Origin of the sequence: Streptomyces sp. NPDC052016 (assembly GCF_044548445.1) — a bacterium.
Lineage (GTDB): Bacteria > Actinomycetota > Actinomycetes > Streptomycetales > Streptomycetaceae > Streptomyces.
Map to the genome: position 1 here is coordinate 1 of NZ_JBIUBX010000015.1, position 57,671 is coordinate 57,671.

General features: G+C 72.0%; 48 protein-coding genes and 2 pseudogenes (1 of these 50 running past the window's edge). 31 read left to right on the top strand and 19 right to left on the bottom strand.

The genetic code is table 11. The features are described from left to right. Positions 1-174 precede the first annotated feature (174 nt). Positions 175-1,977 (bottom strand): glycoside hydrolase family 15 protein, encoded by a 1,803-nt coding sequence (locus ACIHAR_RS19570; RefSeq protein WP_365469657.1) that lies wholly within the window; start codon positions 1,975-1,977, stop codon positions 175-177. Positions 1,978-2,506: 529 nt separating this feature from the next. On the opposite strand from ACIHAR_RS19570, the gene ACIHAR_RS19575 reads away from it, so the two are divergent. From ACIHAR_RS19575 to ACIHAR_RS19625, 11 genes are all read left to right on the top strand, one after another. Continuing rightward, positions 2,507-4,156 carry a CTP synthase gene (locus tag ACIHAR_RS19575; protein ID WP_365469654.1) on the top strand — a complete coding sequence of 550 codons (1,650 nt, stop codon included), beginning with the start codon at positions 2,507-2,509 and terminating at the stop codon, positions 4,154-4,156. 120 nt (positions 4,157-4,276) lie between these two features. Beyond that, positions 4,277-4,903 (top strand): NUDIX hydrolase, encoded by a 627-nt coding sequence (locus tag ACIHAR_RS19580; protein ID WP_365469651.1) that lies wholly within the window; start codon positions 4,277-4,279, stop codon positions 4,901-4,903. 180 nt (positions 4,904-5,083) lie between these two features. Next, on the top strand, positions 5,084-7,141 hold the full coding sequence (locus ACIHAR_RS19585; protein WP_400020668.1) for a tetratricopeptide repeat protein: 2,058 nt from the start codon (positions 5,084-5,086) through the stop codon (positions 7,139-7,141). Positions 7,142-7,275: 134 nt separating this feature from the next. Beyond that, the gene (gene ald, locus ACIHAR_RS19590; RefSeq protein ID WP_365469646.1) at positions 7,276-8,400 is read left to right on the top strand and encodes an alanine dehydrogenase; all 1,125 of its coding nucleotides are present in this window, start codon (positions 7,276-7,278) and stop codon (positions 8,398-8,400) included. A 400-nt stretch (positions 8,401-8,800) separates the two neighbouring features. Further along, positions 8,801-9,937 (top strand): ParA family protein, encoded by a 1,137-nt coding sequence (locus tag ACIHAR_RS19595; protein ID WP_365469643.1) that lies wholly within the window; start codon positions 8,801-8,803, stop codon positions 9,935-9,937. After that, positions 9,922-10,515, top strand: coding sequence for a hypothetical protein (locus ACIHAR_RS19600; protein WP_365469640.1), 594 nt, complete (start codon positions 9,922-9,924; stop codon positions 10,513-10,515). Before ACIHAR_RS19595 ends, ACIHAR_RS19600 begins: the two co-directional genes overlap by 16 nt. A gap of 18 nt (positions 10,516-10,533) precedes the next feature. Continuing rightward, positions 10,534-11,889, top strand: coding sequence for a segregation and condensation protein A (locus ACIHAR_RS19605; RefSeq protein ID WP_400020672.1), 1,356 nt, complete (start codon positions 10,534-10,536; stop codon positions 11,887-11,889). Beyond that, positions 11,886-12,566: an SMC-Scp complex subunit ScpB gene (gene scpB, locus ACIHAR_RS19610; protein WP_388754172.1), complete on the top strand. Its 681-nt coding sequence runs from the start codon at positions 11,886-11,888 to the stop codon at positions 12,564-12,566. Before ACIHAR_RS19605 ends, scpB begins: the two co-directional genes overlap by 4 nt. Continuing rightward, entirely contained in the window at positions 12,566-13,636 is a 1,071-nt protein-coding gene (locus tag ACIHAR_RS19615) for a pseudouridine synthase (protein WP_365469631.1), read from the top strand. Before scpB ends, ACIHAR_RS19615 begins: the two co-directional genes overlap by 1 nt. Positions 13,637-13,749: 113 nt before the next feature. Then, complete coding sequence (locus tag ACIHAR_RS19620; protein WP_365469628.1) at positions 13,750-14,472, top strand: NUDIX domain-containing protein; 723 nt, start codon at positions 13,750-13,752, stop codon at positions 14,470-14,472. After that, the gene (locus ACIHAR_RS19625) at positions 14,469-15,491 is read left to right on the top strand and encodes an ADP-ribosylglycohydrolase family protein (RefSeq protein WP_365469625.1); all 1,023 of its coding nucleotides are present in this window, start codon (positions 14,469-14,471) and stop codon (positions 15,489-15,491) included. The genes ACIHAR_RS19620 and ACIHAR_RS19625 overlap by 4 nt, the downstream gene beginning before the upstream one ends. Positions 15,492-15,509: 18 nt before the next feature. Here ACIHAR_RS19625 and ACIHAR_RS19630 read toward each other — a convergent pair whose 3' ends face one another. Further along, positions 15,510-15,932, bottom strand: coding sequence for a Rieske (2Fe-2S) protein (locus ACIHAR_RS19630; protein ID WP_400020675.1), 423 nt, complete (start codon positions 15,930-15,932; stop codon positions 15,510-15,512). Positions 15,933-16,184: 252 nt separating this feature from the next. Here ACIHAR_RS19630 and aroH point away from each other — a divergent pair, with 252 nt between their 5' ends. From aroH to der, 5 genes are all read left to right on the top strand, one after another. Then, positions 16,185-16,547 carry a chorismate mutase gene (gene aroH, locus ACIHAR_RS19635; RefSeq protein ID WP_400020677.1) on the top strand — a complete coding sequence of 121 codons (363 nt, stop codon included), beginning with the start codon at positions 16,185-16,187 and terminating at the stop codon, positions 16,545-16,547. Next, positions 16,544-17,629, top strand: a complete 1,086-nt coding sequence (locus ACIHAR_RS19640) for a prephenate dehydrogenase (protein WP_400020679.1) — start codon at positions 16,544-16,546, stop codon at positions 17,627-17,629. Before aroH ends, ACIHAR_RS19640 begins: the two co-directional genes overlap by 4 nt. A 215-nt stretch (positions 17,630-17,844) precedes the next feature. After that, on the top strand, positions 17,845-18,531 hold the full coding sequence (gene cmk / locus ACIHAR_RS19645) for a (d)CMP kinase (protein WP_365469616.1): 687 nt from the start codon (positions 17,845-17,847) through the stop codon (positions 18,529-18,531). Next, positions 18,528-19,190: a lysophospholipid acyltransferase family protein gene (locus ACIHAR_RS19650; RefSeq protein ID WP_365469613.1), complete on the top strand. Its 663-nt coding sequence runs from the start codon at positions 18,528-18,530 to the stop codon at positions 19,188-19,190. The genes cmk and ACIHAR_RS19650 overlap by 4 nt, the downstream gene beginning before the upstream one ends. Positions 19,191-19,306: 116 nt before the next feature. Further along, complete coding sequence (der, locus tag ACIHAR_RS19655; protein WP_365469610.1) at positions 19,307-20,785, top strand: ribosome biogenesis GTPase Der; 1,479 nt, start codon at positions 19,307-19,309, stop codon at positions 20,783-20,785. A 67-nt stretch (positions 20,786-20,852) separates the two neighbouring features. Here der and ACIHAR_RS19660 read toward each other — a convergent pair whose 3' ends face one another. Together ACIHAR_RS19660 and ACIHAR_RS19665 are read right to left on the bottom strand one after the other, a co-directional pair. Beyond that, positions 20,853-21,257, bottom strand: a complete 405-nt coding sequence (locus ACIHAR_RS19660; protein ID WP_365469607.1) for a hypothetical protein — start codon at positions 21,255-21,257, stop codon at positions 20,853-20,855. 155 nt (positions 21,258-21,412) lie between these two features. Further along, positions 21,413-22,195 (bottom strand): hypothetical protein, encoded by a 783-nt coding sequence (locus tag ACIHAR_RS19665; RefSeq protein ID WP_400020683.1) that lies wholly within the window; start codon positions 22,193-22,195, stop codon positions 21,413-21,415. Between the two features lie 519 nt (positions 22,196-22,714). Here ACIHAR_RS19665 and ACIHAR_RS19670 point away from each other — a divergent pair. Both ACIHAR_RS19670 and ACIHAR_RS19675 read left to right on the top strand, forming a co-directional pair. Next, entirely contained in the window at positions 22,715-23,431 is a 717-nt protein-coding gene (locus ACIHAR_RS19670; RefSeq protein ID WP_365469601.1) for a transglycosylase family protein, read from the top strand. Between the two features lie 107 nt (positions 23,432-23,538). Further along, positions 23,539-24,579, top strand: coding sequence for a YafY family protein (locus ACIHAR_RS19675; protein WP_365469598.1), 1,041 nt, complete (start codon positions 23,539-23,541; stop codon positions 24,577-24,579). Between the two features lie 43 nt (positions 24,580-24,622). On the opposite strand, the pseudogene ctaD reads toward ACIHAR_RS19675, so the two are convergent. Then, positions 24,623-26,149 (bottom strand): annotated as a pseudogene (gene ctaD / locus ACIHAR_RS19680) (cytochrome c oxidase subunit I); the annotation flags it as partial. Between the two features lie 444 nt (positions 26,150-26,593). On the opposite strand from ctaD, the gene ACIHAR_RS19685 reads away from it, so the two are divergent. Continuing rightward, on the top strand, positions 26,594-26,809 hold the full coding sequence (locus ACIHAR_RS19685; RefSeq protein ID WP_365469595.1) for an I78 family peptidase inhibitor: 216 nt from the start codon (positions 26,594-26,596) through the stop codon (positions 26,807-26,809). A 156-nt stretch (positions 26,810-26,965) separates the two neighbouring features. Here ACIHAR_RS19685 and ACIHAR_RS19690 read toward each other — a convergent pair whose 3' ends face one another. Beyond that, entirely contained in the window at positions 26,966-27,955 is a 990-nt protein-coding gene (locus ACIHAR_RS19690) for a phosphatase PAP2 family protein (protein ID WP_365469593.1), read from the bottom strand. Positions 27,956-28,192: 237 nt separating this feature from the next. Continuing rightward, positions 28,193-29,431 (bottom strand): mannosyltransferase family protein, encoded by a 1,239-nt coding sequence (locus ACIHAR_RS19695; RefSeq protein WP_400020686.1) that lies wholly within the window; start codon positions 29,429-29,431, stop codon positions 28,193-28,195. Between the two features lie 258 nt (positions 29,432-29,689). Between ACIHAR_RS19695 and ACIHAR_RS19700 the strand changes: the two genes are divergently transcribed. Both ACIHAR_RS19700 and ACIHAR_RS19705 read left to right on the top strand, forming a co-directional pair. After that, positions 29,690-31,291: an MFS transporter gene (locus ACIHAR_RS19700; protein WP_365469587.1), complete on the top strand. Its 1,602-nt coding sequence runs from the start codon at positions 29,690-29,692 to the stop codon at positions 31,289-31,291. A 221-nt stretch (positions 31,292-31,512) separates the two neighbouring features. Then, on the top strand, positions 31,513-32,694 hold the full coding sequence (locus ACIHAR_RS19705; protein ID WP_365469584.1) for an acyl-CoA dehydrogenase family protein: 1,182 nt from the start codon (positions 31,513-31,515) through the stop codon (positions 32,692-32,694). Between the two features lie 37 nt (positions 32,695-32,731). Here the strand turns inward: ACIHAR_RS19705 and ACIHAR_RS19710 are convergent, their stop codons facing one another. Continuing rightward, positions 32,732-33,169, bottom strand: a complete 438-nt coding sequence (locus ACIHAR_RS19710; protein WP_365469581.1) for a cell division protein SepF — start codon at positions 33,167-33,169, stop codon at positions 32,732-32,734. Between the two features lie 393 nt (positions 33,170-33,562). On the opposite strand from ACIHAR_RS19710, the gene ACIHAR_RS19715 reads away from it, so the two are divergent. The 5 genes from ACIHAR_RS19715 (at position 33,563) to ACIHAR_RS19735 (ending at position 43,676) form a co-directional block, all read left to right on the top strand. Then, complete coding sequence (locus ACIHAR_RS19715; protein ID WP_400020689.1) at positions 33,563-34,672, top strand: DUF5685 family protein; 1,110 nt, start codon at positions 33,563-33,565, stop codon at positions 34,670-34,672. A 993-nt stretch (positions 34,673-35,665) separates the two neighbouring features. Beyond that, positions 35,666-36,571 (top strand): S1 family peptidase, encoded by a 906-nt coding sequence (locus tag ACIHAR_RS19720; RefSeq protein ID WP_365469572.1) that lies wholly within the window; start codon positions 35,666-35,668, stop codon positions 36,569-36,571. 620 nt (positions 36,572-37,191) lie between these two features. Further along, positions 37,192-38,238, top strand: coding sequence for a S1 family peptidase (locus ACIHAR_RS19725; protein WP_400020860.1), 1,047 nt, complete (start codon positions 37,192-37,194; stop codon positions 38,236-38,238). 1,008 nt (positions 38,239-39,246) lie between these two features. Continuing rightward, a complete protein-coding gene (locus tag ACIHAR_RS19730; protein ID WP_400020692.1) occupies positions 39,247-42,699 on the top strand; it encodes a DNA polymerase III subunit alpha in 3,453 nt (1,150 codons plus the stop codon). Next, positions 42,696-43,676 carry a DNA polymerase thumb domain-containing protein gene (locus ACIHAR_RS19735; protein WP_365469566.1) on the top strand — a complete coding sequence of 327 codons (981 nt, stop codon included), beginning with the start codon at positions 42,696-42,698 and terminating at the stop codon, positions 43,674-43,676. Before ACIHAR_RS19730 ends, ACIHAR_RS19735 begins: the two co-directional genes overlap by 4 nt. A gap of 61 nt (positions 43,677-43,737) precedes the next feature. Here ACIHAR_RS19735 and ACIHAR_RS19740 read toward each other — a convergent pair whose 3' ends face one another. Further along, positions 43,738-44,112 carry a cupin domain-containing protein gene (locus ACIHAR_RS19740; protein WP_365469563.1) on the bottom strand — a complete coding sequence of 125 codons (375 nt, stop codon included), beginning with the start codon at positions 44,110-44,112 and terminating at the stop codon, positions 43,738-43,740. Positions 44,113-44,224: 112 nt separating this feature from the next. Between ACIHAR_RS19740 and ACIHAR_RS19745 the strand changes: the two genes are divergently transcribed. Further along, positions 44,225-44,668: a MarR family winged helix-turn-helix transcriptional regulator gene (locus tag ACIHAR_RS19745; protein ID WP_400020695.1), complete on the top strand. Its 444-nt coding sequence runs from the start codon at positions 44,225-44,227 to the stop codon at positions 44,666-44,668. 171 nt (positions 44,669-44,839) lie between these two features. Further along, on the top strand, positions 44,840-45,703 hold the full coding sequence (locus tag ACIHAR_RS19750) for an alpha/beta fold hydrolase (RefSeq protein WP_365469557.1): 864 nt from the start codon (positions 44,840-44,842) through the stop codon (positions 45,701-45,703). An 84-nt stretch (positions 45,704-45,787) separates the two neighbouring features. Here ACIHAR_RS19750 and ACIHAR_RS19755 read toward each other — a convergent pair whose 3' ends face one another. Further along, positions 45,788-46,819, bottom strand: a complete 1,032-nt coding sequence (locus tag ACIHAR_RS19755) for a lytic polysaccharide monooxygenase (RefSeq protein ID WP_400020698.1) — start codon at positions 46,817-46,819, stop codon at positions 45,788-45,790. A gap of 140 nt (positions 46,820-46,959) precedes the next feature. On the opposite strand from ACIHAR_RS19755, the gene ACIHAR_RS19760 reads away from it, so the two are divergent. Further along, the gene (locus ACIHAR_RS19760) at positions 46,960-47,466 is read left to right on the top strand and encodes a GNAT family N-acetyltransferase (RefSeq protein ID WP_365456112.1); all 507 of its coding nucleotides are present in this window, start codon (positions 46,960-46,962) and stop codon (positions 47,464-47,466) included. Positions 47,467-47,491: 25 nt separating this feature from the next. On the opposite strand, the gene ACIHAR_RS19765 is transcribed toward ACIHAR_RS19760, so the two are convergent. The 3 genes from ACIHAR_RS19765 to ACIHAR_RS19775 form a co-directional block, all read right to left on the bottom strand. Beyond that, positions 47,492-47,626 (bottom strand): hypothetical protein, encoded by a 135-nt coding sequence (locus ACIHAR_RS19765; protein WP_365456109.1) that lies wholly within the window; start codon positions 47,624-47,626, stop codon positions 47,492-47,494. Between the two features lie 239 nt (positions 47,627-47,865). Beyond that, complete coding sequence (locus ACIHAR_RS19770) at positions 47,866-48,402, bottom strand: DUF402 domain-containing protein (protein ID WP_365456106.1); 537 nt, start codon at positions 48,400-48,402, stop codon at positions 47,866-47,868. Continuing rightward, positions 48,383-49,312 carry a GNAT family N-acetyltransferase gene (locus ACIHAR_RS19775; RefSeq protein WP_365456103.1) on the bottom strand — a complete coding sequence of 310 codons (930 nt, stop codon included), beginning with the start codon at positions 49,310-49,312 and terminating at the stop codon, positions 48,383-48,385. The genes ACIHAR_RS19770 and ACIHAR_RS19775 overlap by 20 nt, the downstream gene beginning before the upstream one ends. A gap of 73 nt (positions 49,313-49,385) precedes the next feature. On the opposite strand from ACIHAR_RS19775, the gene ACIHAR_RS19780 reads away from it, so the two are divergent. Then, on the top strand, positions 49,386-49,754 hold the full coding sequence (locus ACIHAR_RS19780; RefSeq protein WP_365456100.1) for a GntR family transcriptional regulator: 369 nt from the start codon (positions 49,386-49,388) through the stop codon (positions 49,752-49,754). Positions 49,755-49,767: 13 nt separating this feature from the next. Here ACIHAR_RS19780 and ACIHAR_RS19785 read toward each other — a convergent pair whose 3' ends face one another. From ACIHAR_RS19785 to ACIHAR_RS19810, 6 genes and pseudogenes are all read right to left on the bottom strand, one after another. Next, positions 49,768-50,544 carry a DUF72 domain-containing protein gene (locus ACIHAR_RS19785; RefSeq protein WP_400020702.1) on the bottom strand — a complete coding sequence of 259 codons (777 nt, stop codon included), beginning with the start codon at positions 50,542-50,544 and terminating at the stop codon, positions 49,768-49,770. Between the two features lie 55 nt (positions 50,545-50,599). Continuing rightward, entirely contained in the window at positions 50,600-51,694 is a 1,095-nt protein-coding gene (locus ACIHAR_RS19790) for a DUF5925 domain-containing protein (protein WP_400020704.1), read from the bottom strand. Between the two features lie 245 nt (positions 51,695-51,939). Next, positions 51,940-52,740 carry a polysaccharide deacetylase family protein gene (locus ACIHAR_RS19795; RefSeq protein WP_365456092.1) on the bottom strand — a complete coding sequence of 267 codons (801 nt, stop codon included), beginning with the start codon at positions 52,738-52,740 and terminating at the stop codon, positions 51,940-51,942. Between the two features lie 242 nt (positions 52,741-52,982). Then, positions 52,983-53,969, bottom strand: a pseudogene (locus ACIHAR_RS19800) (glycosyltransferase family 2 protein); the annotation flags it as partial. After that, the gene (locus tag ACIHAR_RS19805) at positions 53,966-54,796 is read right to left on the bottom strand and encodes a glycosyltransferase family 2 protein (protein WP_400020707.1); all 831 of its coding nucleotides are present in this window, start codon (positions 54,794-54,796) and stop codon (positions 53,966-53,968) included. The pseudogene ACIHAR_RS19800 and the gene ACIHAR_RS19805, both read right to left, overlap by 4 nt. A gap of 555 nt (positions 54,797-55,351) precedes the next feature. Beyond that, positions 55,352-56,560, bottom strand: a complete 1,209-nt coding sequence (locus tag ACIHAR_RS19810) for a S8 family peptidase (protein WP_365456086.1) — start codon at positions 56,558-56,560, stop codon at positions 55,352-55,354. A gap of 307 nt (positions 56,561-56,867) precedes the next feature. Here ACIHAR_RS19810 and ACIHAR_RS19815 point away from each other — a divergent pair, with 307 nt between their 5' ends. Beyond that, positions 56,868-57,671, top strand: the 5' portion of a protein-coding gene (locus ACIHAR_RS19815; protein ID WP_365456083.1) for an SGNH/GDSL hydrolase family protein. 3 nt of this gene lie beyond the right edge of the window; only the first 804 of its 807 coding nucleotides appear in the window; it begins with the start codon at positions 56,868-56,870; its stop codon lies off the right edge, out of view.

Sequence of the window (57,671 nt, forward strand, 5' to 3'; positions counted from 1 at the left end):
GCGGCCGCTATCTGGCACAACTGGACCACCGGCGCCAAGATCAAACGATCGCTGATCGCCTACGACCACTGAAGACATCGGACTCATTCATCTAGGCGCCGCGGACACCCGTAGGCGTCGGAAGCCCCCTGGCGTCGCGGACATCCCCTGGCGGGCGCGCCGAGCCGGTCCTGTTCAGCCGCCGTACGCGCCGGACGCCGTCAGACGCAGGGCCGTGTCGATCAGCGGGACGTGGCTGAAGGCCTGCGGGAAGTTGCCGACCTGGCGCTGCAGGCGCGGGTCCCACTCCTCGGCGAGCAGGCCGAGGTCGTTGCGCAGGGACAGCAGCTTCTCGAAGAGCTTGCGGGCCTCGTCCACGCGGCCGATCATCGCGAGGTCGTCCGCCATCCAGAACGAGCATGCCAGGAAGGCGCCCTCGTCGCCGGGGAGGCCGTCGACGCCCTCGTGGTCGCCCTGGGTCGGGTAGCGCAGGATGAAGCCGTCCGGCGTGGACAGCTCCCGCTGGATCGCCTCGATGGTGCCGATCACGCGCTTGTCGTCCGGGGGCAGGAAGCCCATCTGCGGGATGAGCAGCAGGGACGCGTCCAGCTCCTTCGAGCCGTAGGACTGCGTGAAGGTGTTGCGCTCCTTGTCGTAGCCCTTCTCGCACACGTCCCGGTGGATGTCGTCGCGCAGCTCGCGCCACCGCTCCAGCGGGCCGTCCGCGTCACCGGACTCGATCAGCTTGATCGTGCGGTCGACGGCGACCCAGGCCATGACCTTGGAGTGCACGAAGTGACGGCGCGGGCCGCGCACCTCCCAGATGCCCTCGTCCGGCTCGTCCCAGTGCTTCTCCAGGTACCGGATCAGCTTGAGCTGGAGCAGCGAGGCGTAGTCGTTGCGGGCCAGGCCGGTCATGTGGCCCAGGTGCAGGGCCTCGGTGACCTCGCCGTACACGTCGAGCTGGAGCTGGTGCGCCGCGCCGTTGCCGACCCGGACCGGGGCGGAGTTCTCGTAGCCGGGCAGCCAGTCCAGCTCGGCCTCGCCGAGCTCGCGCTCACCGGCGATGCCGTACATGATCTGCAGGTTCTCCGGGTCGCCGGCGACCGCGCGCAGCAGCCACTCGCGCCAGGCCCGGGCCTCTTCGCGGTAGCCGGTGCGCAGGAGGGAGGACAGGGTGATGGCGGCGTCGCGCAGCCAGGTGTAGCGGTAGTCCCAGTTGCGGACGCCGCCGATGTCCTCGGGCAGGGAGGTCGTCGGGGCGGCCACGATCCCGCCGGTGGGGGCGTAGGTCAGCGCCTTCAGCGTGATCAGTGAGCGGATGACGGCCTCTCGGTAGGGGCCGTGGTACGTACAGTGCTCGACCCACTCGCGCCAGAACTCCTCCGTCGCCTCGAGCGACTGCTCCGGCTCCGGCAGGGGCGGCGGCTCCTTGTGCGAGGGCTGCCAGGAGACGGTGAAGGCGATCCGGTCGCCCGGGGCGACCGTGAAGTCGGCGTACGTCGTCAGCGACTTGCCGTAGGTCTCGCAGTCCGTGTCGAACCACACCGAGTCGGGGCCCGCGACGGCGACCGTGCGGCCCTCGTGCTTGTGCACCCAGGGGACGACCCGGCCGTAGGAGAAGCGCATCCGCAGGGCCGAGCGCATGGGAACGCGGCCGGAGACGCCCTCGACGATGCGGATCAGCTGCGGGGCCCCGTCACGCGGGGGCATGAAGTCGGTCACCCGGACCGTGCCGCGCGGGGTGTCCCACTCGGACTCCAGGATCAGCGAGTCACCGCGGTAGGAGCGCCGGGCGGCGGTGGGCGGCTGCTGGTCGGGGGCGTGGGCGGGGCCGAGGCGCCAGAAGCCGTGCTCCTCGGTGCCGAGCAGACCGGCGAAGATCGCGTGCGAGTCGAAGCGGGGCAGGCACAGCCAGTCCACTGTCCCGTCACGGCAGACCAGTGCAGCGGTCTGCATGTCTCCGATGAGTGCGTAGTCTTCGATGCGCCCGGCCACGTGCAACTCCAGTCGAACGGCCACGTCACCCCACAGGGGGGCTGTCGCTTGGTGCGGTCAAGGGGGTGTTGTATTGGGTCGTTGAGCTTTGAAGCAAAGCAGTCGCTCAGCCGTGTTGGCAAAACGCCAATTCTTGCTCAACGAACTGACGAGCTCTCGTTGTTCCGGTGGATACGGACGGGGGTGTTGCCGTGTTGGCCGGCCGGGCTCGGCAGCGAGTGTCCGAGCAGGATACGACGCACGTAGATGATCTGCGTGCCGCTCCGGGCAACGCGGGTGGGCCGAACGGGTGAGCACCGGGTGAGAACCCAGTGTGCACGAGAGGCCCCGTGTCGAGCTGTGTGCGGAGCGTGGCCGGAAGCCATCTCCCCGAGGCGCTGATACCCTGGTAGCCCGTGGACCGGTGGGCTCGAAACCCCCGAACCGCAGCGACGGCACCCCCGGAAATCTCCGGTGGAAACCGCTGGTGAGAGCCTCCGGAAGCCGCACCGCACCCCCAGACCGCGACCACGGGAGCCCCCTCTTGGCCATGCCGCCCAAATCCACGACGACCAAGCACATCTTCGTCACCGGGGGTGTCGCCTCCTCTCTCGGCAAGGGTCTGACGGCCTCCAGCCTCGGCATGCTGCTCAAGGCGCGGGGCCTGCGCGTCGTGATGCAGAAGCTCGACCCCTATCTCAATGTCGACCCTGGCACGATGAACCCGTTCCAGCACGGTGAGGTGTTCGTCACCAACGACGGCGCCGAGACCGACCTGGACATCGGCCACTACGAGCGCTTCCTCGACCGGGACCTGGACGGCTCCGCCAACGTCACCACCGGTCAGATCTACTCGACGGTGATCGCCAAGGAGCGCCGGGGCGAGTACCTGGGCGACACCGTGCAGGTCATCCCGCACATCACCAACGAAATCAAGCATCGCATCCGCCGCATGGCGACGGACGAGGTCGACGTCGTGATCACCGAGGTCGGCGGCACGGTCGGCGACATCGAGTCGCTGCCGTTCCTGGAGACCGTCCGCCAGGTCCGTCACGAGGTCGGCCGGGACAACGTCTTCGTGGTGCACATCTCCCTCCTTCCCTACATCGGCCCGTCGGGCGAGCTGAAGACCAAGCCCACCCAGCACTCCGTGGCCGCCCTGCGCAACATCGGTATCCAGCCGGACGCGATCGTGCTGCGCTGCGACCGCGAGGTGCCCACCGCCATCAAGCGCAAGATCTCGCTGATGTGCGACGTCGACGAGGACGCGGTGGTCGCCTGCCCCGACGCCCGCTCGATCTACGACATCCCGAAGACCGTGCACGGCGAGGGCCTGGACGCCTACGTCGTCCGCAAGCTGGACCTGCCCTTCCGTGACGTGGACTGGACGACCTGGGACGACCTGCTCGACCGCGTCCACAACCCCGACCACGAGATCACCCTCGCCCTGGTCGGCAAGTACATCGACCTGCCCGACGCCTACCTGTCGGTCACCGAGGCGCTGCGCGCGGGCGGCTTCGCCAACAAGGCCCGCGTGAAGATCAAGTGGGTCACCTCGGACGACTGCAAGACCCCGGCCGGCGCCAAGGCCCAGCTCGCCGACGTGGACGGCATCTGCATCCCCGGCGGCTTCGGCGACCGCGGTGTGCTCGGCAAGGTCGGCGCCATCCGCTACGCCCGCGAGAACAAGATCCCGCTGCTCGGCCTCTGCCTCGGTCTGCAGTGCATCGTGATCGAGGCCGCCCGCAACCTCGCCGACATCGCGGACGCCAACTCCACCGAGTTCGACCCGGCCACCGCCCACCCGGTGATCTCCACCATGGCCGAGCAGCTCGACATCGTCGCCGGCGAGGGCGACATGGGCGGAACCATGCGCCTGGGCATGTACCCGGCCAAGCTGGCCGAGGGCTCGATCGTGCGCGAGGTGTACGACGGCAAGGAGTACGTCGAGGAGCGGCACCGTCACCGGTACGAGGTGAACAACGCCTACCGCGCGGAGCTGGAGAAGAAGGCGGGCATCCAGTTCTCCGGCACCTCCCCGGACGGCAAGCTCGTCGAGTACGTCGAGTACCCCCGTGACGTCCATCCCTACCTGGTCGCCACGCAGGCCCACCCCGAGCTGCGCTCGCGGCCGACGCGTCCGCACCCGCTGTTCGCCGGTCTCGTGAAGGCCTCGGTCGAGCGGAAGAATTCGAAGTAACACACCAGTTGTACGGTGGCCGGGGTGCATACCTTCAAAGGTGGGCACCCCGGTTTTCTTCCGGCCGGTCCTCTCGCCGCGGGGGGCCGGTCATTTCCTGCACGTGTGGAAGGACAGGGCATGACGATCAAGGACACCCCCGAGGCGTGGGAGATCCGGGCGACGGAGACCCCCTTCGTGGGCAACAAGACCTCCGTCCGCACGGACGAGGTGGTCATGCCCGGCGGGGCGGTGGTCCGCAGGGACTACCAGGTCCACCCGGGCTCCGTGGCCGTCCTCGCCCTCGACGAGGAGGACCGCGTCCTGCTCATCAAGCAGTACCGCCACCCCGTGCGGCAGAAGCTGTGGGAGATCCCGGCCGGCCTGCTCGACGTGCCCGGCGAGAACCCGCTGCACGCCGCCCAGCGCGAGCTGTACGAGGAGGCGCACGTCAAGGCGGAGGACTGGCGGGTCCTCACCGACGTCTACACGACACCGGGCGGCTGCGACGAGGCGGTGCGGATCTTCCTGGCCCGGAACCTGTCCGAGGCGGACGGGGAGCGCTTCGTGGTCGAGGACGAGGAGGCCGACATGGAGCACGCGCGCGTGCCGGTCGACGAGCTCGTCCGGGGTGTGCTCGCGGGCGACCTGCACAACAACTGCCTCGTCGTGGGCGTCCTCTCCCTGGTCGCCGCGCGCGCCGGCGACGGGCTCGACGCACTGCGGCCGGCGCAGGCACCGTGGCCGGCGCGTCCGTTCGAGGCGTGATCGCCGGGGAACCCTCGCCGCGCCCGATACCACCGTCCGGTGTGACGATCGCCTGATCCGATCGGGCGACGCCACCGCACGGCTCGTCCCGGAACGTCGCAGAGCGTGAACTAGGCTCGGGAAGCGCCCGCTCCGGAGTCCCGGCGGGCTTGCGCGTGCGGTGGGACGGGAGTGTGGCCCGTGACGGATCAGGCAGTGGACACAGGCGGCGTGGAGCTGTCGGGACACGCTGCGACGGAGGGCCATTTCCTGGGCCGCGCCCGGGAGTTGAAGGAGCTGCGCGCGGACATCGAGCGCGCGGGGCTGGACACGCTGGCGGGGAGGAAGGCACCCCGCGCGCGCGTGCTGCTCATCGCCGGCCGGCCCGGCTCGGGGCGTACGGCTCTCGCCGAGGAACTGGTCCGGCGGATCGCCGGCGAATATCGGGACGGAGTGCTGCGCGCCCGCCTAGCCGAGCCGGACGGCACCCCCGTACCCACCGAGCGCGCCGCCCGCGAGCTGCTCGGCGCCCTCGGTCTGCCCATCCCGCCGGGCGCTTGTGAAGACGAACTTTCGGCCACTCTGCGCGAAGCCCTCGCCGAGCGGCGCGCGCTGCTCCTCCTCGATGACGCGGCGGGCGCCGAGCAGGTCGACGCGCTGCTCCCGGACACTCCGGAGTGCCTGGTCGTCGCCGTCTCAGCGGGCCCCCTCACGGGGATCTCCGACGTGCGCCCCTGCACGCTCGGCGGCCTGGACACCAAGTCCGCGCTCGACCTGCTCACCCGCTCCACCGGTTCCGTGCGCGTCACCGTCGACCCGCGCGCCGCCGAGGGGCTCGTCGAGGCCTGCCAGGGCCAGCCCGCGGCGCTCGTCCTCGCGGGCGGCTGGCTCGCCGCCCGCCCCCAGGCGGCCGTCGCCGACCTCGCCAAGCAGCTCAACGCCGAGGGCGACGAGGGAACCCCGCTCAGCCGCGTGTTCCGGCTCGTGCACGCCGGGCTGCCCTCGGCCGCCGCCCGGATACTGCGACTGCTCAGCCTCGCCCCCGCCGGCCTGGTCGACCCGCACACGGCCTCCGCGCTCGCCGGCTGCTCGATCGGCGCCGCCCGCACCACCCTGGACGACTTCGTCCGCCTCGGCCTGCTGCGAGCCGTGGACTCGCCGCTGCACCAGTACGAGATCCCCGGCTGCCTGCACCCGCTGCTGTGCGCGGCCGCCGAGGCCCACGAACGCCCGGGCGAGCTCCAGCTGGCCCGGGCCCGCATGCTGGAGCGGACGGTACGGCTGCTGCAGTCCTGCCGGGCGATCACCGAGACGGACAATCCGCAGGCCCGGGAAAAGCTCCAGGGCATGCCCCGGGCCCTGCGCTTCTCCAGCCCGCGCGCGGCCGCCGACTGGCTGCGCGTCCGCCGGCCCGCCCTGCTCGCCTCGGCCCGCCTCGCGGTCGCCGACGGCGAGCTGGACACCCTGGCCAGGCGCCTGATGTCCCAGCTGGTCAGGGCGATGGTCGCGCACTTGGGCACCCAGGGGGCCGCGCCCGACCTGTACGGCGTCCACCAGCTCGTCCTGGACGTGGCCGAGCGGCGGAACCTGCCCCGTGAGAAGGCCGCCGCCCTGCTGAACCTGGCCGACGTGGACGCCCGGACCGGGCGGACGACGGAGGCGCTGGCGCGGTACCGGGCCGCGCTGGACGCCGGACGCGAGGCGAACGATCCGTATGCGACCGGCCGCGCGATGGAATCCGTAGGTGGTGCGCATCTGGAGCTCGGGGACTACGAGCGCGCCGCCGACTGGTTCGGCCGGGCCCTCGCCCAGCGGCTGGCCCGGGAGGAGCGCGCGGACGCCGCCCGGCTGTACGGCCGGATCGCCGCGGCGCACACCTACGCGGGGCGCTACGGCGAGGCGCAGCGGTCCTGGCGGGCCGCGGCGGCCGGGTACCGCAAGAACGGCGATGTCGGCGCGTACGCGCGGGCGTTGAGCGAGCTGGGGCGCGTCCAGGAGTACGCGGGCCGGTTCGAGGAGTCGTTGCGCACCTGCCAGGAGGCGGTGGAGTGGGCGCGGCGCGCGCAGGACTCGCGGCTGCAGGCCGCGCTTCAGCTCAGGGTGGCCGACATCCTGGAGCACCTCGGCGATCCGGTGGCCGCCCGCCTGCACCGCGGCGCCGCCGAGCGCATCCTGGGAGAAGAGGCCCCGGAGGCTGATCCAGGGCCGGAACAAGGCGCTAACACCTGCGAAATCCGCAGTACATCCGCAGAAGATTGATGCATTGGAAGGCTAGACACCGGGAACACCTTCATTAGACTGGCTCTGCCGCTCGTTCTCCTGCGGTGTATCCCGGTGCGTCCGTTGCATCCGGGTATCTCTTGCTATGCCCTACACCCTCTGAGCCAAGGACCGTGATCGACGTGAAGGTCGGCATCCCCCGCGAGGTCAAGAACAACGAGTTCCGGGTGGCCATCACCCCCGCCGGTGTGCACGAGCTGGTGCGCCACGGCCACCAGGTCGTCGTCGAGCAGGGTGCCGGCCTCGGCTCGTCGATCCCGGACGAGGAGTACGTGGCCGCCGGCGCCGAGATCCTGGCGACCGCCGACGAGGTCTGGGCCGCCGCCGACCTGCTGCTGAAGGTCAAGGAGCCCATCGCCGAGGAGTACCACCGCCTCCGCAAGGACCAGACGCTCTTCACCTACCTGCACCTGGCCGCCTCCAAGGAGTGCACGGACGCCCTCCTGGAGTCCGGCACCACGGCGATCGCCTACGAGACGGTCGAGCTGCCGAACCGCGCACTGCCGCTGCTCGCCCCGATGTCCGAGGTCGCGGGCCGGCTCGCCCCCCAGGTCGGCGCCTACCACCTGATGGCCGCCAACGGCGGCCGCGGTGTGCTGCCCGGCGGTGTGCCCGGCGTGCTGGCCGGCCGGGCCGTCGTCATCGGCGGTGGCGTCTCCGGCTGGAACGCCGCCCAGATCGCCATCGGCATGGGCTTCCACGTGACCCTGCTCGACAAGGACATCAACAAGCTCAAGGAGGCCGACAAGATCTTCGGTACGAAGATCCAGACGGTCGTCTCCAACTCCTTCGAGCTGGAGAAGGCCTGCCTCGAGGCCGACCTCGTCATCGGCGCCGTCCTCATCCCGGGCGCCAAGGCCCCGAAGCTGGTCACCAACGAGCTGGTCTCCCGGATGAAGCCGGGAAGTGTCCTTGTCGACATCGCGATCGACCAGGGCGGCTGCTTCGAGGACTCCCACCCCACCACCCACGCCGAGCCGACCTTCAAGGTCCACGAGTCGGTCTTCTACTGCGTCGCCAACATGCCCGGCGCGGTGCCCAACACCTCCACCTACGCGCTCACCAACGCGACGCTGCCCTACATCGTCGAGCTGGCGAACCGGGGCTGGGTCGAGGCGCTGCGCCGCGACCCCGCGCTGGCCAAGGGCCTCAACACCCATGACGGCAAGGTCGTTTACCGCGAGGTCGCCGAGGCGCACGGTCTGGAGCACGTGGAGCTCGAGTCGCTGCTCGGCTGAGCCCGGCAACAAGTCACCTTTTCGTAAAGGCGATACGTCAACTTGACGCGTCAACCGCGCACATCCGGCCGGACCTTGCCCGACAAGGTCCGGCCGGATGTGTGTATGGTCACTTTGCGACTCTCGGTCAACTCGCCTCGAACGTAACCGTTCGACCGATTCGCACACCGGTGAAACCTGCTGTGCGACGGCCGTACGCCCTTGACAGCGGGATGTTTCATTGCCGACACATCGGGCCGGGTCCGGCGGATTGTGTTGCTGCGGATGCCCGACACGCCATAGAGTCGCCAACCGTCGGCATGGTGCCACGCTGACCTTGTCTAGAAGTTTCCTGGTCACCAAGGAGGTAAGACGACTTGTGAATGAGTCGACATTTTCTCCCGGGGGTGGTCAACCAGGAATGCCTACGCGGGGCCCGGGCCCCACGGGGCTCGAGGCTGTCGGCTCCGTCGCTGTCCGAACCTTCGCAGCCCATCAGAGCCAGAGAAGCCCCCACATGGCTCAGCCAGCACACCACAGCATGGATGGCCATCACGTGAACGCCATGGCCGGCGACGGAAGTGGCGCGCCCCACAACCACTTCGCCGACTACGACGAACTGCCCGAAGGGCACTTCTACGACCCCGACGCCGAGTACGAGCCCGACCCGGAGTACGCGGCCACGCTCGCGCCCGACGCTGCCCGCCAGCGCCGGGAGCGCATCGGCCCGACCGGTCGCCCGCTTCCGTACTTCCCGATCCCGGGCCCGCTGACGAACCACGGACCCGCGACGATCATCGCGATGTGCAACCAGAAGGGCGGCGTCGGCAAGACGACGTCGACCATCAACCTGGGTGCCGCGCTCGCGGAGTACGGACGCCGGGTGCTGCTCGTGGACTTCGACCCGCAGGGCGCGCTGTCGGTCGGTCTGGGCGTCAACCCGATGGAGCTCGACCTCACCGTCTACAACCTGCTCATGGAGCGGGGCATGTCCGCGGACGAGGTGCTCCTGAAGACGGCGGTCCCCAACATGGACCTGCTGCCGAGCAACATCGACCTGTCCGCGGCCGAGGTCCAGCTGGTCAGCGAGGTCGCCCGCGAGTCGACCCTCCAGCGGGCGCTCAAGCCGCTGATGGACGACTACGACTACATCGTCATCGACTGCCAGCCCTCGCTGGGTCTGCTCACGGTCAACGCCCTCACGGCCGCCCACAAGGTGATCGTGCCGCTGGAGTGCGAGTTCTTCGCCCTGCGCGGTGTGGCGCTGCTGACCGAGACCATCGAGAAGGTCCAGGAGAGGCTCAACCCGGAGCTGGAACTCGACGGGATCCTCGCGACCATGTACGACTCGCGCACCGTGCACAGCCGTGAGGTGCTCGCGCGTGTCGTCGAGGCGTTCGACGACCACGTCTACCACACGGTCATCGGGCGCACGGTCCGCTTCCCGGAGACCACGGTCGCCGGTGAGCCGATCACCACCTACGCCTCCAACTCCGTCGGTGCCGCCGCCTACCGCCAGCTCGCCAGGGAGGTGCTCGCCCGGTGTCACGCCGAGTGAGTCTGCCGGGGGCCGACGAACTCTTCCGCACGACAGGGGGAACGGCGCTGCAGCCGTCCGCCCCCCGGCGCCAGGCCAACGGTGAGGCCCGGGTCCCCGCTCCCGCGGGGGAGAGCGACGGGGTGGCGGCCGCCGCCGAGGACGCGCCGCAGGCCGTGCCCGCGCAGGGCGGTGACGGCGAGGGCGCCGAACACGTGGCGGCCGACGCCGAGCAGGCCGACGCCGGCGAGTCCCGCAGCCGGGCCGCCGGCGCGGAGCGCCCCGCGCGGCGCCAGGGGGCGCAGGAAGGTTCTGCCGCGCCCGCCGCCGGTGCCGCAGCCGCCGCCCAGCCGCGCAAGCGCGGGCGGTCGTCGACGCGCCGGCCCAGCGGCCGGGAGCGCCACGACGAGAAGATCACGGTGTACGTGTCCGCCGAGGAGCTGATGGACCTCGAGCACGCGCGTCTGGTGCTCCGCGGCGAGCACGGGCTCGCCGTCGACCGGGGCCGCATCGTGCGCGAGGCGGTCGCCGTCGTCCTCGCCGACCTGGAGACCCGCGGGGACGCCAGCATCCTCGTACGGCGGCTGCGCGGGCGGTAGCGGTAGCCTGCGGGGGCCATGACCTCGAACGACGTTCCCGCCCCCGGCTCCGGCGCCCCCGCCGGTCGTCGGCGTGCACTGGGACGGGGACCAGGGGCCGCGCCGGTCGCACCCGTCGCGCCGGCCGTCGCACCCGCGGCGCCGGTTGAGCCGCCGCGGCACGAGGACCTGCCGAAGCCCGAGCCCCATTCCGGGGCGGTCGAGCGGGCGGCACCAGCCGGGCCCGAGGCCACCGCATCGGCGGCGGACCTCGCCCCCGATGCCGCCGCATCGTCGGCGCAGGCCGAGCCCGGGGCCGGTCTGTCGGTGGTGGACCCCGTGCCGGAAGCCGAGGCGTTCGAGGAGCGGGCAGCGCGGGGCGAGCCGGAGGCTGCACGGGCGGCGGAGTCCGAGTCCGATGCCGCCGCATCGTCGGCGCAGGCCGAGCCCGGGGCCGTCGAGCGGGCGGCGGAGCGCGGGCCCGAGGTCGTTGTCGCGGACGCGGGGGGCGGGTCCGGGGCCGTCGTAGCGAATGCGGAGGCCGAAGCCGGGGCCGTCGTGCCGCGACCGGACGCGGCACCCTCCGACGGCGTCTTCAAGGTCCGGCTCGCCAACTTCGAGGGTCCCTTCGACCTGCTCCTCCAGCTGATCTCCAAGCACAAGCTGGACGTCACCGAGGTCGCTCTGTCGAAGGTGACCGACGAGTTCATGGCGCACATCCGGGCCATGGGCCCGGACTGGGACCTGGACCAGACGACGGAGTTCCTGGTCGTGGCCGCGACCCTGCTCGACCTGAAGGCGGCCCGCCTGCTGCCCGCCGCGGAGGTCGAGGACGAGGCGGACCTGGCACTGCTGGAGGCCCGGGACCTGCTGTTCGCCCGGCTTCTGCAGTACCGCGCCTACAAACAGGTCGCCGACATCTTCAACGCCAAGCTGGTCGAGGAGGCCCGCCGCTACCCCCGTACCGTCGGCCTCGAACCGCACCACGCGGAGCTGCTGCCCGAGGTGGTGATCAGCATCGGCGCGGAGGGTTTCGCGAAGCTCGCGGTCAAGGCGATGCAGCCGAAACCCAAGCCGCAGGTGTACGTCGACCACATCCACGCGCCGCTGGTGAGTGTGCAGGAGCAGGCCGGGATCGTGGTCGCGCGGCTGCGCGCGCTCGGGGAGGCCAGCTTCCGCACGCTCGTGGAGGACACCGACGACACCCTGACCGTCGTGGCCCGTTTCCTGGCCCTGCTGGAGCTGTACCGGGAGAAGGCCGTCGCGCTCGACCAGGAGACCGCGCTCGGGGAGCTGCTCGTGCGCTGGACGGGCGGGGACGGGGAGGAGACGCCGAGGGTGACCGACGAGTTCGACCGGCCGCCGGAGGAGCCGAAGGAGGAGAGGAAGCCGTGAGCGAGGAGATGGCCGAGGTCCCGGCCGGGCTGCGCACCGTCGCCGGCCTCGACCTCAAGCCCGCGCTGGAGGCCGTCCTGATGGTGGTGGACGAGCCCGCGACCGAGGAGCACCTCGCGAAGATCGTGGACCGGCCGCGCCGGCAGGTCGCGGACGCGCTGCGGGAGCTCGCCGACGAGTACACCGTGCAGCGGCGCGGCTTCGAGCTGCGGTTCGTCGCGGGCGGCTGGCGGTTCTACACCCGGGCCGAGTACGCGCCCGCCGTCGAGCGCTACGTCCTGGACGGGCAGCAGGCCCGCCTCACGCAGGCGGCGCTGGAGACCCTGGCGGTCGTCGCCTACCGCCAGCCGGTCAGCCGCAGCCGCGTCTCCGCCGTACGCGGAGTGAACTGCGACGGCGTGATGCGCACCCTCCTGCAGCGCGGTCTGGTCGAGGAGGCGGGCACGGAACCCGAAACAGGTGCGATCCTGTACAGGACGACGAACTACTTCCTGGAGCGGATGGGCCTGCGCGGTCTGGACGAGCTCCCGGAGCTCGCGCCCTTCCTGCCCGAGGCGGAGGCGATCGAGGCCGAGACCCAGGAAGGCGTACCGTCGTTCGATCCGGACGCCCCGGACACGGAGGCCCCGGCAGCGGACGACGGTCCCACGACGAACACGACGACGACGGAACTTTGATGCGAAGCAGCGGTAGCGGCAAGAGCGGCGGGCGCGGTAACCACCGCGGGGCCGGCAACAACAGGGACCAGAAGCAGGGCCAGGGTCAGGGCCGTCCCCGCAAGCCCCGCCCCGAGGAGCGCCGCTACGACGTGGGCCCCGGCGCGTCCCCGGACGGCCCCAAGTCGGGGCGCGGCGGCGCGGCCCGCGGCGGCGCCAAGGGCGGCCCGAAGAAGCCCCAGCCGCAGCGCGGGCGTTCGGCGCCGGCACGGTCCCGGGAGTACGACGCGCGCGCCGAGGAGCGCAACCGCGAGCGGTACGCGGGCAAGAAGGACATCAAGCTGCCCAAGACCTTCCCGGGCGCCGAGCAGGAGGGCGAGCGGCTGCAGAAGGTCCTCGCGCGCGCGGGCTACGGATCCCGGCGCGCCTGCGAGGAGCTGATCGAGCAGGCGCGCGTCGAGGTCAACGGCGAGGTCGTCCTGGAGCAGGGCAAGCGCGTCGACCCGGAGAAGGACGAGGTCAAGGTCGACGGCCTGACGGTCGCCACGCAGTCGTACCAGTTCTTCTCGCTGAACAAGCCCGCCGGTGTCGTGTCGACCATGGAGGACCCGGAGGGGCGGCAGTGCCTCGGTGACTACGTCACCAACCGCGAGACCCGGCTGTTCCACGTCGGGCGGCTGGACACCGAGACCGAGGGCGTCATCCTGCTCACCAACCACGGCGAGCTGGCGCACCGGCTGACCCACCCCAAGTACGGCGTGAAGAAGACCTACCTCGCCGCCATCGTGGGCCCCATCCCGCGCGACCTGGGCAAGAAGCTCAAGGACGGCATCCAGCTGGAGGACGGCTACGCGCGCGCGGACCACTTCCGGGTCGTCGAGCAGACCGGCAAGAACTACCTCGTCGAGGTCACCCTGCACGAGGGCCGCAAGCACATCGTGCGCCGCATGCTGGCGGAGGCCGGCTTCCCGGTCGAGAAGCTGGTGCGGACGGCCTTCGGCCCGATCACCCTGGGCGACCAGAAGTCTGGCTGGCTGCGGCGGCTGTCGAACACCGAGGTCGGCATGCTGATGAAGGAAGTCGACCTGTAGTCCCGACGCCACGGGTGGCGGCCGGTTCCGGATTTCCTCCGGAACCGGCCGCTTTCTTGTGCCAGGACACCCGCCCTGTTTATAGTCGATACGACCATTAAGGAGGTGGGTGGATGCAGGGCTACGACAAGTACGCCTTCGAGCCCTTCGCCGTCACCGTCGACCTCGCCGTCCTCACCCTGCGCTCGGGCGCGCTGCACGTCCTGCTCGTCGAGCGCGGGCAGGAGCCGTACGCCGGCCGGTGGGCGCTGCCCGGCGGTTTCCTGCTGCCGGACGAGTCCGCCGAGACGGCGGCCCGGCGCGAACTCGCCGAGGAGACCGGCCTGGAGGACGTCTCCGGGCTGCACCTGGAACAGCTGCGCACCTACAGCGAGCCCGACCGCGACCCCCGGATGCGGGTGGTGTCCGTCGCCTTCGCCGCGCTGCTGCCCGACGCGCCCGAACCGCACGGCGGCGGCGACGCGGCCCAGGCGCGCTGGATGCCGTACGACGACGTCCGGCCGCTCGCCTTCGACCACGACCGGATCCTGGCCGACGCCCACGAACGCGTCGGCGCCAAGCTCGAGTACACCTGCCTCGCCACCGCCTTCTGCCCGCCCGAGTTCACCCTCGGCGAGCTGCAGCAGGTCTACGAGACGGTCTGGGGCACGGGCCTGGACCGCCCCAACTTCCGCCGCAAGGTCCTCGCCACACCGGGCTTCGTCGAGCCCGTACCCGGCGGCGCCGCGCGTCTGACCGGCGGCCGCGGCAAGCCGGCCGCCCTCTACCGCGCGGGCACCGCCACCACCCTCCACCCGCCGCTGCTGCGACCGCCCCGGGAAGGACGTTCCGCATGACCACCACCACCGTCAGGAAGCGCGCCGCCACCGGAGCCCTGGTGGGCCTCGCACTGGGGGACGCGCTCGGGTTCCCGACCGAGTTCGACGACGTTCCGTCCATCCTCGCCAAGTGCGGGCCGTGGCGCGAGATGCGGCTGCCGGAGCGCGCCTTCGTCTCCGACGACACCCAGATGGCGCTCGCGGTGGGACGGGCCCTGCGTACCGCCATGGACCGGGGGCTGCTCGTGCCGTCGCGTCTCGAGCGGCCGCTGCGCGAGGAGTTCGTCGACTGGTACCAGTCGCCCGAGAACAACCGGGCCCCGGGCCGGACCTGCCTGACCGCCTGCAACCTGCTGAAGGACGAGAGGCGCCTCTGGCAGGACGCCAGCCAGATCGGCTCCAAGGGCTGCGGTGCCAACATGCGCGTCGCCCCCCTCGGTCTCGCGCCCGGCCTCAGCGACGAGCAGCGGGCCGGTGCCGCCCAGCTCCAGGCCGCCCTCACCCACGGCCACCCCACCGCGCTCGCCGCCTCCGACCTCACGGCCCACGCCGTACGCCTGCTCGCGCAGGGCGCGGAGCCGACGGGCCTGGTCGGGCTGCTGCGCTCGTACGCCCTCGACAACCGCGCCCGCTACCACGAGCGCTGGCTCGGGGACCTGTGGACCCGCAGCCAGGATCCGACGCCCGAACACTTCATCGCGCGCGGCTGGGACGACTGCCTGGCCGTCCTGGACCGCCTCCGGGAGGCGCTGAGGGCTCCCTCGCCGGAGACGGACCCGTGCCTGGCCACCGGGGCTGGGTGGATCGCCGAGGAGGCCCTGGCGACCGGGCTGCTGTGCTTCCTGCTCTTCCCCGACGAGCCGGTCACCGCGCTGCGCCGGGCCGCCTGCTCCTCCGGCGACTCCGACTCCGTCGCCTGCCTGGCGGGCGCCTTCGCGGGCGCGTACGCGGGGGCCGACGCGTGGCCGACGGAGTGGGCGGACCGGATCGAGTACAGCGGGGAACTGGTGACACTCGGGGCGCTCTGGGACCTCTGAGCGCCCCGGGACCCGTGCCTACGCCAGCGTGATGGTGTCGCCCTGCACCGTGATCCGCTCGGCGGGCAGCGGCTTCGTCGCCGGACCCTCGGTCACCGCGCCGTCGTCGATGCGGAAGCTGCTGCGGTGGCAGGCGCAGTTGATGGTGCCGTCGGCGACGGTGGAGACCGTGCAGCCCTGATGGGTGCAGACCGCGGAGAACGCCTTGAAGTCGCCCTCCGCCGGCTGGGTGACGACGATCTTCTCCTTCGCGAAGACCTTGCCGCCCCCGACGGGGATGTCGGCCGTGCTCGCCAGTCGCTGCCCTGCGGCGGGCGCGGCGGGGGACGGCGGCGCGGCCGCGGAGTCGCCGTTGTCGCCGTTGCCGTCGGCACAGCCGACGGCGAGCGCCGCGGCGCCCGTCGCCATCAGGACCGTACGGCGCGAGGCGGGGTGGTTCATGTCGTCACTCCGAAGGTGCGGAAGGCAGGAGAGGAGGTGCTCCGAACGGAGCAGCAGCATCTTTCCACTGAAGGCACCGAAGAAGAAGCAACATCGGGCAGAGCGTCAGAAAACGTGCGTTCCGTACGTCTGACAGCCGAGCGTGCGGACCGGCCGGTGTCTCAGCGGGCGGGCGCCGCGCACCGGGCCCGCCCGGGCTGACTACGCTGGACGAACGAAGAGCCGATACGTACGGGAGCAAGGAGCGGTGCCGTGGCGGTACGAGCGGTCCGGGGGGCGGTCCAGCTGGAGCGGGACGAGGCCGGCCACATGGACGAGCAGGTCGGAGCCCTGCTCACCGCCATCATGGAGCGGAACTCGCTCACCGCCGACGACCTGATCAGCATCTGGTTCACGGCCACGCCCGACCTGCACAGCGACTTCCCGGCGGCCGCCGCCCGCAAGCTCGGCATCGTCGACGTCCCGCTGATCTGCGCCCAGGAACTCGACGTCCGGGGCGCCATGCCGCGGGTCGTGCGCGTCCTCGCCCACATCGAGTCCGACAAGCCCCGAGCGGACATCAACCACATCTACCTCGGCGCCGCCGCCGCCCTGCGCAAGGACATCGCCCAGTGAGGACCGCACTCGTCATCGGAACCGGGCTCATCGGCACCTCCGCCGCCCTGGCCCTCGCCCAGCGCGGCGTCGTCGTCCACCTCGAGGACCGCGACCCCGAGCAGGCCCGTACGGCGGCCGCGCTGGGCGCCGGCACCGACGAGGCGCCCGACGGCCCGGTCGACGTCGCGATCGTCGCCGCACCGCCCGCCCACGTCGCCGGCGTGCTCGCCGACGTCATGCGCCGCGGAGCGGCCCGCGGCTACCTCGACGTGGCCAGCGTCAAGGGCGGTCCGCGCCGTGAGCTGGAGGCGCTGGGCCTGGACCTGTCGACGTACCTGGGGACGCACCCCATGTCGGGCCGGGAGAAGTCCGGCCCGCTGGCCGCGTCCGGCGACCTCTTCGAGGGCCGTCCGTGGGTGCTGACGCCGACCCGGGACACCGACACCGAGGTGCTGAACCTCGCCCTGGAGCTGGTCTCGCACTGCCGCGCGGTTCCCGTGGTGATGGACGCGGACGCCCACGACCGGGCGGTGGCCCTGGTCTCCCACATGCCCCACCTCGTCTCCAGCATGGTCGCCGCCCGGCTGGAGGGCGCCGACGAGGCGGCCGTACGGCTGTGCGGACAGGGCATCCGGGACGTGACCCGGATCGCCGCGTCCGACCCCCGGATGTGGATCGACATCCTCTCGGCGAACCCCGGGCCGGTCGCCGACCTGCTCACCGATGTCGCCGGCGACCTGGAGGAGACCGTCCGGGCGCTGCGGGCGCTGCAGTCCTCCGACGAGGACAAGCGCCGTGAGGGGGCCGACGGCATCGAGCACGTCCTGCGGCGCGGCAACGCCGGTCAGGTCCGCGTCCCCGGCAAGCACGGGTCCGCTCCGCGGGTGTACGAGGTCGTCGCGGTGCTGATCGACGACCAGCCGGGCCAGCTCGCCCGCATCTTCGCCGACGCCGGGCTGGCGGGGGTCAACATCGAGGACGTGCGCATCGAGCACGCGGCGGGGCGGCAGGCGGGTCTGGTGCAGTTGATGGTCGAGCCGAAGAGCGCGCCCGTGCTGTCGGCCGCCTTGCGCGAGCGAGGGTGGGCGCTCCGCCAGTAGGGCCCGGTCCCTCACCTTCCGGGGCCGCCGCCCGGGACCCTCGCTCCGGCCCCGGACGGGCCGTGTCCTGGAGCGCTGCAGGGGCCGGATCACCCGGACCGGCGTCGAGCCCGCACCCCCTGTGCGGCCGGACGAGTGACCCGCACCCAGTAACCTTGTGCGGGGCACAGTGTCGCCCCGCAGCCCACCACCTCGCACCAGGAAGGTGTCCCTCCGTGGAAAACGGCGCCGCCCAGCCCGTGATTGTCGCCATCGACGGCCCCTCCGGCACGGGCAAGTCGAGCACGTCCAAGGCCGTGGCCGCGCAGCTCGGCCTGAGCTACCTGGACACCGGGGCGCAGTACCGGGCGATCACGTGGTGGATGGTGAACAACGGGATCGACATCGAGGACCCCACGGCGATCGCCGCCGTCGCGGGCAAGCCGGAGATCGTCTCGGGCACCGACCCGGCGAACCCGACGATCACGGTCGACGGCGTCGACGTGGCCGGGCCGATCCGCACGCAGGAGGTGACCTCCCAGGTCAGCGCGGTCAGCGCGGTGCCGGACGTGCGCGCCCGGATCACGGAGTTGCAGCGTTCGCTGGCGGCCTCCGCCGAGAAGGGGATCGTTGTCGAGGGGCGTGACATCGGGACGACGGTGCTGCCGGACGCCGATCTGAAGATCTTCCTCACCGCCTCCCCGGAGGCCCGCGCCGCCCGCCGCAGCGGCGAGCTGAAGGGCGCGGACGTGCACTCGACCCGCGAGGCGCTGATCAAGCGGGACGCGGCCGACTCCTCCCGCAAGACCTCCCCCCTCGCCAAGGCGGACGACGCCGTCGAGGTGGACACCACCGAGCTGACCCTCGCCCAGGTCATCGAGTGCGTGGTCACCCTCGTCGAGGAGAAGCGGGCCGCGCGGTGAGCGAGCTGCCCTCCGAGAGGGGTGCCGAGATCGGGCGGCGCATCGGCGTCGGCCTGATGTACGGGCTGTGGCGCCCGCGGGTGCTGGGCGCCTGGAGGGTCCCGGCGAGCGGTCCGGTGATCTTCGCGGTGAACCACTCCCACAACATCGACGGGCCGATGGTCATGGGCGTGGCGCCTCGGCCGACGCACTTCCTGATCAAGAAGGAGGCCTTCGTCGGCCTCCTCGACCCCTTCCTGACCGGCATCGGCCAGCTGAAGGTGGACCGCGAGAGCACCGACCGCACGGCGATCACGCGGGCGCTGGGCGTGCTGGAGAGCGGCGGCGTCCTCGGGATCTTCCCGGAGGGCACCCGCGGCGAGGGCGACTTCGCCTCCCTGCGTGCCGGGCTCGCCTACTTCGCCGTGCGCAGCGGGGCGCCGATCGTCCCCGTCGCCGTGCTGGGAAGTTCCGAGCGGCGCGGACGGTTGATGAAGGGGCTGCCCCCGCTGCGCTCCCGCGTCGACGTCGTCTTCGGCGACCCCTTCGAGGCGGGCGACGGCAGCGGACGGCGTACACGCAAGGCGCTCGACGAGGCGACCGAGCGCATCCAGAAGCAATTGGCCGCACACCTGGACCACGCCAGACGGCTCACCGGCCGGCTGACGGCGGCGGGATAGCGGACGGAAAACGCAGGGCGTCCGATCGGGCGCTGGGCGACACTGAGTAGTGGATCAATCCGGGGACAACGGATGCTCCACCGACCACCACGAAGGAACGACGAGGTACGGACTTCATGAACGACCACATCCAGCCCGAGGGCTCGGACGGGTTCGAGCACGATCACGGGGCGCTCGGCGACGCCGAGTACGCGGAGTTCATGGAGCTCGCCGCGGAAGAGGGCTTCGACCTCGAGGACGTCGAGGGCGCCATCGAGGCGGCCGGTCACGGCCCGTTGCCCGTGCTGGCCGTCGTCGGCCGGCCCAATGTCGGCAAGTCGACCCTCGTGAACCGCATCATCGGGCGCCGCGAGGCCGTCGTCGAGGACAAGCCCGGCGTCACCCGCGACCGCGTCACCTACGAGGCCGAGTGGGCGGGCCGCCGCTTCAAGGTCGTCGACACCGGCGGCTGGGAGCAGGACGTCCTCGGCATCGACGCCTCCGTGGCCGCGCAGGCCGAGTACGCGATCGAGGCCGCAGACGCCGTCGTCTTCGTCGTCGACGCCAAGGTCGGCGCCACCGACACCGACGAGGCGGTCGTACGCCTGCTGCGCAAGGCCGGCAAGCCCGTCGTGCTGTGCGCCAACAAGGTCGACGGCCCCAGCGGCGAGGCGGACGCGGCCTACCTGTGGAACCTGGGCCTGGGCGAGCCGCACCCGGTCTCCGCGCTGCACGGCCGCGGCACCGGCGACATGCTGGACGCCGTCCTGGAGGCGCTGCCCGAGGCGCCCGAGCAGACCTTCGGCACGGCGGTCGGCGGGCCGCGTCGTATCGCGCTCATCGGCCGTCCCAACGTCGGCAAGTCCTCGCTGCTGAACAAGGTGGCCGGCGAGGAGCGCGTCGTCGTCAACGAGCTGGCCGGCACCACCCGCGACCCGGTCGACGAGTTGATCGAACTCGGCGGTGTCACCTGGAAGTTCGTCGACACGGCGGGCATCCGCAAGCGGGTCCACCTTCAGCAGGGCGCCGACTACTACGCCTCGCTGCGCACCGCGGCCGCCGTCGAGAAGGCCGAGGTGGCGGTCATCCTGATCGACGCCTCCGAGACCATCTCGGTCCAGGACCAGCGCATCGTCACCATGGCCGTCGAGGCCGGCCGCGCGGTCGTCCTGGCGTTCAACAAGTGGGACACCCTCGACGAGGAGCGCCGCTACTACCTGGAGCGGGAGATCGAGACCGAGCTCGGCCAGGTGGCGTGGGCGCCCCGGGTGAACGTCTCGGCGCGCACCGGACGGCACATGGAGAAGCTGGTCCCCGCGATCGAGACGGCTCTGGCCGGCTGGGAGACCCGTGTCCCCACGGGCCGGCTGAACGCCTTCCTCGGCGAGCTGGTCTCGGCCCACCCGCACCCGATCCGGGGCGGCAAGCAGCCGCGCATCCTCTTCGGCACCCAGGCCGGCACCAAGCCGCCGCGGTTCGTGCTGTTCGCCTCCGGCTTCATCGAGGCCGGCTACCGGCGCTTCATCGAGCGCCGGCTGCGGGAGGAGTTCGGCTTCGAGGGCACGCCGATCCACATCTCCGTGCGGGTGCGCGAGAAGCGCGGCAAGAAGAAGTGAGCAACGGCTGGAGGGCGGCACCCCGTTGGGGGTGCCGCCCTCCAGCCGTGTCCTGAACGGCCTTGGCTCAGAAGCCCCTTCGCGGGGCCGGTGGCAGGGCCGCCGGGACGTGGTGCGTTCCCGTGGGCTCGGACTGCCGGCCCGTCTGCCCGATCGGTCCGACCCGCTGCCACTGCGCCTGCTGCCCGATCCCGTTGCGCGCGCTCTGCGCGCCCGCGCTGTAGGCGCTGTAGTTGCCGCTGAACGAGCTGGTGAACGATCCCGTACTGTGCGGGATGTTCCCGAAGGCGGTGAACCCCAGGTCTTCCTCCCCGCTGCGATCCCCCGGCAGCGATCGGAACGACTTGACGTACTCGGAGTAGAGCGCGTCGTAGATCGGCGTGGCCGATGGGCCGCCCTGGGGGTCCGGAGCCGGTCGCGCGGACGGGATCGACTGGTAGGCCTGGCGGCGGGGAACGTCGTAGGTGTGCACGTATGTCCAAACGAGGTTGGACTGGAAGGGATGCGGCTGTACCGCGCCCGAAAGGGGCGCGGGCCGCATCGACGTGCGGCTCCGCGGCGCGGGCGCGGCAGGCAGGGAACGAGCCGCGACCGCCGACCGTCGGCGGTGCCCTGCCGGGGCGGTGCTCAGGTCCCCGCCAGCGGCAGGGCCGCGCCGACGAGCTTGCCGTTGGCCGCCGCCTTGTCCAGCGCGTCCCGCAGCAGGTCCTCGCGGGGCTGACGCCCGATGGAACCGACCGGAGCCGCGAACATCAGCACCTGCTGGTGCTTGTTGGCGGCGGCCCGCCAGCCGTCCGTCACCTGCAGCGGCTGGTGCGCCTGCCACCAGGCCACCGGCTGTCCGCCGTTCGCGGACGGCTGCAGCACGGCGTGGAGCTGCCCCATCGCCAGCAGCACGGACCACCCGTGCCGCACCGGCGGCACCTCGGACAGCTCGGTCAGCGGCATGAAGCCCTGCTCGATGAGGAGCGGCAGGAAGTCGTCGCCGACGCCGATGGCGCCGGGCCGGACGATGGGCGCGGTCGGCTCGACGACCAGGGCCGGGTGCAACTCCCCGGCGATCAGGACGAGTCCGCTGGTGACACCGAGCACGGCCTGTTCGGGCACGACCTTCTGCGGGTCCAGGTCGACGGTGTCGCCGCTGATGGAGCGGACGGCGCCCCGCAGTTGCTCCTCGGTGACCTGGACGACCTGCGAGGGCAGGCAGGTGGCGTGGGCGAAGGCGAGGACGGCGGTCTCGTCCCCGATGAACAGGACGGTGCTGGTGCGCTCGAGCTCGGAGTCGCCCGGGGTGCGGCAGGACGTGCAGTCGTAACTGCCCGGGGCGTTCTCTCCGGCGAGCAGCCGGTCGGCTTCTTCGTCGCCGATCTCGGCGCGTACCTCGTCGCTGACGTCGAGCATGCGCGGCACGGGTGACTCCCTCGGATGCGGTGCGTTGTCGTGGCCGGGTCGACGCCCCGGCTCATGAAGAGACAACGGCCGATCTGTGGCGGGGGTCACGCTGCTCGGTGAACGGAATCGCATCGCCCTGCGCGCACGGTGACGGTTCGTGCGGAATGGGGCACTCATCGTCAAGTGGCCGACATCGGACGGGAGTTGGCTGCGTGAAGTGGGCCACAGGCCGCTCGGGATCTTGGTCGACAAATCCGGAAATCCGTGCATGAAGTGGGTGGCCGAAATTCGCCGATACCTTCGGTAACGCCGAACTGGCCTGCGAGAACTGCGAGTTGCTTGATAACGGTTCGGCAACGTCCCTAGATTGCGCGGCTGTGTGCAACGAGCACCGCTCGGGTACGTCCGCCGGCCGCGCAGAGCCAGACACCGCGCAGCACCACCACCGGCGAACGGGCCGGAGCGCGTCGACCGCGCCCCCGCGCGGACGGTCGCGCCCCGTTCAGGGGGAGCCCGGGTCCGTAGAGAGGGATCTACATGTCCGACTGTGCCGACAACACCCGCGTCGACGCCCGCGCCGGCAAGGCGCGCACGACGGCGGTCCTCGCCGGAGCGGCGCTCCTCGCCCCGCTGGGCGTGCTGGCCGCGAGCGGCAACGCCGCGGCGGCGGACGGCGGGGTGTGGGACCGCATCGCCCGGTGCGAGAGCGGCGGCAACTGGCACATCAACACCGGCAACGGCTACTACGGCGGACTGCAGTTCTCCGCCTCCACCTGGCGCGCGTACGGCGGCACCGCCTACGCGCCCACCGCCGACCAGGCCACCAAGCAGCAGCAGATCTCCGTCGCCACCAAGGTGCAGCGGGCCCAGGGATGGGGCGCGTGGCCCACCTGCTCGGCGCGCGCCGGAGCCTCCGGCAGCGCACCGGACGCTCCCTCGGCCGGCTCGGCCTCCGCTCCGTCGGGGTCCAGCGAGTCGGGCTCGCGGACCGGTTCGCCACGGACCGGTTCGCCGACGTCGGGCTCGTCCACGAACGGCTCGTCGCAGTCGTCGGCGAAGGCTCCCGAGCGCTCGACGGGCCACGGCTCCCGGGACAGCTCCCGCGGCGGCGACTACACCGTCCGCGAGGGCGACACGCTCAGCACCATCGCCGCCCGGAACGGAACCACCTGGCAGCGGCTCTACACCGCCAACCGGGCCGCCATCGGCGGCGATCCGGACCTGATCATGCCGGGGCTGCGCCTGAACTTCTGACACCCCTCGGGCCGCACGGCCCCACCCGGTGTGCCCGCCGGGCGGGGCCGCGCGCGCGTGGCGCGCGGGGGCGTGCGGCCGCTCCCGGCCCTGGCAGACTCGGCGCCATGCTGGAGACCTCCGCCCGACTGCTGCGTCTGCTCTCCCTCCTCCAGGCCCACCGCGAGTGGTCCGGCGCCGAACTGGCCGAACGGCTCGGCGTCACCGCCCGCACGGTCCGCCGGGACGTGGAACGGCTGCGGGAGCTGGGCTACCCCGTCAACGCCAGCCCGGGCACGGGCGGCGGCTACCAGCTCGGCGCCGGAGCCGAGCTGCCGCCGCTGCTCCTGGACGACGACGAGGCGGTCGCCGTCGCCGTCGGGCTGCGCACGGCCGCCGGGCAGGGCATCGAGGGCATCGGCGAGGCCTCCGTACGGGCCCTGGCGAAGCTGGAGCAGGTGCTGCCGCACCGCCTGCGCCGCCGCGTGAGTGCCCTGAACGCCTTCACCGTCCCGATGCTGCGCGGCCCCCAGCCCTCCGCCGTCGACCCTGCCGTCCTCACCGAACTGGCCCACCTGTGCCGGGACACCGAGCGCCTGCGCTTCGACTACCGCGGCCACGACGGCGTGGTCACCCGCCGCACCGTCGAACCCCACCGCCTGGTCTGCACCGAACGCCGCTGGTACCTGGTCGCCTGGGACCTCGACCGCGCGGACTGGCGTACGTTCCGCGTGGACCGCCTCACGCCGAAGCCGCCGCACGGCCCGCGTTTCGCCCCGCGCACACCTCCCGCCGACGACCTCGCGGCGTACGTCTCCCGGGGCGTCTCCACCCGCGCGTACGCCACCCAGGCGGTCGTCCGGCTGCTGGTGCCGCTGGAGGAGGCCGCCGAGCGGGTCTCGCCGTCCGCTGGGACCCTGGAGGCCGACGGGCCGGACGCCTGCGTCCTGCGCACCGGGGCCGCGAGCCTCGACGTGATGGTGATCCACGTGCTGATGACGGGCCTCCCGTTCGAGGTGCTGGAGCCCGTGGAGCTGATCGAGGCGATCAGGACGGCTCGTGACCGGCTTGATGCTTCTTTGGCTCGGGCTGCGGGATCTGCGCCGCGTACTCCGGGTAGCGCAGGTCGAACGCCGGGGACTCCGAACGGATCCGGGGCAGCGCGGTGAAGTTGTGCCGGGGCGGCGGGCAGGAGGTCGCCCACTCCAGGGAGCGGCCGAAGCCCCAGGGGTCGTCGACCTCGACCTTCTCGCCGTACATGGCGGTCTTCCAGACGTTGTAGAGGAACGGCAGCGTCGACAGGCCGAGCAGGAACGCGCCGATCGTGGAGACGGTGTTCAGGGCGGTGAAGCCGTCCGCGGCGAGGTAGTCCGGGTAGCGGCGGGGCATGCCCTCCGCGCCCAGCCAGTGCTGCACCAGGAACGTGGTGTGGAAGCCGACGAACAGCGTCCAGAACTGGATCTTGCCGAGCCGTTCGTCGAGCAGCTTTCCCGTGAACTTGGGCCACCAGAAGAAGAGCCCGGCGAAGATCGCGAAGACCACCGTGCCGAAGACGACGTAGTGGAAGTGCGCCACCACGAAGTACGAGTCGGTGACGTGGAAGTCCATGGGCGGCGACGCCAGGATCACCCCGGTCAGACCGCCGAAGAGGAACGTCACGAGGAACCCCACCGCCCACAGCATCGGCGTCTCGAAGGACACCGAGCCCTTCAGCATGGTCCCGGTCCAGTTGAAGAACTTCACGCCCGTCGGCACCGCGATCAGGAACGACATGAAGGAGAAGAACGGCAGGAGGACCGCGCCGGTCGCGAACATGTGGTGCGCCCACACCACCACGGACAGGCCGGTGATCGCCATGGTCGCGCCGACCAGCGTCAGATAGCCGAAGATCGGCTTGCGGCTGAAGACCGGGATGATCTCCGTGATGATCCCGAAGAACGGCAGCGCGATGATGTACACCTCGGGATGCCCGAAGAACCAGAACAGGTGCTGCCACAGCAGCGCCCCGCCGTTGGCCGCGTCGAACACCTGCGCCCCGAACCGCCGGTCCGCCTCCAGGACCAGCAGCGCGGCGGCCAGCACCGGGAACGCCATCAGGATCAGGATCGACGTGAAGAGCGTGTTCCACGTGAAGATCGGCATCCGGAACATCGTCATGCCCGGCGCACGCATCCCGATGATGGTGGTGATGAAGTTGACCGCGCCGAGGATCGTGCCGAAGCCGGCCAGCGCCAGGCCCATGATCCACAGGTCGGGGCCGATGCCGGGGGAGCGTTCCAGGCTGTTCAGCGGGGCGTAGGCGAACCAGCCGAAGGAGGCCGGCCCGCTCGGCACCAGCAGCGAGCCGAGCACGATCAGACCGCCGAAGAGGAACAGCCAGTACGACAACATGTTCAACCGTGGGAAGGCCACGTCGGGGGAGCCGATCTGCAGCGGCATCAGCTCGTTGGCGAAGCCCGCGAAGCTCGGTGTCGCGAACAGCAGAAGCATGATCGTGCCATGCATCGTGAACAGCTCGTTGAACTGCTCGTTGGTCACGATCTGCAGTCCCGGCCGGGCGAGCTCGGCGCGCATGATCAGCGCCATGGCCCCGCCGATCAGGAAGAACGCGAACGACGTGATCAGGTAGAGGTGGCCGATCTTCTTGTGGTCGGTGGTGGTCAGCCAGTCGACGACCACCCGGCCGCTCCTCCTGACCCGTACGACTCGCGCCGCCGCCGGTACGGTCTCCGTCCCCATCGCTCGCTCGCCCCTTCGCTCGTCGCGCCCCGGGCCCGCCGTCGCCCGCGCCGCACGGGTGCCCGTGAGCTGCCGCCATGATGCTCGCGCCGCCGCGCGCGCCGACGGGGGCGTACGGAGGATATGTGGGGGAGCCGTGTATTTCCTATGAGGATACGGCTGTCGCGGAGTCGTTGCGGAATGGGAGGGGAGCGGGTTCCGGGGACGGTTCTCCGGGATCTTTCCGCCCGGTTATTCGAGGGGCCCGGACGACACGCGGGAATTGCGTTCGAATACGCGCGGAAGGCTCAGGGAACCGCTCGTACGTGTGATGCCCGTTGCTGCATCGGCGGTAGTCGCGGCCACCGAAACACGTGTCGTGATCCTGTGACAGAAGTGTGACCGGAGTGATCCACATCTCTGGTCCGGCTTCCCGGGACGGGGCCGTCGGCCTAGCGTGGCGGTATGGCACCGATTCCCACTCCGCCAGCGGAGCCCCAGGACAGTCCGGACGGGTACGTCGGCCTCGAGGCCGCGCGCGCCGAGCGGCTCGCCCGTGAACGGGGGTGGTCGACGGTGCGCTCGCTGGCGCCGGGGACGATCATCACCATGGAGTACCGAGTGGGGCGGCTGAACTTCGAGGTGAGGGACGGACGCGTGACCCGCGCCTGGAAGGGCTGAGATCGCCGGGCGCGCCTGGGCCGTCCGGGTGACGGCGAGCGCCCGGCCGCCGGTCCGGTGACGACGAAGCCCCGGTTCCTGGACCAGGAACCGGGGCTTCGCGTGCGGGGCCGGGTGGTGCGTACCCGAGGGGCCCCGGGGCCGGTCAGCCGTCTGTCACGGGCGGGCCGAGGTGGTCGTACCGCGGGGCAGCCGGTCGGAGTGCGGTGGGCGCCGGCCGCCGACGGGCGTGACCGGGGTGCGCTCCGAACGGGCCGTGTGCGGGCCGGGGGCCAGGTAGACCGGCGCCCTGGGGGAGCAGGCGGCGGGGGTTTCGTCCGGGGACGCGGGGCGCGACTTGATCGACACCGGCACCGGGACCGGGGTGGGCGCGGACCCCGTGGTGATGCCGCGGGTGCGCCAGCGGTCGCGCAGGTCGAAGATCCAGGCCTCGGTGCGGGCGATCAGCGGCTCGAACCAGGGCAGCGCGAGCAGGATCAGCAGGCCGGCGGCCCAGCCGAGGATCACGTCGCTCAGCCAGTGCGTACCGAGATAGACCGTGGCCAGGCCGACGCCGAGCGAGGTGACCGCGGAGAGGGCGGACAGCCAGCGGCGGGCTCTCGGCGTGGAGGCCAGATACGCCAGGATTCCCCAGGTCACGACCGCGTTGGCCGTGTGGCCGCTGGGAAATATATCGCCGCCCAGACCCATCTCGTTCGAGCCGATGGTGGTGGCGTAGTGCGGTCCGAGGCGGCCCATGCCGATCTTGGCGGCGCCGACGGTGACGTTCAGCAGCAGCAGTGAGACGCCGAGGGCGAGCAGGGGGCGCAGGGTGTGCTGGCGCCAGGATCTCCAGCCGAGCCAGGCGGCGACCATCACGGCGGTGGGGCCGCGCTGGCCGAGGACCACGTAGTAGTCGACGAACCAGTGGATTTCGGACCACTGCTGGTACGGCCGGAAGAACATGACCTGCCAGTCGAGGCGGACCAGCCACGACGTGATCACCACGAGCCACACGATGGCCAGGTAGAAGGCGAGGGTCGCGCAGAACAGCGCGACCCTGTGCCTGCTCATCTTCGGCACATCGATGTGGGACGGCCGTTCTGGCTCACGGTCGAGCCTGGCGAACACCCGGTCCAGACGGGTGAGGTTTCGTTCGGTACGCACCCAATCGACGTTACAGCGAGTGAGCTCACTTCTCCTGCGAATCCACGGCTTTGTGATGACGATGTGATGTGGGATTGCTCTCAGGGCAGCGCTTATTCCTCCGGAATGCGTAATCCCCCACCACTGCTCCCTTCAATTCCTTTGATCATTCCGGGGGACGGTTTTTGGGAACTTATGAATGGGTTCCTTAATGCCGGTGTCCCATTCCCCGTGTGCTCACTGGTAGTACGCAGTCGGTCATGGGGGACCGGAGCCGTTCAGCCACCACGCGCCGTACACGGCCGACACCAGGGCGACACCCGCCACCACCAGCGCGGATCTCGGCGTCCGCAGCCGGGCGAGGGCCACGGCGAGGGGGAACAGCAGCGGGAACGCGGGCATCAGCAGACGCGGTTTCGAGCCGAAGTAGCTCGACGCGCACAGGGCGAGCGTCAGCACCACACCCGCGTACACCAGCAGCGGAAGCGGTTGGCGCTGTCGTACACAGACGACGTACAGCCAGACGAGCAGAGCGACGCCGACGATCAGCCCGACGCCGGCGAAGGCCGACGGAATTGACGTGAACTTGTCGATGATGAAGCGGGCGAAGGCGTAGCCGCCGTCGAACCCGTTGCGCCAGCCCGCCTGGACGTCGAGGTAACCGAAGGTGCCCTTGCCGGTGTGGTGGCCCACCCACAGGACGTAACCGGCGGCGCCGAGAGGCGCGAGGAGAAGCCCGAGAGTGCGTCGCACGGTGGGGGCGCCTGGGGTGCTCCGGTCACGCGGGAGAGGGGCGTCGGCGGACGACCGGGCGGCGCGTACGGGCGTCCGCGCGCCGTCGGTGGGCTCCGCGCCTCGGGTTCCCACGAACGAGAGCGCGCCGGCCACCCAGACCGCGGCCACCACGGCGAGCCCCACCGGCCGGGTCAGCCCGGCCAGCGACGCCAGCGCGCCTGCGGTCACCCACCGGCCGGTGAGCACCGCGTACAGCGACCAGGCGGCCAGCGCGGTGAACAGCGACTCGCTGTACGCCATCGACTGCACGATCCCGACCGGCAGCACCGCCCACAGCAGCACCGCGCACACCCCCGCCCGGCTGCCGTGCACATGGTCGGCGACCGCGAAGATCCCCCAGGCGGCGGCGAGCGAGGCGAGCAGGGAGACGACGAAACCGGCGTCGGCGTACGACAGCGGGCTCACCGCGTGCAGCAGGCGCTCCAGCCACGGCAGCAGCGGGAAGAACGCGAGGTTGGAGTGCACGTCGCCGTTCGGCAGCCGCACCTCGTAGCCGTACCCCAGTTCGGCGACCCGCGTGTACCACAGCGCGTCCCAGCGCGCCGTCAACAAGGTGTACGGGCTCTTGTCCCGCGCGGCGCTCCACAGGGCGAGGGCGAGCAGGCCCAGGGCGCGCACGGCCGCGTACCCCACGAGGGCCGGGGCCGCCCGGCGCAGAGCGGCGGAGCCGGGGGGCGCCCCGCGCGTTCCAAGATCGGTCACGGGCCCGATTATCGGCCGGACGTGCAGGTGGGCGGTGCGCCGGGGTGTCCGGACCGGTGAGAAGAGTGGTGTACGCCACATGGGTTCCCCCGGACTGTGAGAGGTCCGCCACGTGGCCGAGCCGCGAACTCGCGTACGCTGCGTGTCACTCGCCGTTCGTTTGCGCGGGCCGGAGACCACCGCTCCTCTCCGGCCGAGTCGCGGGGAGTCCCCACCCCGCGAGCCCGCCGAACCCGAGGACACCTGGGAGGTACGTACATGTCCGGGACGACCACGGCTGCCGTCGGGCTGCGCCGTCGGGCGGCCGGGGCCGGTGCCAACCGCTGGATCGTGCTCGTCGTGCTGTGCGTCAGCCTGCTCCTGGTCGCCGTCGACGCGACCGTGCTGCACGTCGCGGTGCCCGCTGTCACCGAGGACCTCCGGCCCGGCGCGATCGAACTGCTCTGGATCGTCGACACCTACCCGCTCGTCTGCGCCTCGCTGCTGATCCTCTTCGGCACGCTCGGTGACAAGGTGGGTCGCAGAAGGGTGCTGCTGCTCGGGTACGCGCTGTTCGGCGTCGCCTCCGCGATGGCGGCGTTCGCCGGGAGCGCCGAGCTGCTCATCGTCGCGCGGGCGCTGCTCGGGGTCGGCGGCGCGATGATCATGCCGGCGACGTTGTCGATCCTGCGGCAGGTGTTCCCCGACCGACGCGAGCGGGCGCTCGCGATCGGCATCTGGAGCGCGGTCGCCGCGGTCGGCGCGGCGGTCGGGCCGCTGCTCGGAGGCTTCCTCCTCGAGCACTTCTGGTGGGGCTCGGTCTTCCTCGTCAACATCCCGCTGATGCTGGTCAGCCTGCCGGTGGGGCGGATGCTGCTGCCGGAGTCACGGGGTGCGGGGGACGGCCCGTGGGACGTCGTGGGCGCGCTGATGGCGGCGGCCGGGCTGTTCGGCGTCGTCCTGGGCGTGAAGCGGCTCGGCGGCGGGGACGCGGACGTCCCCACCTTCGTGCCGCTGGTCGCGGGCGTGGCGCTGATCGCCCTCTTCGTACGGCGCCAGCGGCGCCGCCGGCATCCCCTGGTGGACCTGCGGATGTTCGCGCGGCCGGCGTTCAGCACGTCGGTGGGGTGCATCGTGCTGGCCATGCTGGCGCTGGTCGGTCTGGAGCTGATCGCGGCGCAGTACCTGCAGCTGGTGCTGGGACTGTCCCCGCTGGAGACGGGACTGCGGCTGCTGCCGCTGACGTTCGCCGCGATGGCGGCCGGCCTGGCGGGGGCACGCCTGCTGCGGCGCTTCGGACCTCGGCGGATGGTGTGCGGGGGGTTCTGTCTCACGGCGGCCGCGGTGGTCACGCTGACCGCGATGGGCGGTGAGGACAACGCGGGGCTGCTGCTGTTCGGCTTCGTGCTGCTCGGCTTCGGGCTGGAGACGACGCTGTTCGCGGCGTACGAGTCGATGCTGAGCGAGGCTCCGCAGGAGCAGGCCGGTGGGGCGGCGGCGATCGGGGAGACGTCGTACCAGCTGGGGGCCGGGATCGGGATCGCCCTGCTGGGCAGCGTGATGAACGCGGCGTACGCGCCCGGGCTGTCGTCGGTGCCCGGGGTGCCGGCCGACGCGTCGGCCGCGGCGGGGCACTCGCTGGGGGAGGCGTACGAGGTCGCCGGGCGGCTCGGGGGACCGGCCGGGGACACCCTGCGGCGGACGGCTCAGGAATGTTTCGTGCACGGGCTGCATGTGACGCTGCTCGTGAGTGCGGGGCTGCTGTTGCTGGGGGCCGTGATGGCGTTGCGGCTGCCGCGGGTCATGCAGTGCGAGGTCGACTCCCCCGCGGTGGAGCTGCCCGGGCAGAGGGGGGTCGCCGAGACCCGCGTCTCGGCCTGATCCCGGGGGACCTCCCACCTCCGCACTGCCCGTGACCGCCGATCGAGGGCGTCGCCCCCGAGGCCGGGCGCCGTCGGCGGAGACGTGGGGTACCGGCCGGCTGCGGGCACGGGAGCGAGGGCGCCGTCCGTCGTGGGGACTGGACGGGTGGGGTGGGGCGACGTACCGTCGGAGCCGACGATTCGGCTAGCGGTGCTAGTTTTCAGCTCGGAGGTTCTCAGTTGGCTTCCCCCGGTCCCTTCGACCCCTACGACCCCCTCGGTCTCGACGACCTGCTGACGCCCGAGGACCTTGCCGTGCGGGACACCGTGCGGCGCTGGGCGGCGGACCGGGTGCTGCCGTACGTGGCCGACTGGTACGAGGCGGGGGAGCTGCCGTCGATCCGGGAGCTGGCGCGGGAGCTCGGCGGGATCGGGGCGCTCGGCATGTCCCTCCAGGGGTACGGGTGCGCCGGGGCCGGTGCGGTGCAGTACGGGCTCGCCTGTCTGGAGCTGGAGGCCGCCGACTCCGGGATCCGGTCCCTCGTCTCCGTGCAGGGGTCCCTCGCCATGTACGCCGTGCACCGGTTCGGCAGCGAGGAGCAGAAGCAGGCGTGGCTCCCGCGCATGGCAGCCGGCGAGGTCATCGGATGCTTCGGGCTGACCGAACCCGACCACGGATCCGACCCCGCCTCCATGCGCACGTACGCCAAGAGGGACGGCTCCGACTGGGTGCTCAACGGGCGGAAGATGTGGATCACCAACGGTTCCGTCGCGGGCGTCGCGGTGGTGTGGGCGCAGACGGAGGAGGGGGTGCGGGGCTTCGTCGTGCCCACCGACGTGCCCGGATTCTCCGCGCCCGAGATCCGGCACAAGTGGTCCCTGCGGGCCAGCGTCACCAGCGAGCTCGTCCTCGACGACGTACGGCTGCCCGCCGACGCCGTACTGCCGGAGGTCGTCGGGCTCAAGGGCCCGCTCAGCTGCCTGTCCCACGCCCGGTACGGGATCGTGTGGGGAGCCATGGGGGCGGCGCGCACCTGCTTCGAGACCGCCGTCGAGTACGCGAGGACGCGGGAGCAGTTCGGGCGGCCGATCGGGGGCTTCCAGCTCACCCAGGCCAAACTCGCCGACATGGCGGTCGAACTGCACAAGGGGATTCTGCTCGCCCATCACCTGGGGCGGCGCATGGACGCCGGTCGCCTGCGGCCCGAGCAGGTCAGCTTCGGCAAGCTCAACAACGTACGGGAGGCGATCGAGATCTGCCGGACGGCGCGGACGATCCTGGGCGCCAACGGGATCTCCCTGGAGTACCCCGTGATGCGGCACGCGACCAACCTCGAGTCGGTGCTCACCTACGAGGGCACCGTCGAGATGCACCAGCTCGTGCTGGGCAAGGCGCTCACCGGGCTCGACGCCTTCCGCTGACCCCCGGAGGGGGGCAGGGCCGGTGAGCGGCCCTGCCTCAGCTCTGGTTGAAGAATCCGTCCGCGCGGTGCGGGGCCGGGTCGCCGTTCACGATCTCCGTGTTGGCGGGGGTCAGCAGGAACACGCGGGTCGAGACCCGCTCGATCGAACCGCGCAGGCCGAAGATCAGCCCGGCCGCGAAGTCGACGACGCGCTTGGCGTCGGCGGGCTCCATGGCCGTGAGGTTCATGATGACCGGCACCCCTTCGCGGAACAGTTCGCCGATCACCCGCGCGTCCCGGAAGCTGTCCGGGGTCACGGTGCCGATCCGGCGGCCCTTCTCCTCGGCCGTGTCCGTGGCGACCTTCACACGCGGGTCGGTGACCCAGGCGTCTCCGGAGTCGGTCCCCTCGGAATAGTCGTCGTCGTAGTAACGCTCGTCATCGTTGTCGTCGACGAGGCCCAGCCAGGCGCTCGCCTTGCGTACCGATCCCATGGACGCCTCCTCTCACAGCGGTCTTGCTTGCTTTCCGCATTCCCCATGGTCGTCCATGATGCGGATGTCGCGCCAAGTGGATAGACGCCGCGCGGGGGGTTTGTGACGGTACTGGTGCACAGTCGATCCGTCGAGAGTCCGTATGCCCCAAGGGTCGCGACACATACGGCTGCTGACTGTGAGTGAAATATGATTCTTCACGGCGTACGGGTGAGGGGCGGAGCGTACGGGTGAACCGCGCGAGCCGCTCCCCCGTGACGGTCCGTCGATACGATGCGGCAGCTCACGGCAGTTCAGCGCTGCACAACGTCGTACGGATCACGGGGGATCGTCGTGTTCGGAATCGTCAGGCCGTGCCGTCACCGGCTCGGTGAAGGGCTCAGGACCCAGTGGATGGCGCATTTGTGCGGGCTGTGCCTCGCACTGCGGAAGGACCACGGGCAGTTCGCGCGGGTGGTGACCAACTACGACGGGTTGCTGATATCCGTCCTGACGGAAGCTCAGGCGGCACCCGGGGCGACGCGGCGGGACGGCGGATGGCGGCGTACGGCCGGACCCTGCCCGTTGCGCGGGATGCGCACCGCGTCCGTCGCTCAGGGTGAGGGGGCGCGGCTCGCGGCCGCCGTCTCGCTGGTGCTGGCCTCCGCAAAGGTGCGCGACCATGTCGCCGACGGGGACGGCTGGCTGGCGCGGCGGCCGGTGGCCCTGGCCGCACGCCGGGTCGCCTCGAGCTGGGGTGCGGCGGGAGCCCGCGGCGGATCGGCCGTCGGGTTCGACACCGCCGTACTCGTCGACGCCGTGGACCGGCAGGTCGGCATCGAGACGCTCGCCGGGCCCGGCACGCCGGTCCTGACGGTCACCGAACCGACCGAGACCGCGACCGCCGCGGCCTTCGCGCACACCGCGATCCTGGCGGGGCGGCCGGGCAACGCCGAGCCGCTCGCCGAGGCGGGGCGCCTCTTCGGCCGGCTCGCCCACCTCCTGGACGCCGTCGAGGACAGGGAGACCGACGCCGCGTCGGGTGCCTGGAACCCCCTCACGGCCACGGGGACCTCGCTCGCCGAGGCGCGGCGGCTCGCGGACGACGCGGTGCACGGCATACGTCTCGCCCTGCGGGAGGCGGAGTTCACCGACGGGAGGCTGGCCCACCGGCTGCTCGTGCACGAACTGCCCGTCGCCGTCGACCGCGCCTTCGGCACCGCCGCCTGCGCCCACGGCGCGGGCCCGTACGCGCCGCCCGGTGGCCCGGGCGCACCCCTGCCGCCGGAGCCGCCGCACCGTGACCGGAGGGGGCTGATCGCGGGCTGTGCCGTCTGGGCCGGCCTCGCCTGCACCTGTCAGATGTGCTGCGGCACCTACGAGGACCCCTGGTCGCGGCAGCGCAGGGAGGGACTGTGCACCAACTGCGACTGCAGCGGGTGCGGCGACTGCTGCAGCTGCTGCGACTGCTGCGGGAACTGCTGTGACAGCTGCGGCTGCGACGGCTGCGGCTGCGACTGCTAGTCCGTCAGTTCCCGGCGGGGGTGTCGTCGCGCACGCCGCGCCGGGGTCCCGCTCGGACACGAGTGCGGGTGGTGAGGATGCTCGCGGGCCGGAGACGCCCGTACGGAATACGGGGGAACCACCCTCCGCCCGCACTCGGGTCCGATCCGGCCGGGAAGTGATCACCGCGTGATGACAGAGATGATCGTATGACTGCGGATGCGGTCGACGACGGGAAGCGACGGGACGAGCACCCTGTCGCGACGGCGCCGGCGCCCCACGGGTCCCTCGCGCGCACCGGCGCGGAATGGCCGAAGGGCCGTCCGGCCGGGCGACTTCCGGACATCCCTGGGGCGTGGGGGGCCGGTGAGGTCGTGCCGGTCCGTGCGGCGCTGCGGGGGATACGCGGCGTCGACCCGGCCGCCGAGGGCGGGGTCGGGCCGCGGCTGCGGAATTCGGAGGACGCCCCTGACGGCCCGAGCCGGTCGGCAGCGGACTGCTGCACGCCGTGCGGCGCGGGGTCGTACCGATCGGTTCCGGTTCCCGCGGCCGGTGGCGCCCGACGGCGAGGGGCGCACGACCGCCGACGTCGGCGGCGCGCGACCGTCGCCGTACGCCTTCACCCACTGCTCGGCGTGAGACCGGACGAAGAGGACCGGGCCGGGCCGGTCGCCGGCACGGACCGCGTCAGGGTCTGACGCGGCCCGACCTGGACGAGGGAAGGGCCGCAAGCGCCCCGAGGCGGGGCCGACCGGGTCCGCCGACCACCGTCCGTCAACTGGCGGACAAGGGGCCCGATGACGGTCCATCGCGGGCCCAACTCACCGAGTTGGTTCAAAAGTCGACGGCCGAAAGGCGCCCTTGCGCCGACCGGCCGTTCGGCCGAATACTCCCCCACAGCGCTTGTCAGGGGCACGGCGTGTTCGCAAACCGGACGCCGGAGAGCCTCTCGACTGCGCCTCACGGGCCCCGACCCCACGCGGGCCCCCGACTTCCCCTGGGAGGGAACGAAACGTGAGGATCAAGCGCACCACCCCCACCAGCGGCATCACGAGACGGACCCGGCTGACCGCCGTTGCCACCGGCCTCGTCGCCGCGGCCGCCGTCGCCATTCCCCACGCGAGCGCGGCGGACACCACCCCCTTCAGCGCCGCCGAACTCAAGAGCGCCAGCAGCTCGGTGCTCAAGGCCGACATCCCGGGCACCGCCTGGGCGGTCGACAGCAAGACCAACCGGGTCGTCGTCACCGTCGACAGCACGGTGTCCCAGGCCGAGATCGCGAAGATCAAGGAGCAGGCCGGCGTCAACGCCGACGCTCTGACGATCAAGCGCACCGAGGGCACGTTCCAGAAGTACATCCAAGGCGGCGACGCCATCTATGCGAGTAGCTGGCGCTGCTCCCTCGGCTTCAACGTCCGTGACAGCGCGGGCAACTACTACTTCCTGACGGCCGGTCACTGCACCGACGGCGCGGGCACCTGGTACTCCAACTCCGCCCGTACCACGGTCCTCGGTCCGACCGCGGGCTCCAGCTTCCCGACGAACGACTACGGCATCGTCCGGTACAGCAACACGTCGATCACCAAGTCGGGCACCGCCGGCGGCGTCGACATCACGCGTGCGGCCAACCCCACCGTCGGCACCACCGTCTACCGTGACGGCTCGACCACCGGCACCCACAGCGGACGGGTCACCGCGCTCAACGCGACCGTCAACTACGGCGGCGGCGACATCGTCTACGGCATGATCCAGACCAACGTCTGCGCCGAGCCCGGCGACTCCGGCGGCTCCCTCTACGGCAGCAACGGCGTCGCCTACGGTCTGACCTCCGGCGGCAGCGGCAACTGCACCTCCGGTGGCACGACCTTCTTCCAGCCCGTGGTGGAGGCCCTGAACGCCTACGGCGTCAGCGTCTTCTGATCCGGGCCCGGCCTGAGCTGCGGCCGGCAGCAGGGGAGCCCCCGCACGCAACGGCGTGCGGGGGCTCCCCCCTTTCCGGGGCCCGACCCGCGTCCGGCGGTGCGGTCTGTCCGAGGGCGGGGCACGGGCGTCGAGCAGCCGCGGGGGGTGAGGGCCCCGGTTTGGCGCCGAGCAACTGCGGCTGCTGGGGATGGTGCTGGCGTGGGCGTGGGTGTGGGTGTGGGGAGGAACCCGGCATCGGTACCGCCGTTCCCTCCGGAGCTGTTGCGGTTGCTGGAGGAGGTGGAGCGGCAGTTGCCCCAACGGGCCGACTGTGAGGGCGAGATCAGGCCAGGACCAGACCTTACCGCCGCGTACATGGTTACTCACGCGTAGCGTTTGCAGTGCGAACTTTCCCGACATGAAAGGGCTTGCGCGGGGTGGTGAAGGCACCGAGGGCGCGCGGTGGCCAGGGTGTGCGCGTCCTGAAGTCGACCTTGTGTGCTCCCTGTGGGGTTCGGAAGAGTGGGCGCCCGTCAACCCAGCCTTCCGGCCCACGACGGTCCCCATAACCGTCCGGGTCGACCCCCACAGGAGGACCCGAGTTGAAGCACCGACGCATACCCAGGCGGCGGGCCGTCATGGCGGGAGCGGGCGTCGCCGCCCTCGTCACCGCGGGAGTCACCTTCCAGAGTGCGAACGCCAGTGAGACCCCGCAAACCTCCGAGCCCCGGGTCCTCACGGCCCTCGCGGCCGGAAAGCTCGCTTCGACGCTCGGCCAGGACCTCGGCGCCGACGCGGCGGGCACGTACTACGACGCCAAGTCCAGGAGTCTCGTGGTGAACGTCCTCGACGAGGCCGCCGCGAAGACCGTCGAGGCGGCCGGCGCGCAGGCCAGACTCGTCGAGAACTCCCTCGCCGAGTTGAAGAGCGCCCGGACGACGCTCACGAACGACGCGGCCATTCCCGGCACCTCCTGGGTGACCGACCCGACCACCAACAAGGTCGTCGTCACCGCCGACCGCACGGTCTCCGACGCCGAGTGGGCCACGCTCACCAAGGTCGTCGAGGACCTCGGCGGCACGGCGGAACTGCAGCGCACCAAAGGGGAGTTCAAGCCCTTCATCGCGGGCGGCGACGCCATCACCGGCGGCGGTGGGCGCTGCTCGCTCGGCTTCAACGTGGTCAAGGGCGGCGAGCCCTACTTCCTGACGGCGGGTCACTGCACCGAGTCCGTCTCGACCTGGTCGGACTCCTCCGGCACCCGGATCGGCGCCAACGAGGCCTCCAGCTTCCCCGGGGACGACTACGGCCTCGTGAAGTACACCGCCGACGTCGACCACCCGAGCGAGGTGAACCTCTACAACGGCTCGACGCAGGCGATCACCGGCGCCGCCGAGGCCACCGTCGGCATGCAGGTCACCCGCAGCGGCTCCACGACCCAGGTGCACTCCGGCACGGTCACCGGCCTGGACGCCACGGTGAACTACGGCAACGGCGACATCGTCAACGGCCTCATCCAGACCGACGTCTGCGCCGAGCCCGGCGACAGCGGCGGTTCCCTCTTCTCCGGCGGCAGCGCGATCGGCCTCACCTCCGGGGGCAGCGGCGACTGCACCTCGGGCGGGGAGACGTTCTTCCAGCCGGTGACGGAGGCGCTGTCGGCGACGGGCACCCAGATCGGCTGACCCGGCCGACCTCACCGTTTCGCGACGTCCCGCCCCGGGTGTGAGGGGCGGGACTTCTGTGCGTGCGAGGGCGGCTTGCCGGGTGTCGGGCGGGACGTCGCTGGGCGTGCGAGGGCGGGGCTTCGTCACCTGCGAGGGGCGGGCCGGCGCGCGTGCGCGCGAGGCTGGGCGTCGCCCTCGTGACAGGTGGCGGGCGGGACTTCGCGTGGGCGGGTTGTCCACGCCGCCTCGGTTCGAGGCCTGTTCCGCGCTTGCCTCGTCCGCGGTACCGCCGTCGGCAGAGCGATCCCGGCCCTCGCGGCCCTCCCCGGCCTTCGCGGCCCTCCCCGGCCCTCGCGCCGACAGCACCGGCAACGAGGCGGTCGTGCCGTTGCCCTCCGAAGCGAGTGGGCGGTCGAGCGCGCCGCCAGGGTCCCGGCGCTCGGCGCTCGGCGCTCGGCGCCCGACGGCAGCGCGGAGCCGGTGCCTTCCGGCGTGGCGTCGATCGTCCGGCCCAGAGATGCGCTTGCGAGCCGTCCCCGCGTCGGCCACCGCGCGGTCGAGTGGCTCGCCCGGGAGCCGTTCCCGACGGTTCTCCGCCTACCGGCTCGCGGTCCCGCCTGTCGGCTCGGGCCCCGCTACCCCGCCTACCGGCTCGCGCCCCCGCGACCCCGGCCCCCGCTCGCGGCATCGGCCCCAGCCCGCGACCCTGCGGCCCCCGCCCCCCACCGGGGACCCGCGAGCCGCCCGCCCGAGTCCAGCACCGTTCGGAGGAGTGACGAACCTCATCGCGGCGGGCGGACCGGCGGGCCGTGAGGGGCGGTCGGCCCGACTGCGCTGTCCCGCCGGGCTGCCATGGGGATGGCGTGAAGGCATCGGTCCAGCTTCCGCCTCGACCCCCTGTCGATACGGTCATGTGTTCGAATAAGCTCGCTGACCTAGTTCGATGCGGCTAGAGTAATCGAACGCGAGTACGATGAACGTATCGGGTGTTCTGGCTTAAAAGGGGTGGAGTGATGGAGGTGCGGCATGGCGGGCTTCGCCCATCTGCACGTCGCGTCCGGTTACTCCGCCCGCTACGGCGCAGCTCACCCGGAGCACCTTGTCCGAAGGGCGGCCCAGCGGGGCGTGACCGCGCTCGCGCTGACCGACCGGGACACGGTGACCGGGGTCGTACGGTTCGCGAAGGCCTGTGCCCGGGACGGGGTCCGGCCGGTCTTCGGTGTCGACCTGGCGGTGGAGGCCGTCGCGCCGCCCCCTCCCGGGCAGCGGCGCCGTACCCCCGCGCGCGGCGGCGCGCACGTGATCGAGCCGCCCTTGCGGTTCGTGCTGCTCGCCCAGGACCGGGAGGGCTGGGCGCGGCTGTGCCGCATCACTTCGGCGGCGCACGTGGGCGCCGTGTCCGGCCGGGCGCCGGTGGTGCCGTGGGAGGCGCTGCGCGAGCACGGCGGCCCCGGCCTGCTGGCGCTGCTCGGCCCGCTCTCGGAGCCGGTGAGGGCGCTGGCGGTGGGCCGGGAGGACGTCGCGGTGAAGCTGCTGGCGCCCTGGCAGGAGGTCTTCGGGGACGGGGTCAGGCTGGAGGCCGTCGCGCAGAAACGTTTCGGCATGGGGCCGGGGTCGCTCCGTCTGGCCGCCCGCACCCTGGCGCTGGCCGACCGCACCCGTACCACCGCCGTGCTCTCCAACGCCGTCCGCTACGCCGACCCGGAGCAGCACCGCCTCGCCGACGTCCTGGACGCCGCGCGGTTGCTGCGGCCCATCGATCGGCGCCGTCTGGACAGCGGGCAGCGCTGGCTCAAGGACGAGGGAAGGATGGCGGACATCGCGCGGCTGATCGCCGAATGCGCCGGAGCGGACGCCTGGCGGGCGCGCCGGCTGATGGCGGACACCGCCGCCACGGCGGCCTCGTGCGTCCTCGATCCCGTGTCCGGCCTCGGACTGGGCACACGGCACCTCCCGGAGCCGGAAGTGCTCGGCGCCGAGCCCGGGCCGGGCGGCGCGGCACGGCTGCTGCGCAGGCGGTGCGAGGAAGGGCTGGTCCGGCGCGGCCTGGACCACGACCGGGTCGCACTCGACCGGCTCGACGAGGAACTCTCCGTGATCTCCAAGCTGGACTACGACGCGTACTTCCTCGCCGTGGGCCAGGTCGTGGCCGACATCCGGGCGAAGGGCATCCGGGTCGCGGCCCGCGGCTCGGGCGCGGGCTCGATGGTCTGCCACACGCTGGACATCGCCACGGCCAACCCGCTCGACCACCGCCTGCTGTTCGAACGCTTCCTGAGCGAGCGCCGGGCGTCGCTGCCCGACATCGACATCGACGTGGAGTCCGCCCGGCGGCTGGAGTGCTACGACACGATCTTCGAAAGGTTCGGCAGGGAACGGGTGGCGGTCACCGCGATGCCCGAGACCTACCGGGCGCGCCGGGCCCTGCGGGACACCGGCCTGGCGCTGGGGATCGCGCCGGCGGAGGTGGACCGGATCGCCAAGAGCTTCCCGCACTTCCGGGCCTCCGACATCACCGCCGCCCTCGCCGAACTGCCCGAACTGCGGCAGCTCGCGGCCGAGGCGGACCGGTACGGGCCGCTGTGGGAGCTCGCCGAGGGCCTCGACTCCCTGGTCCACGGCATGGCCATGCACCCCTGCGGTGTGGTGATCGGCGACGCGACGCTCCTGGACCGGCTGCCGGTGCAGCCCACTCCGCAGGGCGACTACCCGATGGCGATGGCGGCCAAGGAGGAGATCGAGGACCTGGGGAACATCAAACTGGACGTCCTGGGGGTGCGCATGCAGTCCGCGATGGCCCACGCCGTCACGGAGATCGAGCGGACCACCGGCAACCGCATCGACCTGGACGACCCACGGCAGGTGCCGCTCGACGACGTCTTCGCGTTCAAGCTCATCCAGGAGAGCCAGACCCTGGGTCTGTTCCAGCTGGAGTCGCCCGGCCAGCAGGATCTGCTGTCCCGGCTCCAGCCGCGCGACCCGCAGGACGTCATCGCCGACATCAGCCTCTTCCGCCCCGGCCCGGTCCGCGGCGGCATGCCCGAGCGCTACATCGCCGCACGCCACGGCGGCTCCCCGGAGTACGCCCACCCGGACCTGGAGCCGGTGCTCGCCGACACCTACGGCGTGACCATCTGGCACGAGCAGATCATGGAGACCTTCTCGGTGATGACCGGCTGCGACCTCGCGCTGGCCGAGGTCGCCCGGCGGGCGCTCGGCGACAAGGACCGGCTGCCCAGGATCAGGGACTGGTTCCACCGCCAGGCGTCCGCCCGCGGTTACAGCGCGGCCGTCCGGGACGAGGTCTGGAAGACCGTCGAGGCCTTCGGCGCCTACGGCTTCTGCCGGGCCCACGCGGTCGCCTTCGCCGTACCCGCGCTGCAGAGCGCCTGGCTGAAGGCCCACTATCCGGCGTTCCTGCTGGCCGGCCTCCTCGAACACGACCCCGGCATGTGGCCCAAGCGCGTCCTCGTCGCCGACGCCCGCCGGGGCGGCGTGCCGGTCCTGCCCGTCGACGTCAACCGCTCCAAGGCGAAGCACACCGTGGAGCGGGCCGAGGGAGAGCGATGGGGCGTGCGCCTCGCGCTGTCCGAGGTGCGCGGCATCAGCGAGGCCGAGAGCGCGCGGATCGAGGAGGGCCAGCCGTACGGATCGCTGTCGGACTTCTGGCAGCGGGCCCGTCCCAGCAGGCCGGTCGCCGAACGCCTCGCGGAGATCGGCGCCCTGAACACCCTCCACGACGGCCGCCTCACGCGACGCGACCTGCTGCTGCAGATCGCCGAACTGCACCGGCAGTCCCGCAACCGGTCCGCGGGCGAGGGCCAGCTGCCCCTCGACGCGGGCGCCGTCGGCGGGGCCGAGCCCAGCGGCCTGCCGGAGATGACCGGACGCGAGGCGCTGAGCGCCGAGCTGAGCACCCTCGGCATCGACGTCTCCAAGCACCTGATGGAGCACCACCACCGGCTGCTGCGGGAGATCGGCGCGACCGACGCGGCCCACCTGGCCGGCACGCGCCCCGGTCAGCAGGTCCTCGTCGCCGGGGTGCGGGCCTCCACCCAGACCCCGCCGATCGCCAGCGGCCGGCGCATCATCTTCGTCACCCTGGAGGACGGTTCCGGCCTGGTCGACCTGGTCTTCTTCGAGGACTCCCACCCCGCCTGCGCCCACACCGTCTTCCACAGCGGGCTGCTGCTGGTGCGCGGCACGGTCCAGGTGCGCGGCACCCGCCGTACCGTCGTCGCCACCATGGCCTGGGACCTGGACGAGATCGCCGCCGCCCGCCGCGACAACGGCCCCGAGGCCGCGCTCGCCCTCCTCGGCGCCGACCACCCGCACCCGACCCCCGCCCAGCCGCGGCGCACCCTGGTCAACGGCACCGCGGGTGCCCGGCTGCACCCGTACGCCGACCTGCGCCCCGCAGGCAGCCGATCGGCCGATGTGAAGAAGCTCGGCTACACCAGCCCGGGGAGCGCGGGATGACCGGACGCCGGCGGCACATCGCCCACCTCTACCTGCACGCCGTACTGACCGAGGAGCAGTACGACGACGTGATCGAACTGATGTATGGCATCACGCCTCATGTGCAGGCCGTCCCGCCCAACGCCGTCCAGCTCGACCTGACCTCGGCCCTCAGGTACTTCGACCTGTCCCCCTACGACGTCGTGCAGTTGGCGAAGATGCGGCTGAAGCTCTTCTACGGCATCGACAGCAGCGCCGGCCTCGCGGGCAACCGCATGCTGGCCGCCATGGCGGCCGACGCGTCCGCGCCGGGAGACACCACCTGGGTCCCCGCCGAACGGTCCGCCGACTGGCTGCGCCCCCGCCCGGTCACCGCACTGCCCGGGGTCGGCCGTGCCACGGCGGAGACGCTCGGCAGGTACGGCCTGCACACCATCGGCCAGGTCGTCGACCTGCCCGCGGCCACCCTGCAGCGCCTCCTCGGCGTCGGCCAGGCGCGGCTCCTGACCGAACGCGCCCGAGGCCACGATCCCCGCCCGGTCACCCCCAGGGAGCCGGCGGCGCACCTCACCGCCGATCTCGTGTTCGACCGGGACAGCCTCGACCCCGCACAGCATCACCGAGCCGTCCTGGGGCTCGCCGACCGGATCGGTCAGCGCCTGCGCGCGGAGAACCAGGTCGCCGGCCGCGTCACCCTCACGGTCCGGTACGCCGACCGCAGCTCCACCACGCGCACGCGCGCGCTGCCGGAACCCACCCACCACTCACCCGCTCTCGCCGCGACCGCCCTGGGTCTGCTGACCTCCCTCGGGCTGCAGCGAGCGCGGGTGCGCGCCTTCGCGGTCCGTGCCGACGACCTCCTGCCGGCCGCCGATGCCTACCGTCAGCTCTCCCTGGACCCCGGCGACACCCGCGCCCGTGCCGCCGAGGCCGCCGCGGACCGGGCCCGTCGGCGCTTCGGCCCGGACGCGGTGCGGCCGGGCGCGCTGGCCGACTGACGGGCGCGCTGGCCGACTGACCGGCAGGAAGGCGGGCGGCCGGCGTCGTCGTGTGCGCAGGTCAGTTGGCCCACGGGGGAGTGATCCGCGTGCCGTCCGCGAGGACCGCTTCCAGGCCGAGGGAGGTCGTGACCCACGACAGGGCCGTGTGGTCGGTCGGATTCTCGACGGCGAGGGTCGTGCCCGCGCCGACGATCACGGTGTCGCCCGCCGTGACGCGCTCGGTGCGGCCGTCGAGCGTCAGGAGGAGTTCGCCGATGAGCAGATGGAGGATCTCCTCCCGGTTGACGGTGTGTGCGGGGGCTTTCGTCCCCGGGGGGATCTCGCCGCGCCAGGCGGCCAGTTCACGGCTCCCGGTGCGGGGGGTGGCGTAGGAGACGAAGCGGGCGCCGTGGATCTCGTGCGTGACGGTGTCGGAGGGGCGGACGACGGGCATGGCGGAACTCCTGACTCTGGCGGACCGGTGAAATGGTCAAGCTGCTTGACCATTTCTGGGGGACCATGGTCAAGCAGCTTGACCATGTCGTCAAGGGTGTTTCAATGCAGGCGTGCAGAACTCCGAAGCCCTCGCCCTGACCGCCGCCCTGCTCGCCGCCGCCGGTGATCTCACGCGGCGCATCAACCGCGGGGTCGAGGCCCGCGGTTTCGAGGGGCGGCCGGCCTACGGCTTCGCGTTCACGCGGCTCGCCCCGGACGGCGCGACGGTCACCGAGCTGGCCGTCCATCTCGGGGTGACCAAACAGGCGGCGAGCCAGCTCGTCGACGAGCTCGTCCGCAAGGGGTACGTCGAGCGCCGGCCGCACCCCCAGGACGCGCGGGCCCGGCTGATCGTGCTCACCGAGCGGGGGTGGGCGTGCACCCGCGCCGCGGAGGAGGCCGCCGCCGAGGCGGTGCGGGCATGGGTGGAGACGCTCGGGGAGGGTGAAGTGCGGGTGCTGGGCGACCGTTTGGCCCGCATCGCCCCCTACGGTCCCCTGAGGCCCACCTGGTGACGGAGTGTCAGAGTTGTCGGCAGCCCCGGCTGTCACCGGAAGTTTTTGCCGACGCGTAACTTCACACTTCACCTACTCGCTCGTAACTTGACGAGTGAACAGCATCCTCGTGATCCGGATCACAAGGCGTAAGGCCGTCGAACCTCCCTTGAGCCGCAAGGAGATCACGCGATGCTGCCCTGGAAGCGCCTGTTCAGACCGCTGGCCGCCCTGCTCCTGGCCGCAGCGGCCACCACCCTCCCCGCCTCCTCCGCCCACGCCTCCTCCGCCCCGAGCGAGGGAGGGTGGAACGACTACGACTGCACGCCCTCCGCCGCCCACCCCCGCCCCGTCGTCCTCGTCCACGGCACCTTCGCCAACTCGGTGGACAACTGGCTCGCCCTCGCGCCGTACCTGGAGAACCGCGGCTACTGCGTCTTCTCCCTCGACTACGGCCAACTGCCCGGCGTCCCCTTCTTCCACGCCCTGGGCCCCATCGACAAGTCGGCCGAGCAACTGTCCGCCTACGTCGACAAGGTGCTCGCCGCGACCGGCGCCGCCGAGGCCGACCTCGTCGGCCACTCGCAGGGCGGCATGATGCCCCGCTACTACCTGAAGTTCCTCGGCGGGGCCGCCAAGGTGAACGCCCTCGTCGGCATCGCGCCCAGCAACCACGGCACCACCCTCGCCGGGCTGACCCGCCTGCTGCCGTTCTTCCCCGGCGCCGAGGAACTCCTCACCGCCGCCACCCCCGCCCTCGCCCAGCAGATCGCCGGCTCCGACTTCATGACCAGGCTCAACGCGGGCGGCGACACCGTTCCCGGCGTCCGCTACACGGTCATCGCCACCAAGTACGACGAGGTGGTGACCCCCTACCGGTCGCAGTTCCTGAGCGGGAGCGACGTCAGGAACGTCCTCGTCCAGGACCTCTGCCCGCTCGACCTGTCCGAGCACGCGCTGCTCGGCCTGACCGACCGGATCGCCTTCCACGAGGTGGCCAACGCGCTCGACCCGGCGCACGCCACTCCCACCACCTGCGCGTCGGTGTTCGACTGACCCACCGCGCCGGCCGACCGCAGGATGGTGCCCACCGGGGCCTGACCGACCTGAGCCGCCGGTCAGGCCCCGGAGTTTGTGCGGTCAGCGGCCGTGCCGGCCGCCGCCCACCGCGCGCCGGCGCACCGACGCGAACAGCACGGCCGCGCCCAGCGCCAGGACGGCCGCGCCGCCGACGGCCAGATAGGGCGTGCTGCCGTCACCACCGGTCTCGGCGAGGTTCCCGCCGACGCCGGCCCCGGCCGCCTTCGGTTCGCCGGCCGCCATGGCCCGCGGGTCGTCGTCCGCGGCCGCGGGGGCCGCCGGGGCCGCGGACGACGAGTCGGTGGCCGGGGAGGCGGCCGCTTCGGAGGTCGGGCCGGAGGCCGGGTCCGTGGTCGTGGTGGCGTCGTCGTCGCCGTGACCGTTGTGCTCGATCGTCGACTTGTCGGCACCGTCCTCGATCTGCTGCTCCGAGGGCGCGGAGGCGGCCGGGGCGCCCCCGCCGAAGGTGACGTCCGAGCAGGAGTAGAACGCCTCCGGGCTGTCCGAGCGCTGCCACACCGCGTACAGCAGGTGCCGGCCCGAACGCTCGGGCAGGGTGCCGGAGAACGTGTAGAAACCGCCCGACGCGACCGGGTCGGTGGCCGTCGCCACCGGGTGCTCCAGGTCCAGGTCGGACCAGGCCAGCGGCTGCGCCGGGTCGTAGCCGGACTTGGTGACGTACACCGTGAAGGTGCCCTTGTGCGGGGCGGTCACACGGTATTTGAACGTGTACGGGCCGCCGCGCACGCTCGTCGCCGGCCAGTCGGCGCGGGCCAGGTCCAGGCCCTTGAACGCGGCGTTGTTCGCGCTGCACAGCTTGCCGTCGGGAATCAGCTCCTGGTGGCGGCCGTCGGCGTCGCCGATGCGCACGCCGTTCCAGTCGTACAGCGCCTGTGTCCCGCCGGCCGCGACAGCCGCCTTGCAGGCGTCCGACGCCGGGCTCTCGGGGCCCTCCGCGTAGCACTGCGCGACCCGGCTGACCGGGTCGCCCATCGAGCCGTGCGCGGCCGCGGGGGCGGCGGACAGCCCGGTCAGGGCCAGCGGGGTCAGGCCCACGGCGGCGACGACGGCGGCCTTGCGGCGTACGGGCATGGGACTCTCCTCGGAACCGGTGCTGATGTGTGCCGGAACCAAGAAACCCTGAAATCGCCTGCTGAGGGGGGCCGCGGACGATCTTTAGGGTCCCCTTAAGGAAGTGCTCAGACTGGGATCAGGTAGGTAGCGTGCGCACCATGACGAGCGACGGGACCACCGCGGGGATCCGGCCCGCCACGGCGGCCGACGTACCGGCCGTGACATCGGTGACGGATGCCGCGTACCGCCCCTACATCGAGCGCATCGGGGTCGTGCCGCAGCCCATGGAGGCGGACCACGCGGCGAACGTGGCGGCGGGGAAGGTGTTCGTGACCGGCGAGCCCGTCACCGGAGCGCTGGTGGTCGAGGCGTTCGCGGACCATCTGTTCCTCGACAGCGTCGCCGTCCACCCCGACGCCCGTGGCACGGGCGCGGGCGGGCGGCTGCTGCGTTTCGTGGACGCGCACGCGCGCGCACTCGGCCTGCCCGAAGTCAGGCTCTACACGAACGCGATGATGTGGGAGAACCAGGAGATCTACCCGAAATACGGCTACGAGGTCGTGGAGCGGCGGGTCGACGGTCCGTACGACCGCATCCACTACCGGAAGCGGCTGGACCGAACCGAGCCGCACCGGACCGTGGGGAAGCGCACCGAGGCGGAGTGAACCGGCCTGCGGGAGCTCGGGGCCGTCACCCGTCCGGCCACCAGGTGCGGGCGATGTCCTTCCGCACCTCGGGGCGTCCGGCGGGGCGCTCGTCGGCCTCCTTGCGGATCCTGCGGGCGTCCGTCTTCTTCAGGGGCTTCTGCACGGTCGTACGGCGCATGGCTGCCTCCTTGAGGATCCACCGGATTCCGCGGCTCCACGGAGGCAGACCCTTTCGGGGAGAGTTCCTCATCGCCGCCCGGTCTGTCAGTGGCGGCTGTCACGATTCGACTGTCAGTGGCGGGTGTCACTCCTGGGCCCAGGCAAACCAGAGTGACGGGGCGACTTCGGCGCGTGCCGACCCGGGCGCGACGGCGCCCGCCTCCGGGCGCCGAGGTGCCGGAGGGCCCGTCGTGCGGATCACGCCGCAGACGCGTCCTGGGCCAGCAGATCCTCGAAGCCGCCCTCGCGCGCCAGCGCCTCCAGCTCGTCGAGGGCGGCGACGGCGGCCGCCGCGGCCTGCGGATCCGACTCCGTCAGACCGCTCGCCTCGAACTCGTCCTCGTCCAGCCGTCGCACGTCCGTGCCGTCGGCGGAGCGCCACAGGTCGAGGTCGAGGTCCTCCACGACCAGTTCCCCGCCGGTGAGCACGGCCGGACGGGTGATGTCGCAGTACCAGCCCTTCACGGCGCCCGTCGCGGCGCGGACCTCCTTCACGGAGTACCAGCGGTCGCGCCAGTAGTACTCGGTGAAGACGTCACCGGCCTCGAAGCGTACGAACCCGAAGTCGCGTACGCCGTCACCGGCCCAGGGGGCGCGGACGGCGAGGCGGGTGCCGTCGTCGGACAGCAGCGCGGCCGGGTAGCGGATCTTCGTGCGGCCGGCCTTGACGAGGACGACGTCCACGTCGATCCGTCCCGCGGTTCCGCTCGCGGAGTCAGCCCAGTTCGCGGACATGGCGCACCTCCGTCGCGCGGATCTCGTACCCGAGCCACCTGTTGACGTCGAGCATCGGGCCGTTGTCCGTGTCGTTTCCCGTCAGGGCCACCGTGTACCCCGCCGCGCGGGCACGGTGCAGCGAGTGGTTCTTGGTGAGCTTGGCCAGACCGCGGCCGCGGAAGGCGCGGGCGGTGCCGGTCATGCCCGTGCCGTAGCGGGTGGCGCCGTCGGTGTGGGCCGCGCTGAAGGCGACGGGACGGCCGTCCACCACCGCGATCGAGGTCAGCTCCCGGTCGAGCAAAGGATTCCGCCAGGTCTCCTCGACCCAGGCCTCGTAGTCGGTGAGCTCCGCGTCGACGTCGCCGGGTTCGTCGGAGGAGACCTCCGCGTCCAGGGCGAACAGTGGGCGCGGGTCGTCCGCGAAATCGGCCGCGGTGCGCAGTTCGACGCCCGGCGGGGGGTCCTGGAGCGGCGGCAGCGGGGTGTTCGCCAGGTCCAGCACGAGGAAGTGCGCGGAGCGGCTCGGGCGGTAGCCGTGCCGTTCGGCGTAGGCGCGGTGGCCGGGCTCGTCCAGGACCCAGGAGAACACGTGGGTCGCGCCCTGGGCCGCCAGGTGCTCCTCCGCGGTGCGCACCAGCAGCGTGCCCGCGCCCCGGCCGGTCCGCGCCGGGTCGACGTACACGTTGAGCAGGCCCTGGCCGGGCCGAGGGCTCTCATGGGCGAGGCCGGCCTGGGCCGTGCCGATGATCTCGCCGTCCTCCTCGGCGACCAGCCTGCGGGAGCGGGCGTCGGGGTGGGCGTGGGTCACCTCGCGGGCCACCGACTCCGGCGTGGAGATCACGTAGGGCAGCGCGAGGTCCCGGACCCGGATGTAGGCCTCGAGGTCGGCCGGTACGTCGGGGCGCAGGTCGCGGACGATGACGGTCATGTGAGCGCACGCTACGGGGGACCGGCGGGCGGGTGCCTCCCATTTTCTCCGGCCGGTACGGGACAATCGGGCCGTGACCTTGAAGATCCACATCGCTGAGGGTGCCGCACCGTACGAGCAGGTGCGGTCCCAGATCGCCGAGCAGGCCCGGTCGGGGCGGCTGCCCGTGGGCTACCGGCTGCCGACCGTGCGGGGCCTCGCCGAGTCGCTGGGGCTCGCGGCGAACACGGTCGCCAAGGCCTACCGGGCCCTAGAGGCCGACGGGGTGATCGAGACCCGGGGCCGCCACGGCACGTACGTCGCCGCCGCGGGCTCGGCGGCGGAACGCGAGCTGGCCGCCGCCGCGCAGGCCTACGGGGAGCGGGCGCGGCGCCTGGGGCTCACGGAGGACGAGGCGCTGGCCGCGGTGCGCGACGCCCTGCGGGCGGCTTACGGGGGGTGAGCCCGCCGGGCCGTCACCGGTGGGCCGGTGAGGTGCGGTCGGGGACGCGGGTCGGACTCAGGCCCGCGCGTTCCGCCGCCCGCGCGAACGTCACCGCGTCGTCCACCGCCGCACCCCCCGGGTCGTTGTTGAAGTACGCGTACACGTCCGCTCCGGCCGGCCAGGTCGTGGCGATGCGGTCGAGCCAGGTCTCCAGGGAGCGGCGCCCGTAGTGGGGCCAGGGGCGGGCGCGGCCCTGGTGGAAGCGGACGTAGCCCCAGTCGGTGGTCCGCCACAGCGGGGTGACCGGGCGGGAGTGGGCGTCGGCCCAGCACAGGGCGGCTCCCCGGGCCTCCAGGACCCGGCGGACCGCCGGCGTCCACCAGGAGTCGTCGCGGGGTTCGACCGCGACGCGGGTGCCGGACGGGAAACAGGACAGGCAGCTGTCGAGCAGGTCCGGGTCGGCGCGCAGGGTCGGGGGGAGCTGGAGGAGAACCGGGCCCAGGCGGGCGCCCAGTCCGGCCGCATGGGTCATCAGGCGGTGCACCGGCTCCTGCGGGTCCTTCAGCCGCTTGATGTGGGTCAGATAGCGGCTCGCCTTGACCGCGACCACGAAGTCCGGCGGGACGCGCTCGCCCCAGGAGGCGAAGGTCTCCCGGGACGGCAGCCGGTAGAACGCGTTGTTGATCTCGACGGTGGCGAAGTGCGCCGCGTACTCCTCGAGCCACCGCCGCACGGGGACCTCGGCCGGGTACAGGACGCCCTTCCAGTCCTTGTACTGCCAGCCGGAGGTGCCGACGTGCAGGGTCATACCTCCATCAAAACACCCGGCGCCGTCTGCGACAGATACAGCCCCGCGCCGCCCGCTACAGGTACAGCCCGGCGTCCGCCCCGTCCCGCGGCTCCGGCAGCGCGGTCGGGGAGGTGCCCCGCCGCAGCGCGTACAGCTCCGCCAGGGTCGCCCCCTCGCGCCCGATCCCCTCCTCGGTGCCGAGCCAGTCCGCCGCCTCCCGCCGGGTCAGCGGGCCGACCTCGATACGGGCGAGGCAGCGGCCCGGGCGGACGACCGCCGGGTGCAGGCGCTCCAGGTCCTCGTTGGTGGTCACGCCCACCAGGACGTTGCGGCCCTGGCCCAGCAGACCGTCGGTCAGGTTCAGCAGCCGCGACAGCGCCTGGCCGGCCGTGTGCTTGGCCTCGCCGCGGATCAGCTCGTCGCAGTCCTCCAGGAGCAGCAGCCGCCAGCGGCCCTTGCCGGTGCCGTCCTCCTCGCCGATCGCGATGTCCATCAGGTAGCCGACGTCGGAGAACAGCCGCTCGGGGTCGAGCACGCAGTCCACCTGGCACCAGTCCCGCCAGGAGCGGGCCAGGGTGCGCAGCGCCGAGGTCTTGCCGGTGCCGGGCGGGCCGTGCAGGAGCAGCAGCCGGCCCGCGATGTCCTCCGGGGTCGTCCCCATCAGACGGTCCATCGCGTCGGCGACCGGGGCCGTGTAGTTGGGGCGGATCTCGTCCCACGTGCCCGCGGAGATCTGACGGGTGGTGCGGTGCGGGCCGCGCCTCGGGGAGACGTACCAGAAGCCCATGGCCACGTTCTCAGGCTGGGGTGCGGGCTCGTCCGCGGCGCCGTCCGTGGCCTCGCTGAGCACTTTCGCGGCCAGTTCGGCGCTGGTGGCGGTGACCGTCACGTCGGCGCCGCGGTTCCAGCGGGAGACCAGCAGCGTCCAGCCGTCGCCTTCGGCGAGGGTCGCGCTGCGGTCCTCGTCCCGGGCGACGCGCAACACGCGTGCGTCCGGCGGGATCAGGTTCGCGCCGGAGCGCACGCGGTCGATGTTCGCCGCGTGCGAGTACGGCTGCTCGCCCGTCGCGAAGCGGCCGAGGAACAGCGCGTCGACGACGTCGGACGGGGAGTCGGAGTCGTCGACGGTGAGCCGGATCGGCAGAGCGTCGTGTGGGTGCGCGGACATGCCGCCATGATCCGGCAGACGGTGCCCGCGTGCACCCGGTTTCCGTGCCGCGCGTCGGTGTGTCGGACGGGTCCCGTGCGTCCCGATGGTTTTCGGGGGATCACGGGGGATTGCGGTGGTTTTCCGATGGATCCTGTGGATTCCCGTCGCGTGGTGTGGACGCCGTGGGCCGCGCATCGCCGTCCGGACGCGGCCGGGGCCCGTTCACCCCGGCCGCGCCCGGCGCCTCGGCGCCGCCCGTCCGTTCAGACGACGGCTTCGACGGTCCTGCGGTGGAGCTGCCGGGTCCTGCGGACCACCGCGTACCCCTTGGTCATGGCGCGGTCCCGGGCGAAGGTGCGGGCGATGGCCCGGCCGTCGAGGAGCCGTTCGAACTCCTCGGCGCCCGTGCTGCGCCGTACGGTCACCCGCCGCAGGGCGTACGGGCCCTGGGCGCGGCGGGCGAGGGAGTTGCCGACCGCGAGCGCCTGGGCGAATCCGTTCTCCCGCACCGCCGTGCGCACCCGCCGGTTCGAGTAGCCGTACGGGTAGGCGAACGAGACGGGCAAGGCGCCCAGTTCGTCGGCGACGATGTCCCGGCAGCGGGTCAGCTCGGCGCGCAGGGTGGCGTCGTCGATCTGGTCGAGCTGCGGGTGGGTGTGGCTGTGGCCGCCGATCTCGACGCCCGCGTCGGCCAGTTCGCGCACCTGCCCCCAGTCCAGCATGGTGTCCAGGCCGCCACCGGTGTCGTAGGGGCCCCGGAGCCAGCCGGTGGACACGAACAGCGTGGCCGGGAAGCCGTGCTCGGCCAGCGCGGGGAGGGCGTGGCGGTGCACGCCCTCGTAGCCGTCGTCGAAGGTGATCAGGACCGGCCGGTCGGGCAGCGGCCGGCCGGAGCGCCAACGAGCCGCCAGACCGGCCGTGGTGAGCGGGGTGAGGCCCCGGTCCGCGACCTGCTCCATCTGTTCGGCGAACGCCTCCGGTGTGACCGACAGGGCACGGGTGGCGTCGTTCGGCTCGGCCGAGACCGCGTGGTACATCAGGATCGGAACCCGCGCTTCCGTCATGCGGCGCCCTCCGCTTCCGGGACGTCCCGAGCGGCGCCGACGTCACCCGGGGCGGCCCCGGGGGCGAGGGGCTCGGCCGCCCCGGTCGGCACGTCCGCTCCGCTCGGCCCGGCGTCCGTGCGGGCGGCGGCGGGTGTCGCCCCTCCGTCCCCCCGGTCACTGGCCGCGCGGCCCACGCCCGCGAACGCCGGGCCGCCGGCGGCCGCGGCCCCCGTGACGCGGCCGGTGACCTCCCCGGTCCGCACCACCGAGAACGTCGTCCCGTTGCGCCGGGCCCGTACGCTGCCCACCGCGTAACCGCCGGCGGCGGTCAGGACGCCGGCGACGATCGCGCCCGCGCGGCGGGCTCCGCCGGTACGGCCCAGGAGTTGGTCGCGCAGGCCCCGGGCGACGCCGGCCGGCAGCACCCGGGTGGTGTACCGGCGTTCGGACTCCAGGCCCTTGGCCGCGCCCACGCTGCGGGCGACGAGCGCCTTGGACAGGCCCTCGGCGTAGGTGCGGGTGCGGAAGTAGGCGAAGTGCTCGCGAACCTCGGGCACCTTGTGGTGGATCACCGCACGGTCGTCGACGAGCAGGACCGCGTCGGGGCGGGCGCGGCTGAGCCGGATGCACAGTTCCGTCTCCTCGCCGCCCAGCGGCCGCTTGTCGCCGTCGCGTCCGATGCCGGTGGCGAAGCCGCCCGCGATGTCGAACGCCTCCCGCCGGAACGAGGCGTTGCCGCCGAGGATGTTGCGCACCCGGACCCGGCCGGGCGGCAGGCCCCGGTAGGAGCAGCCCACCACCCAGTCGAACTCCTCGGGGAACCAGCGGGGCCGCCGGCCGGAGGCCCAGACCGGCACCGTCCGGCCGCCGACCGCCATCACCCGCGGGTCGCGGTACGAGTCGGCGAAGCGGCGCAGCCAGTCCCGTTCGGCGACGGCGTCGTCGTCGAGGAAGGCGATGATCCCGCCGTGGGAGGCCGCGATCCCGGTGTTTCGGCCGGCCGAGAGGCCGCGCGGGCCCGCGTTGGGCAGCACCCGTACCTCGCCGGCCTCCTTGTACTCCTTGGCCAGCCGGTCGAGGAGCGCCGGGTTGTGGTCGACGACCAGCAGGGTCTCCAGGGCCGGAAGGGTCTGCGCGCGCACGGAGGCGACGGCCGCGAGGATGTCCTCCCAGCGGTCCTCGGTGTAGACGCAGATGACGACGGAGATGTCCGGGGGGACGTCGTGCGGGGTGCCGTTCGTGCTCAAGACACCTCTCCCCGGACCGTGTCCAGCGCCGGTGAGCGGTGCCCGCGGCGGCGCAGCGCCCGCCGGTTGGACCGCTCCTTGAGGATGACCCGCAGCACCCGCAGCCCGTCGCGCACGGCCCGCAGGTTGCTCACGCCGTGGATGCGCAGGTACTCGTGGCTGGGGATCTCCTGCACCTTCAGTCCGGCCTTGACGACCCGGATGTTCATCAGGGTCTCCACCTCGAAGCCGGTGCAGTCGAGGTCGATCTTGTCCAGGCAGTGCCGCCAGAAGGCGTTGTAGCCGTAGCACAGGTCGGTGTAGCGGGCGCCGAACTTGCGGTTGACGACCGCGCACAGGACCCGGTTGCCCAGCCATCGGATGAAGGTCATGTCGTCGGTGCCGCCGCCGTTGGCGAAGCGGGAGCCCTTGGCGAAGTCCGCGCCGGAGACGAGGGCGGAGACGTACGACACGATCTCGTTGCCGTCGGCCGAGCCGTCGGCGTCGACCATCACGATGATGTCGCCGGTGCAGGCCTCGAAGCCGGTGATCAGGGCGTCGCCCTTGCCGCGGCCCTGCTGCCCGACGACCTTGACCCCGGGCCACAGTTCCCGGGCGACCTCGACGGTGTCGTCGGTGGAGTTGCCGTCGACCAGCACCACTTCGTGGATCCAGTCCGGCAGGGTCTTGAAGACGTACGGAAGGTTCTCGGCCTCGTTCATCGCGGGAATCACGACGCTCACCGGCGGCGCGATGGCCAGGTGAGAGGAGATGGGCCGGTACTTTCCGGCGGTGGACGGAGCCTCGAAATCCTGGCCCGATGTCGCCGGCTGCAGAACGGAGCTCATGAGTCTGGTCCCTCTCGTCCGGTGGACCGCCCCCCCTGGGCGGTCCGGATCCACGTCCGGTTCGAAAGGGGGGTTGGTTCTCACCCACGGCCGCACGGCACGGCGGAAGACCTCTCCGCCCGCCCCGTGGCACGGCATGCCGAAGGACTTCTCCGCGCACGCCGGGTGAGCTGGCATGTCTGGTCGGCTTCCGGAAAACGGCAGCCGACTGCGCGGCACGGCCCGGTCACATACTGCGGTCACCGAGCACGGCACCCCCCTACCGCGCCCCGCGCCGGAACCCTCGCGGTCCTTGAGCCCTCCCCTAGAGCCGCTTACTGACGGTCCGATGCGGGTGAGATGTCTGACGGTATTGACGATTGCGCCCGTATGGCAAGACCTGGAGAGAGACCTCACCTTTTTGTTCGTTTGACCGTTACACAACGGGTCGTCCGGCCGCCAAGACGGACAGGGACGATCAGGGACCCGACAGAAGTGTTCCCCGGAGGCGACCGCGGCCTCCGGGGAACGGGGTTCAACTCACCGCCAGATCAACGGTGTTGAGGGGGAGCAAACTCACGGAACGATCTTCAGCAGGCGGTTCGGGGAGCCGCTGCCCGCGCTGGTGACCTTGCCGGTGGTGGCGCCGTTGACGAGCGCCGTGGCGACCGCGGCCGGGGTGGCCGAGGTGTGGTTCGCCAGGTAGACCGCGGCCGCGCCCGCGACGTGCGGGGTCGCCATCGACGTGCCGGAGATGGTGTTGGTCGCGGTGTCGCTGGTGTGCCAGCCGGCCGTGATGGACGAGCCGGGCGCGAAGATGTCCAGCGCCGAGCCGTAGTTGGAGTAACTGGCCTTCGCGTCGGTGCTCGTGGTGGCGCCGACCGTGATGGCCTCGCTGACGCGGGCCGGGGAGGACGAGGAGGCGGTGGTGCTGCTGTTGCCCGCCGCGACGGCGTAGGTGACGCCGCTGGCTATGGAGCGGCGCACGGCCGCGTCCAGGGTGGTGGAGACGCCGCCGCCGAGGGACATGTTGGCGACCGAGGGGCCGGAGTGGTTCGCCGTCACCCAGTCGATGCCCGCGATGACGCCCGCCGTGGTGCCCGAGCCGCTGTTGTTCAGCACGCGGACCGCCACGATCTTCGCCTTCTTGGCGACGCCGTAGGTCGTCCCCGCGATCGTGGTGGCGACGTGCGTGCCGTGGCCGTTGCCGTCCTGGGCGACGTTGTCGCCGTCGACGGCGTCGTAGCCGTTCGTGGCGCGGCCGCTGATCTGGGAGTGCGTGATGCGGACGCCGGTGTCGATGACGTACGCGGTGACGCCGCTGCCGCCGGAGTCCGGGTAGGTGTAGGTGCCGGAGAGCGGGAGCGAGGTCTGGTCGATGCGGTCCAGGCCCCACGGGGCGTTCGACTGCGTGGTGTCGGCGAGTTGGACGGTCTGGTTCTGCTCGACGGCGGCGACGGCCGGGTCGGCGGCGAGTCTGCGGGCCTCGGCGGCGGAGAGGGTGGCGGTGTAGCCGTTCAGCGCGGCGCCGAACGTCTTCTTCACCGTGCCGCCGTACTCCTTGATCAGGTTCTTGCCCGTCGTCGAGGACGCCTTGAAGCCGGCGTCCTGCTTGAGGGTGACGATGTAGCTGTCCTTGACGGCGGTGGGGGAGCCGGCCGCGAGGACCCTTCCCTCGGCCGGGGCGGCCTGGGCGGGGAGCGCGGTGAGTCCGCCGACCAGGGCGGCGGCCGCCACGGTGGCGGCGGCGGTGACGCGGACCTTGGTGCTGCGAAGGTGTGCCATTACGAGGGAGTCCTCCTCCAGGCGGCGCGCGCCCGGGTGGGGCGCACGTGTGTGGGGGGTGCGCGCGGAGTCGCGCGCACGGCGTCGAGCGTCGCGGCGTTGCGCTCTCGGCCGTTGCAAAGCCTGGGTCAGCTACACACGTAGAGCAAGACAGTTGAAGCATCGTCAACAAACTTGACATGGCCACGTAACAAAGCTGGCGTGATCAATCACGTTACGACAGGAAAAGGCTTGGCATGGACACTTCCCGTCAACACGCGTAGTTGCTACGACGGTTGTGGCAGAGATCCTGCTAAACGGAGGTTCCATGAGACGTTCCCGAATTGCCGTATTCGTCAGTTCCCTCCTCCTGGCCGCCGGTGCCGCCCTCACCGGGGCCGCCTCCGCGCACGGTGCCCAACTCGCCGCCACCGGCGGCTACGTGGCCCTCGGCGACTCCTACTCCTCCGGCGTCGGCGCCGGCAGCTACATCAGCTCCAGCGGCGACTGCAAGCGCAGCACCAAGGCCTACCCGTACCTGTGGAACGCCGCCCACGCCCCGTCGTCGTTCGCCTTCACCGCCTGCTCGGGCGCCCGGACGGGTGATGTCCTTGCGGGCCAGCTCGGTCCGGTCAACTCCTCCACCGCACTGGTCTCCATCACCATCGGCGGCAACGACGCGGGCTTCGCCGACGTCATGACCACCTGCGTGACCAGCTCCGACAGCACGTGCGTGTCCCGCATCAACACCGCCAGGGCGTACGTCGACTCGACCCTCCCCGGCAAACTCGACAGCGTCTACTCGGCGATCCGCACCAAGGCGCCCAACGCCCGCGTCGTCGTCATCGGCTACCCCCGCTTCTACAAGCTCGGCACCACCTGTCTCGGCCTGTCCGAGACCAAGCGCAGCGCCATCAACAACGCCTCCGACCACCTGAACGCGGCGATCGCCCAGCGCGCCGCCGCCCACGGATTCGTCTTCGGCGACGTCCGCACCACCTTCACCGGCCACGAGATCTGCTCCGGCAGCTCCTGGCTGCACAGCGTCAACTGGCTCAACATCGGCGAGTCCTACCACCCGACCGCGCCCGGTCAGTCGGGTGGCTACCTGCCGGTGTTCAACAGCGCCGCC

Bases quoted from the DNA above. Each gene is read 5' to 3' on its own strand.
- ACIHAR_RS19575 (WP_365469654.1), top strand. From the start codon at position 2,507: ATGCCGCCCAAATCCACGACGACCAAGCACATCTTCGTCACCGGGGGT.
- ACIHAR_RS19580 (WP_365469651.1), top strand. From the start codon at position 4,277: ATGACGATCAAGGACACCCCCGAGGCGTGGGAGATCCGGGCGACGGAG.
- ACIHAR_RS19595 (WP_365469643.1), top strand. From the start codon at position 8,801: ATGCCTACGCGGGGCCCGGGCCCCACGGGGCTCGAGGCTGTCGGCTCC.
- ACIHAR_RS19605 (WP_400020672.1), top strand. From the start codon at position 10,534: ATGACCTCGAACGACGTTCCCGCCCCCGGCTCCGGCGCCCCCGCCGGT.
- ACIHAR_RS19615 (WP_365469631.1), top strand. From the start codon at position 12,566: ATGCGAAGCAGCGGTAGCGGCAAGAGCGGCGGGCGCGGTAACCACCGC.
- ACIHAR_RS19620 (WP_365469628.1), top strand. From the start codon at position 13,750: ATGCAGGGCTACGACAAGTACGCCTTCGAGCCCTTCGCCGTCACCGTC.
- ACIHAR_RS19625 (WP_365469625.1), top strand. From the start codon at position 14,469: ATGACCACCACCACCGTCAGGAAGCGCGCCGCCACCGGAGCCCTGGTG.
- ACIHAR_RS19630 (WP_400020675.1), bottom strand. From the start codon at position 15,932: ATGAACCACCCCGCCTCGCGCCGTACGGTCCTGATGGCGACGGGCGCC.
- der (WP_365469610.1), top strand. From the start codon at position 19,307: ATGAACGACCACATCCAGCCCGAGGGCTCGGACGGGTTCGAGCACGAT.
- ACIHAR_RS19670 (WP_365469601.1), top strand. From the start codon at position 22,715: ATGTCCGACTGTGCCGACAACACCCGCGTCGACGCCCGCGCCGGCAAG.
- ACIHAR_RS19675 (WP_365469598.1), top strand. From the start codon at position 23,539: ATGCTGGAGACCTCCGCCCGACTGCTGCGTCTGCTCTCCCTCCTCCAG.
- ACIHAR_RS19685 (WP_365469595.1), top strand. From the start codon at position 26,594: ATGGCACCGATTCCCACTCCGCCAGCGGAGCCCCAGGACAGTCCGGAC.
- ACIHAR_RS19700 (WP_365469587.1), top strand. From the start codon at position 29,690: ATGTCCGGGACGACCACGGCTGCCGTCGGGCTGCGCCGTCGGGCGGCC.
- ACIHAR_RS19710 (WP_365469581.1), bottom strand. From the start codon at position 33,169: ATGGGATCGGTACGCAAGGCGAGCGCCTGGCTGGGCCTCGTCGACGAC.
- ACIHAR_RS19715 (WP_400020689.1), top strand. From the start codon at position 33,563: ATGGCGCATTTGTGCGGGCTGTGCCTCGCACTGCGGAAGGACCACGGG.
- ACIHAR_RS19725 (WP_400020860.1), top strand. From the start codon at position 37,192: ATGGCGGGAGCGGGCGTCGCCGCCCTCGTCACCGCGGGAGTCACCTTC.
- ACIHAR_RS19730 (WP_400020692.1), top strand. From the start codon at position 39,247: ATGGCGGGCTTCGCCCATCTGCACGTCGCGTCCGGTTACTCCGCCCGC.
- ACIHAR_RS19735 (WP_365469566.1), top strand. From the start codon at position 42,696: ATGACCGGACGCCGGCGGCACATCGCCCACCTCTACCTGCACGCCGTA.
- ACIHAR_RS19740 (WP_365469563.1), bottom strand. From the start codon at position 44,112: ATGCCCGTCGTCCGCCCCTCCGACACCGTCACGCACGAGATCCACGGC.
- ACIHAR_RS19750 (WP_365469557.1), top strand. From the start codon at position 44,840: ATGCTGCCCTGGAAGCGCCTGTTCAGACCGCTGGCCGCCCTGCTCCTG.
- ACIHAR_RS19755 (WP_400020698.1), bottom strand. From the start codon at position 46,819: ATGCCCGTACGCCGCAAGGCCGCCGTCGTCGCCGCCGTGGGCCTGACC.
- ACIHAR_RS19760 (WP_365456112.1), top strand. From the start codon at position 46,960: ATGACGAGCGACGGGACCACCGCGGGGATCCGGCCCGCCACGGCGGCC.
- ACIHAR_RS19765 (WP_365456109.1), bottom strand. From the start codon at position 47,626: ATGCGCCGTACGACCGTGCAGAAGCCCCTGAAGAAGACGGACGCCCGC.
- ACIHAR_RS19770 (WP_365456106.1), bottom strand. From the start codon at position 48,402: ATGTCCGCGAACTGGGCTGACTCCGCGAGCGGAACCGCGGGACGGATC.
- ACIHAR_RS19775 (WP_365456103.1), bottom strand. From the start codon at position 49,312: ATGACCGTCATCGTCCGCGACCTGCGCCCCGACGTACCGGCCGACCTC.
- ACIHAR_RS19785 (WP_400020702.1), bottom strand. From the start codon at position 50,544: ATGACCCTGCACGTCGGCACCTCCGGCTGGCAGTACAAGGACTGGAAG.
- ACIHAR_RS19790 (WP_400020704.1), bottom strand. From the start codon at position 51,694: ATGTCCGCGCACCCACACGACGCTCTGCCGATCCGGCTCACCGTCGAC.
- ACIHAR_RS19795 (WP_365456092.1), bottom strand. From the start codon at position 52,740: ATGACGGAAGCGCGGGTTCCGATCCTGATGTACCACGCGGTCTCGGCC.
- ACIHAR_RS19805 (WP_400020707.1), bottom strand. From the start codon at position 54,796: ATGAGCTCCGTTCTGCAGCCGGCGACATCGGGCCAGGATTTCGAGGCT.
- ACIHAR_RS19810 (WP_365456086.1), bottom strand. From the start codon at position 56,560: ATGGCACACCTTCGCAGCACCAAGGTCCGCGTCACCGCCGCCGCCACC.